This is a genomic window from Actinomadura sp. 9N407, from assembly GCF_044326315.1.
Lineage (GTDB): Bacteria > Actinomycetota > Actinomycetes > Streptosporangiales > Streptosporangiaceae > Spirillospora.
Genome location: NZ_JBIRAW010000046.1, coordinates 1 through 57,671, shown reverse-complemented (window position 1 = coordinate 57,671; position 57,671 = coordinate 1). Strand labels below are relative to the sequence as shown.

Annotated in this window: 44 protein-coding genes and 1 pseudogene (1 of these 45 running past the window's edge); 16 read left to right on the top strand and 29 right to left on the bottom strand. The window is 72.1% G+C overall.

Translation table 11 applies throughout. The features are described 5' to 3' along the window. On the top strand, positions 1–267 hold the end of the coding sequence (locus tag ACH34Q_RS42910) for a DUF58 domain-containing protein (RefSeq protein WP_395988975.1). It extends 1,026 nt beyond the left edge of the window; 267 of the gene's 1,293 nt are visible here — the last part of the coding sequence; the start codon falls outside the window, past its left edge; the stop codon is at positions 265–267. A gap of 183 nt (positions 268–450) precedes the next feature. On the opposite strand, the gene ACH34Q_RS42905 is transcribed toward ACH34Q_RS42910, so the two are convergent. Beyond that, positions 451–1,446 carry a stage II sporulation protein M gene (locus ACH34Q_RS42905; protein ID WP_395988974.1) on the bottom strand — a complete coding sequence of 332 codons (996 nt, stop codon included), beginning with the start codon at positions 1,444–1,446 and terminating at the stop codon, positions 451–453. Positions 1,447–1,514: 68 nt separating this feature from the next. On the opposite strand from ACH34Q_RS42905, the gene ACH34Q_RS42900 reads away from it, so the two are divergent. After that, on the top strand, positions 1,515–2,600 hold the full coding sequence (locus ACH34Q_RS42900; protein ID WP_395988973.1) for an RDD family protein: 1,086 nt from the start codon (positions 1,515–1,517) through the stop codon (positions 2,598–2,600). On the opposite strand, the gene ACH34Q_RS42895 is transcribed toward ACH34Q_RS42900, so the two are convergent. The 3 genes from ACH34Q_RS42895 to ahcY (ACH34Q_RS42885) all read right to left on the bottom strand — a co-directional run bounded on the left by ACH34Q_RS42895 (position 2,597) and on the right by ahcY (ACH34Q_RS42885) (position 5,940). Beyond that, positions 2,597–3,169 (bottom strand): hypothetical protein, encoded by a 573-nt coding sequence (locus ACH34Q_RS42895; RefSeq protein ID WP_395988972.1) that lies wholly within the window; start codon positions 3,167–3,169, stop codon positions 2,597–2,599. The genes ACH34Q_RS42900 and ACH34Q_RS42895 overlap by 4 nt on opposite strands. A gap of 3 nt (positions 3,170–3,172) precedes the next feature. Next, on the bottom strand, positions 3,173–4,429 hold the full coding sequence (gene ahcY / locus ACH34Q_RS42890; protein ID WP_395988971.1) for an adenosylhomocysteinase: 1,257 nt from the start codon (positions 4,427–4,429) through the stop codon (positions 3,173–3,175). Positions 4,430–4,509: 80 nt separating this feature from the next. Beyond that, entirely contained in the window at positions 4,510–5,940 is a 1,431-nt protein-coding gene (ahcY, locus tag ACH34Q_RS42885) for an adenosylhomocysteinase (RefSeq protein ID WP_395988970.1), read from the bottom strand. A 171-nt stretch (positions 5,941–6,111) separates the two neighbouring features. Here ahcY (ACH34Q_RS42885) and ACH34Q_RS42880 point away from each other — a divergent pair, with 171 nt between their 5' ends. Next, complete coding sequence (locus tag ACH34Q_RS42880) at positions 6,112–6,480, top strand: MerR family DNA-binding transcriptional regulator (RefSeq protein ID WP_395988969.1); 369 nt, start codon at positions 6,112–6,114, stop codon at positions 6,478–6,480. On the opposite strand, the gene ACH34Q_RS42875 is transcribed toward ACH34Q_RS42880, so the two are convergent. From ACH34Q_RS42875 to ACH34Q_RS42845, 7 genes are all read right to left on the bottom strand, one after another. After that, positions 6,477–7,148 carry a response regulator gene (locus ACH34Q_RS42875; RefSeq protein WP_395988991.1) on the bottom strand — a complete coding sequence of 224 codons (672 nt, stop codon included), beginning with the start codon at positions 7,146–7,148 and terminating at the stop codon, positions 6,477–6,479. The two genes, ACH34Q_RS42880 and ACH34Q_RS42875, sit on opposite strands and share 4 nt — an antisense overlap. Before the next feature lie 54 nt (positions 7,149–7,202). Next, complete coding sequence (locus ACH34Q_RS42870) at positions 7,203–8,837, bottom strand: sensor histidine kinase (protein WP_395988968.1); 1,635 nt, start codon at positions 8,835–8,837, stop codon at positions 7,203–7,205. 472 nt (positions 8,838–9,309) lie between these two features. After that, a complete protein-coding gene (locus ACH34Q_RS42865) occupies positions 9,310–10,272 on the bottom strand; it encodes a cation diffusion facilitator family transporter (protein WP_395988967.1) in 963 nt (320 codons plus the stop codon). Next, complete coding sequence (locus ACH34Q_RS42860; protein ID WP_395988966.1) at positions 10,269–11,414, bottom strand: bifunctional phosphoglucose/phosphomannose isomerase; 1,146 nt, start codon at positions 11,412–11,414, stop codon at positions 10,269–10,271. The genes ACH34Q_RS42865 and ACH34Q_RS42860 overlap by 4 nt, the downstream gene beginning before the upstream one ends. A gap of 94 nt (positions 11,415–11,508) precedes the next feature. Then, on the bottom strand, positions 11,509–11,691 hold the full coding sequence (locus ACH34Q_RS42855) for a Trm112 family protein (protein WP_395988965.1): 183 nt from the start codon (positions 11,689–11,691) through the stop codon (positions 11,509–11,511). Next, the gene (locus ACH34Q_RS42850; RefSeq protein ID WP_395988964.1) at positions 11,688–13,037 is read right to left on the bottom strand and encodes a phosphomannomutase/phosphoglucomutase; all 1,350 of its coding nucleotides are present in this window, start codon (positions 13,035–13,037) and stop codon (positions 11,688–11,690) included. The genes ACH34Q_RS42855 and ACH34Q_RS42850 overlap by 4 nt, the downstream gene beginning before the upstream one ends. A gap of 151 nt (positions 13,038–13,188) precedes the next feature. Further along, positions 13,189–13,569, bottom strand: coding sequence for a DUF3499 domain-containing protein (locus ACH34Q_RS42845; protein WP_395988963.1), 381 nt, complete (start codon positions 13,567–13,569; stop codon positions 13,189–13,191). Between the two features lie 103 nt (positions 13,570–13,672). Between ACH34Q_RS42845 and ACH34Q_RS42840 the strand changes: the two genes are divergently transcribed. Then, a complete protein-coding gene (locus ACH34Q_RS42840; protein WP_395988996.1) occupies positions 13,673–13,816 on the top strand; it encodes a hypothetical protein in 144 nt (47 codons plus the stop codon). Continuing rightward, positions 13,762–14,178, top strand: a complete 417-nt coding sequence (locus ACH34Q_RS42835; protein ID WP_395988990.1) for a metallopeptidase family protein — start codon at positions 13,762–13,764, stop codon at positions 14,176–14,178. The genes ACH34Q_RS42840 and ACH34Q_RS42835 overlap by 55 nt, the downstream gene beginning before the upstream one ends. Before the next feature lie 34 nt (positions 14,179–14,212). Here ACH34Q_RS42835 and ACH34Q_RS42830 read toward each other — a convergent pair whose 3' ends face one another. The 4 genes from ACH34Q_RS42830 to ACH34Q_RS42815 all read right to left on the bottom strand — a co-directional run bounded on the left by ACH34Q_RS42830 (position 14,213) and on the right by ACH34Q_RS42815 (position 20,874). Further along, positions 14,213–15,679 carry a DUF5719 family protein gene (locus ACH34Q_RS42830; protein WP_395988962.1) on the bottom strand — a complete coding sequence of 489 codons (1,467 nt, stop codon included), beginning with the start codon at positions 15,677–15,679 and terminating at the stop codon, positions 14,213–14,215. Next, positions 15,676–19,035 (bottom strand): glycosyltransferase, encoded by a 3,360-nt coding sequence (locus tag ACH34Q_RS42825; protein WP_395988961.1) that lies wholly within the window; start codon positions 19,033–19,035, stop codon positions 15,676–15,678. Before ACH34Q_RS42825 ends, ACH34Q_RS42830 begins: the two co-directional genes overlap by 4 nt. A gap of 321 nt (positions 19,036–19,356) precedes the next feature. Continuing rightward, the gene (locus tag ACH34Q_RS42820; protein WP_395988960.1) at positions 19,357–19,623 is read right to left on the bottom strand and encodes a WhiB family transcriptional regulator; all 267 of its coding nucleotides are present in this window, start codon (positions 19,621–19,623) and stop codon (positions 19,357–19,359) included. A gap of 270 nt (positions 19,624–19,893) precedes the next feature. Beyond that, entirely contained in the window at positions 19,894–20,874 is a 981-nt protein-coding gene (locus ACH34Q_RS42815; protein WP_395988959.1) for a hypothetical protein, read from the bottom strand. Between the two features lie 258 nt (positions 20,875–21,132). Between ACH34Q_RS42815 and ACH34Q_RS42810 the strand changes: the two genes are divergently transcribed. From ACH34Q_RS42810 to ACH34Q_RS42800, 3 genes are read left to right on the top strand one after another with little or no spacing between them, the layout of a single operon-like run. Further along, the gene (locus ACH34Q_RS42810) at positions 21,133–23,421 is read left to right on the top strand and encodes a hypothetical protein (protein WP_395988958.1); all 2,289 of its coding nucleotides are present in this window, start codon (positions 21,133–21,135) and stop codon (positions 23,419–23,421) included. Positions 23,422–23,453: 32 nt separating this feature from the next. Then, on the top strand, positions 23,454–24,392 hold the full coding sequence (cofD, locus tag ACH34Q_RS42805; protein ID WP_395988989.1) for a 2-phospho-L-lactate transferase: 939 nt from the start codon (positions 23,454–23,456) through the stop codon (positions 24,390–24,392). After that, positions 24,389–25,690 carry a coenzyme F420-0:L-glutamate ligase gene (locus ACH34Q_RS42800; protein WP_395988957.1) on the top strand — a complete coding sequence of 434 codons (1,302 nt, stop codon included), beginning with the start codon at positions 24,389–24,391 and terminating at the stop codon, positions 25,688–25,690. The genes cofD and ACH34Q_RS42800 overlap by 4 nt, the downstream gene beginning before the upstream one ends. 78 nt (positions 25,691–25,768) lie before the next feature. Here ACH34Q_RS42800 and ACH34Q_RS42795 read toward each other — a convergent pair whose 3' ends face one another. The 6 genes from ACH34Q_RS42795 to ACH34Q_RS42770 all read right to left on the bottom strand — a co-directional run bounded on the left by ACH34Q_RS42795 (position 25,769) and on the right by ACH34Q_RS42770 (position 33,751). Next, the gene (locus ACH34Q_RS42795; RefSeq protein WP_395988988.1) at positions 25,769–28,336 is read right to left on the bottom strand and encodes a bifunctional FO biosynthesis protein CofGH; all 2,568 of its coding nucleotides are present in this window, start codon (positions 28,334–28,336) and stop codon (positions 25,769–25,771) included. Positions 28,337–28,431: 95 nt separating this feature from the next. Beyond that, complete coding sequence (locus tag ACH34Q_RS42790) at positions 28,432–29,379, bottom strand: LysR family transcriptional regulator (protein ID WP_395988956.1); 948 nt, start codon at positions 29,377–29,379, stop codon at positions 28,432–28,434. A 278-nt stretch (positions 29,380–29,657) separates the two neighbouring features. Then, a complete protein-coding gene (locus tag ACH34Q_RS42785) occupies positions 29,658–30,584 on the bottom strand; it encodes a DNA-3-methyladenine glycosylase family protein (protein ID WP_395988955.1) in 927 nt (308 codons plus the stop codon). Positions 30,585–30,658: 74 nt separating this feature from the next. Next, complete coding sequence (locus ACH34Q_RS42780; protein WP_395988954.1) at positions 30,659–31,726, bottom strand: sugar phosphate nucleotidyltransferase; 1,068 nt, start codon at positions 31,724–31,726, stop codon at positions 30,659–30,661. Positions 31,727–31,765: 39 nt separating this feature from the next. After that, complete coding sequence (locus tag ACH34Q_RS42775) at positions 31,766–32,908, bottom strand: glycosyltransferase family 4 protein (protein WP_395988953.1); 1,143 nt, start codon at positions 32,906–32,908, stop codon at positions 31,766–31,768. A gap of 135 nt (positions 32,909–33,043) precedes the next feature. Then, positions 33,044–33,751: a class I SAM-dependent methyltransferase gene (locus ACH34Q_RS42770; protein ID WP_395988952.1), complete on the bottom strand. Its 708-nt coding sequence runs from the start codon at positions 33,749–33,751 to the stop codon at positions 33,044–33,046. A 72-nt stretch (positions 33,752–33,823) separates the two neighbouring features. Here ACH34Q_RS42770 and ACH34Q_RS42765 point away from each other — a divergent pair, with 72 nt between their 5' ends. After that, on the top strand, positions 33,824–34,789 hold the full coding sequence (locus tag ACH34Q_RS42765; protein ID WP_395988951.1) for a YbhN family protein: 966 nt from the start codon (positions 33,824–33,826) through the stop codon (positions 34,787–34,789). Here ACH34Q_RS42765 and ACH34Q_RS42760 read toward each other — a convergent pair. The 3 genes from ACH34Q_RS42760 to ACH34Q_RS42750 form a co-directional block, all read right to left on the bottom strand. Beyond that, complete coding sequence (locus ACH34Q_RS42760) at positions 34,750–35,889, bottom strand: glycosyltransferase family 4 protein (RefSeq protein WP_395988950.1); 1,140 nt, start codon at positions 35,887–35,889, stop codon at positions 34,750–34,752. The genes ACH34Q_RS42765 and ACH34Q_RS42760 overlap by 40 nt on opposite strands. Continuing rightward, on the bottom strand, positions 35,886–36,827 hold the full coding sequence (locus ACH34Q_RS42755) for a glycosyltransferase family 2 protein (protein WP_395988949.1): 942 nt from the start codon (positions 36,825–36,827) through the stop codon (positions 35,886–35,888). Before ACH34Q_RS42755 ends, ACH34Q_RS42760 begins: the two co-directional genes overlap by 4 nt. Positions 36,828–37,026: 199 nt before the next feature. Further along, entirely contained in the window at positions 37,027–39,132 is a 2,106-nt protein-coding gene (locus ACH34Q_RS42750) for a hypothetical protein (RefSeq protein WP_395988947.1), read from the bottom strand. Positions 39,133–39,257: 125 nt separating this feature from the next. Here ACH34Q_RS42750 and ACH34Q_RS42745 point away from each other — a divergent pair, with 125 nt between their 5' ends. From ACH34Q_RS42745 to ACH34Q_RS42725, 5 genes are all read left to right on the top strand, one after another. Then, positions 39,258–40,115 (top strand): TIGR03089 family protein, encoded by an 858-nt coding sequence (locus ACH34Q_RS42745; RefSeq protein ID WP_395988946.1) that lies wholly within the window; start codon positions 39,258–39,260, stop codon positions 40,113–40,115. An 80-nt stretch (positions 40,116–40,195) separates the two neighbouring features. After that, positions 40,196–41,626 (top strand): LCP family protein, encoded by a 1,431-nt coding sequence (locus ACH34Q_RS42740; RefSeq protein ID WP_395988945.1) that lies wholly within the window; start codon positions 40,196–40,198, stop codon positions 41,624–41,626. Between the two features lie 33 nt (positions 41,627–41,659). Next, a complete protein-coding gene (locus tag ACH34Q_RS42735; RefSeq protein WP_395988944.1) occupies positions 41,660–42,892 on the top strand; it encodes an acyltransferase family protein in 1,233 nt (410 codons plus the stop codon). 208 nt (positions 42,893–43,100) lie between these two features. Then, the gene (locus tag ACH34Q_RS42730) at positions 43,101–46,691 is read left to right on the top strand and encodes a CDP-glycerol glycerophosphotransferase family protein (protein ID WP_395988943.1); all 3,591 of its coding nucleotides are present in this window, start codon (positions 43,101–43,103) and stop codon (positions 46,689–46,691) included. Positions 46,692–46,889: 198 nt separating this feature from the next. Then, on the top strand, positions 46,890–47,897 hold the full coding sequence (locus ACH34Q_RS42725) for a CDP-alcohol phosphatidyltransferase family protein (RefSeq protein WP_395988942.1): 1,008 nt from the start codon (positions 46,890–46,892) through the stop codon (positions 47,895–47,897). Between the two features lie 61 nt (positions 47,898–47,958). Here the strand turns inward: ACH34Q_RS42725 and ACH34Q_RS42720 are convergent, their stop codons facing one another. The 5 genes from ACH34Q_RS42720 to wecB form a co-directional block, all read right to left on the bottom strand. Continuing rightward, the gene (locus ACH34Q_RS42720; RefSeq protein WP_395988941.1) at positions 47,959–49,998 is read right to left on the bottom strand and encodes a glycosyltransferase family 2 protein; all 2,040 of its coding nucleotides are present in this window, start codon (positions 49,996–49,998) and stop codon (positions 47,959–47,961) included. 124 nt (positions 49,999–50,122) lie between these two features. Continuing rightward, positions 50,123–51,685, bottom strand: coding sequence for a hypothetical protein (locus ACH34Q_RS42715; RefSeq protein ID WP_395988940.1), 1,563 nt, complete (start codon positions 51,683–51,685; stop codon positions 50,123–50,125). A 59-nt stretch (positions 51,686–51,744) separates the two neighbouring features. Then, positions 51,745–53,895: a glycosyltransferase gene (locus ACH34Q_RS42710; protein ID WP_395988987.1), complete on the bottom strand. Its 2,151-nt coding sequence runs from the start codon at positions 53,893–53,895 to the stop codon at positions 51,745–51,747. Positions 53,896–53,981: 86 nt separating this feature from the next. Then, positions 53,982–54,665, bottom strand: a complete 684-nt coding sequence (locus tag ACH34Q_RS42705; protein WP_395988939.1) for a hypothetical protein — start codon at positions 54,663–54,665, stop codon at positions 53,982–53,984. After that, on the bottom strand, positions 54,658–55,758 hold the full coding sequence (gene wecB / locus ACH34Q_RS42700) for a non-hydrolyzing UDP-N-acetylglucosamine 2-epimerase (protein WP_395988938.1): 1,101 nt from the start codon (positions 55,756–55,758) through the stop codon (positions 54,658–54,660). The genes ACH34Q_RS42705 and wecB overlap by 8 nt, the downstream gene beginning before the upstream one ends. A 24-nt stretch (positions 55,759–55,782) precedes the next feature. Here wecB and ACH34Q_RS42695 point away from each other — a divergent pair, with 24 nt between their 5' ends. Next, a complete protein-coding gene (locus tag ACH34Q_RS42695) occupies positions 55,783–57,381 on the top strand; it encodes a glycosyltransferase family 4 protein (protein WP_395988937.1) in 1,599 nt (532 codons plus the stop codon). Between the two features lie 37 nt (positions 57,382–57,418). After that, positions 57,419–57,671 (top strand): annotated as a pseudogene (locus ACH34Q_RS42690) (nucleotide sugar dehydrogenase); the annotation flags it as partial.

The window sequence follows — 57,671 nt, the reverse complement described above, 5'->3', positions numbered from 1 at the left end:
ATCCCCCTCCTGCCCCAGCTCACCGCCCGCCACCTGGTCATGATCGCCGCCGTCGGCGACCCCCGGGTCGGCGAGATGGCCGGGATGCGCGGCGACCTCGCCGCCGTCTACGACGCCGCCGCCGCCGAACGCGCCCGCGCCGACCGCCGCCGTCTCACCGCCGAACTGCGCAGCCACGGCGTCGAGGTCGTCGACGCCCCACCCGAAGAGTTCGCCCCGGCCCTGGCCGACGCCTACCTGGCCCTCAAGGCCGCAGGACGACTCTGATTTATGGCGTCGCCCTTGGCGTCGGGCCTGGAGGCCCTCCTTCGGCGGGCGCCGGCGGCGATCGCCGCATCGCTCCGGCTCGCCCAGGGGCTCGCTGCGCGATCAGGTTCTCGCTTCGCTCGCACCTGGCTTCGCACGCGATCGCAACGCTGAGGCCGGGTGACGGCTGAGGAGGAACTGGGATCAGCCTGTCGTAGGAGCGACGTCGGGTTGGAGGTCGCTGTCGCCGGTTTCGCCTTGGCGGACGGCTCGGCGGCCCAGGACGATGACGTACGCGAGGAAGGCGACCTCGGCGACCACGCCGATGCCGATGCGGAGCCAGGTGACGTGGACCCAGCCGGTCACGAAGCCCTCGATGAGGCCGGAGACCAGCAGGACGGCGATCAGGCCGAGCGCGATGCTCATGGCGGCGCGGCCCTCTTCGGCCAGGGCCTGGCCGCGGCGGCGGCGGCCGGGGTCGATGATCGTCCAGCCGAGCTTGAGCCCGGCGGCGCAGGCCAGGTAGACGGCGGTCAGCTCGAGCAGTCCGTGCGGCAGGATCAGGCCGAAGAAGATGTCGCCCTTGCCGTGCGCGAACATCAGGCCCGCGGTGATGCCGAGGTTGACCTGGTTGAGCAGCAGCACGTAGATGGTCGGGATGCCGAGCAGGATGCCGAAGATCAGGGCGACCGCCGAGACCCAGGCGTTGTTGACCCAGACCTGGAACGCGAACGACGCGGCCGAATGCTCGACGTAGTAGTTGGCGAAGTCGTGCTCGACCAGCTGCTCGATCTCGTGCGAGGTGCCGACGGCGGCCTGGACCTGCGGGTCGCCGGCCACCCAGATCGCCAGCGCCAGCGCGACCAGGTTGCCGAGCACCGCGCAGCCGATCCACCACCAGCGCATCCGGTACGCGGCGGCCGGGAACGATACGGTGGCGAACCGGCCCATGTCCCGCCACAGCGGGGCCTGCGCGCCGGCGACGGCCGCGCGTCCCCGCGCCACCAGCGCGGACAGCCGGCCGACCAGCATCGGGTCGGGCGAACTCGACCGTACGACCGACAGATGGGTGGCGGTCCGCTGGTAGAGCTCGACCAGTTCGTCGATCTCGGGGCCGGTCAGCTTGCGGGTTGAGTTGATCAGCCGCTCCAGCCGCTGCCACTCGGCGTTGTGCGCGGCCACGTAGGCGTCGACGTCCACCCGGCGAGACTAACGCCTTGGCCGCTCGTACGGGCAAAATGGACCCGCACCCCAATGGAGGAGGGACCTTGACGCAACTCGTCACCGGCGAGGCCGTCGCGCTCGACATCAGGGTGGCGCGGCTGGCGAGCCGGGGCTGCGCCCTCCTGCTGGACCTGTTCTTCCAGCTGATGATCCTCAACGTGCTGCTGTACGTGGTGGGGATGACCACGCTGATCGCGGACGAGGCGTGGGGCGTCGGGCTGAGCATCCTGGTGATGGTCGCGGTGATCGTCGGCTACCCGTGCGCGTTCGAGACGCTGTCGCGCGGCCGCACGCTCGGCAAGCTCGCGGTGGGGCTGCGGGTGGTGGCCGACGACGGCGGGCCGATCCGGTTCCGGCAGGCGCTGGTACGGGCGCTGGCGGGGTTCCTGGAGTTCTTCGTCCTGTACGGGGCGCCCGCGCTGCTCACCTCGCTGTTCAACCGGCGCGGCAAGCGGCTCGGCGACGTGTTCGCGGGCACCGTGGTGATCCAGGAGCGGCTGCCGCACTCGGCGCTGCACGGACCGGTCGCGGTGATGCCGCCGCAGCTGGCCGGGTGGGGCCGCACCCTCGAGGTCTCGATGCTGTCGGACGAGCTGGCGCTGACCGCGCGGCAGTACCTGTCGCGTTTCTGGGAGCTTCGTCCCGAGATCCGCGACGGGCTGGGCGAGCGGATCGCCGAGCGGATGCTCGCCGTGGTGAGCCCGCCGCCGCCCCCGGGCGTGCGCCCGGAGATCTTCATCTCGGCCGTGCTGGCCGAACGGCGCCGCCGCGAGGAGTGGCGCCTCTGGAAGCGCTACGAGGCGCGGATGCGCAAGCTGGGCCGTCCGCTGCCCTTCGCGGCCGTGCAGGTGCCCGTTCCCATGATGGCGATGGCCGGCGGGCCTCCGATGGCCGGTCCGATGCGGCAGGGTCCGCCCATGCCGCCGCCGTTGAGCGCCCCCCAGCCGGGGCAGCCGCGCTTCCTGCCGCCGCAGAACTATGGCGCCGGGCCGTACCAGCAGGTCCTCACGCCGCCCGCTCCCGCTCCGGGCGGTTGGCCCCAGCAACCGCCACAGACCGGCGGATGGCCTCAGCAACCACCACATACCGGTGGCTGGCCCCAGCAGCCGCCTCAGCGGCCTCAGGGCTAGAGGTTCGGGGGCGACTGCAGCTCGGTGAGTTCGATGCCGGGAGCGTCCAGTACGACGTCTCCGGCGAGATGGACCGCGTACTCCTCGGCGGTCGCCAGGTCGGTCACCTCGTAGCGCGCGACGGGCAGCGGGTCGGTCTCGGTCGCGTACGGGGTGATCCCGGCCAGCCGCCAGCGCCGGTCGACGGTGAGCGCCGCGAGGGCCGTCCCCGCGACCTGGACGAGCCGTACCGTGACGCCCTCACCGGCCCGCAGGTCCAGCGAGCGCGACAGCGCGACGAGGAAGCCCGGGGACTCCCCCAGGAAGCCGATGGAACGCGCCTGGTGCTCGGTCGCGTCGCCGTCCCCGCCTCGTACCCACACCAGGTCTCGGCCGGTGACGCCGCCGCGGATCCACCACTGCGGCCCGGTCAGCTCGACCCGGATCTGCCGCCAGCGGGCGTCCACGACCAGGTCGGTGCGCACGCCGTCGGAGCGTTCCCCCACGTACCGCCAGCCGCCGGGGCCGGGCGCGCACTGGAAGGTCTCCTCGACGCCGTCGTCGAGATGGAGGTACGTTCCGCGCGGCACGGGTCAGGACCCCAGGCGCCAGGAGTGCAGGTAGTCCTCCTGGTCGGCGGTCAGGGCGTCGATGCCGATCGCCATGGAGGCCAGCTTGAGCCGGGCGACCTCGGTGTCGATCTCCTTGGGGACGTCGTGTACCGCCGGTTCGAGGGTCGCGTACGCGGCGGCCAGCCAGGCGCAGGTGAGGGCCTGGTCGGCGAACGACATGTCCATGACGGCGGCCGGATGCCCCTCGGCGGCGGCGAGGTTGACCAGCCGGCCCTCGGCCAGCAGCACCAGCCGCCGGCCGTCGGCGAGCACGTACTCGTCGGCCATCGGCCGGACGCCCTCGTTGACGCCGACCGCCAGTTCGGCCAGCCCGCGGACGTCGATCTCGATGTCGAAGTGCCCGGAGTTGGCCAGGATCGCGCCGTCCTTCATGACCGCGAAGTGCTCGGGCGTGATCACGTCCCGGTTGCCGGTCACGGTGATGAACACGTCGCCGCGCGGTGCGGCCTCGGCCATCGGCTGGACGGTGAAGCCCTGCAGCGCCGCGTCCAGGGCCTTGACCGGGTCGATCTCGGTGACCACGACCAGGGCCCCCAGGCCGCGCGCCCGTTCGGCCAGGCCACGGCCGCAGTAGCCGAAGCCCGCGATCACGATCGTCTTGCCCGCGAGCAGCGCGTTGGTGGCCCGGATGATCCCGTCCAGCGTGGACTGCCCGGTGCCGTACCGGTTGTCGAACATGTGCTTGGTGTCGGTGTCGTTCACCGCCACCATCGGGAACCGCAGCGCCCCCTCGCGGGCCATCTGGTGCAGCCGGATCACGCCGGTGGTGGTCTCCTCGCACCCGCCCTTGACGGTGTCGAGCAGATCCGTCCGGTCGATGTGCAGCGTGTTGACCAGGTCGCACCCGTCGTCCAGGACGAAGTCGGGCCGCGTCTCCAGCGCCTGATGGATGTGCCGGTAATAGCCCTCACGGTCCGTACCCGAACGCGCGAACACCTCCGCCCCGTACTCCTGTACGAGCGCCGCGGCGGTGTCGTCCTGCGTGGACAGCGGGTTCGAGGCCGCCAGCGCCACGCTCGCGCCGCCCGCCTGGAGCGTACGGATGAGATTGGCCGTCTCGGTCGTCACATGCATGCACGCCGCGATGCGAAAACCGGCCAGCGGCCGCTCAGCCGCGAACCGCTCCCGGATCTGCCGCAGCACGGGCATCGTCCGATCGGCCCACTCGATCCGCTTGACGCCCTCGTACGCCAGCGAAACGTCCGCGATATCGCTCACCAGACCTCTTCCACTCGTACGAGCGCCGCCGTACGGCCGGGACGGGCCGTACGGCGGCGGAGTCGCTACACCAGTACTTATCAGTAGCGGTAGTGCTCGGGCTTGTACGGGCCTTCGACGTGGACGCCGATGTAGGAGGCCTGCTCCTTGGTGAGCTCGGTCAGCTTGACGCCGAGCGCGTCCAGGTGGAGGCGGGCGACCTTCTCGTCCAGGTGCTTGGGCAGCACGTACACGCCGACCGGGTACTCCTCGGTCTTGGTGAACAGCTCGATCTGGGCGATCACCTGGTTGGTGAACGAGTTGGACATCACGAACGAGGGGTGGCCGGTGGCGCAGCCCAGGTTCATCAGCCGGCCCTCGGCCAGGACGAGGATCGAGTGGCCGTCGGCGAAGCGCCACTCGGCGACCTGCGGCTTGATGTCGATCTTCTCGATGCCGGGGGTCTTCGCCAGCCCGGCCATGTCGATCTCGTTGTCGAAGTGCCCGATGTTGGACACGATCGCCTGGTGCTTCATCCGGGCCATGTCGGCGGCGGAGATGATGTTGAAGTTGCCGGTGGTGGTGACGAAGATGTCGACGATCTCGACCACGTCGTCCAGGGTGGTGACCTGGAAGCCGTCCATCGCGGCCTGCAGCGCGCAGATCGGGTCGATCTCGGTGACGATCACGCGGGCGCCCTGGCCGCGCAGCGCGTCGGCGCAGCCCTTGCCCACGTCGCCGTAGCCGGCGACGAGCGCGACCTTGCCGCCGATCAGGACGTCGGTGGCGCGGTTGAGGCCGTCGATCACGCTGTGCCGGCAGCCGTACTTGTTGTCGAACTTCGACTTGGTGACCGAGTCGTTGACGTTGATCGCCGGGAAGGCGAGCGTGCCCTCCTTGGCCATCTCGTACAGCCGGTGGACGCCGGTGGTGGTCTCCTCGGTGACGCCCTTGATCGCGGCGGCGGTCTCGGTCCAGCGGCCCGGGCGCTCGGCGATGGTGCGGCGCAGCGTGGCCAGGACGACGCCGAGCTCCTCGGGGTCATCGGCGCCGGCGGTCGGGACCACGCCGGTCTTCTCGTACTCCTTGCCCTTGAGCACGAGCATCGTGGCGTCGCCGCCGTCGTCGAGGATCATGTTCGGGGGCGTTCCGTCCGGCCATGCGAGGGCCTGGTCGGTGCACCACCAGTACTCCTCCAGCGTCTCGCCCTTCCAGGCGAACACCGGGACGCCCTGCGGCTTGTCGGCGGTGCCTTCCTTGCCGACCACCACGGCCGCGGCGGCGTGGTCCTGGGTGGAGAAGATGTTGCAGGAGACCCAGCGGACGTCGGCGCCGAGCTCGACCAGCGTCTCGATCAGCACGGCGGTCTGGATCGTCATGTGCAGCGAGCCCATGATCTTGGCGCCGCGCAGCGGCTTCTCCTGGGCGTACTGCTTGCGTACGGCCATCAGACCGGGCATCTCGTGCTCGGCGAGCCGGATCTCCTTGCGCCCGAACTCGGCCAGCGACAGGTCGGCGACCTTGTAATCCATGCTTGTTCGACTCCTCGTCGTCCACTGGGTTCGGCGCCCGCCGCGCCATCACCGGCGTCATCGCCGGGGGCGGGGGTCCGGTGCCGGTACGTCCGCGAGTCTAGGGCCGTCCCCGGGTGGAGAGCACGGCCGGACCTGACTTTCTGACACGGATTTGTCAGAATCACCCTCATGCGCATCACGGAGGCCGCCCGCCGGCTCGGAACCTCGCCCCGCATGCTCCGCTATCGCGAGAGCCTCGGGCTGCTTCCCGCCACCCGGGAGGCGGCTCCCGGTCCCCAGGGCCGGGTCGCCGGCGGGCACCGGCGGTTCGGCGAGGCCGAGCTGCGCGCCGTCGCCCTCGCGCTGGCCCTGGAGAAGCGGTACGACATCGGCCCCGCGGAGCTGGCCTTCGGGCTGCGCGTACTGGCCGAGCCTGAGGTCAGGGCGCGGGTACGGGAGCTGGGCGAGCGCATCGGCCGGGTCTCCGCGCCGCCCACCCGGGCCCTGGACTTCGAGAAGGAGAAGGCCCTGCGCCTCCTCCGGCAGCGCCCCCGCTAGGGGCCGCTCTCGCCGGGGACTACCACGCCTGATTCGTAGGCGAGCATGACCGCTTGGGCTCGGTCGCGCAGGCCTAGCTTGGTGAAGACGCGGGCGACGTGGGTTTTTACTGTGTGCTCGCTCACCACGAGGCGCCGCGCGATCTCGCCGTTGGACAGGCCGCCCGCGATGAGGACCAGGACCTCGCTCTCCCGGGCGGTCAGCGTGGCCAGCTCGGACGGTGCCTGCGGGCGGTTGCGGCGCTGCTTGGTGAACTCGCGGATGAGGCGCCCGGTGACCTGCGGGGCCAGCAGGGAGTCGCCGCGGGCGACGACCCGTACGGCCGACACCAGTTCGTCGGCGGTGGCGTCCTTGAGCAGGAACCCGCTGGCACCCACCGCGAGCGCCTCGTAGACGTACTCGTCCACGTCGAACGTGGTCAGCACCAGCACGCGGACGCCGTCCGCCCAGGGCTTGGCCAGGATCTGGCGGGTGGCCTCGATCCCGTCCATGCCGGGCATCCGGATGTCCATCACGACCACGTCGGGGCGCTCGGCCTCGGCCAGCCGGACGGCCTCGCGGCCGTCGCCCGCCTCACCGGCGACCGAGATGTCGGGCTGGGCGTCCAGCAGCGCGGCGAACCCCGCCCGCACGATCGTCTGGTCGTCGACGACCAGCACCTTGATCATTCCGTCGATCACGCCGCGGCTCCGGAACGGTCGCCGGACCGCGGAGCGCGGCGGTCAGGGTCGGCCGGGGCCGGGCGGCGGCTGGGAACCGGGATCACGGGTGGTGCTCTCCTGTCTCGTGAGCGGAAGCTCGGCCTCCACCAGGAACCCGCCCTCGACGGCCGGACCGGCGGAGAACCGTCCGCCCAGCATGGTCGCACGTTCCTGCATGCCCACGAGGCCGTGTCCGCCGCCCTCTTGGCCCGATTGCGGCGTTTCCATGCGAGTACGCCCGGCATGGCCGGGGTCGGCGGGGTTCGCCGGGTCCAGTACGGCAGTACGGGAAGGCGTCCCGTCCCGGTTCAGGATCATGGTCTGCGCGGCCGCCCCGTCGTCGCGGACCCGTACCGCCAGCCGGTCCGGCAGGTAGCTGAGCTCGACCCGTACCCCGGCACCGGGCGCGTGCCGCCGCGCGTTGGTGAGCGCCTCCTGGACGATCCGGTACGCCGACAGCTCGACCGTCGTGGACAGCGAGCGCGGCTCGCCCTGGACGGCGAGATCGACATGGCCGCCCGCGCCCCGGTGCTGCTCGACCAGGTCGGGCAGCCGGTCCAGGCGCGGCTGCGGCGCCGATTCGGGGTCGGGCTTGGCGTCGGCGCGCAGCACGCTGAGCAGCCGGCGCATCTCCACCAGGGCGTCCCGGGCCGTCCTGGCGATCTCGGTGTAGCCGGCGCGGGCCTCGGGCGAGAGGTTCTGCATCGTGTACGGGGCGGTCTCCGCCTGTACGGCGATCATCGAGACCGAGTGCGCGACCACGTCGTGCAGCTCGCGGGCGATCCGGGCCCGTTCCCGCATCACGGCCTGCTCGCGCTGGACGGCGGTGAGCCGGGTCAGGGTCTCGCTGGTGCGCTCGTGCGCCTCCGCCTGGGTCCGTCCCGCCGTCTCCACCACGCGGCGCGCGTCGCCGAGCCCGATCGCCGCCAGCACGGCGACGACCGCGGCGGGCCACGGGATGTCGTCCAGCGTGCCGGTCGCCAGGTAGACCACGGCGACCGTCACCGCCGCGCCGACCGCCAGCCCGCCGGCCGACTGCCTCGGCAGCTGCCTGGCCAGCGCGTACAGCGTGTAGAGGGCGGCGAACGCGGTCGTCACCAGCACGGCCTGGCCGGTCAGCAGGCTGGCCGCGAACGCGCCGAGCACCACGGCCGCGACCGGCCGCAGGTACTCCTGGCGCCACACCAGCGGCAGCGTCGCCGCGACGGCGAACGCGCCGGCGACGTTCACCGGGTTCTCCAGCCGGGGTGCCAGCTCGGCGAGCGCCGCGATGGTCAGCGCGAGGCCGGTGAGCGGGGCGAAGTACCACGACCCGGTGAAGTCGCTCCAGGTGTTGATCCAGCGCGGCAGCGGCGCCGTGGCGCCGGCCGGGGCGATCCTGGTGCGGCCGTCGCCGCCCGGGCCCCCTGGCGGTACGGCGCGGCGGCCGTAGAGCCGGGCGCCGATCCGTACCGCGAGCGGGCGCAGCAGCCGGCCGATCCCGGTGAGGATCCACAGCAGCAGCTGGCCCAGGCCCGCGACGATCCGCCCGGACAGCCGCCACGCATGATGGACGAGCGCCGGGCCGAACCTGGTGGGAGGCGCCGCCTGGTCACCCGGCCGGCCCCCGGCGGGGCCGTCCGGCGGCGCGGTCTGGGAGTGCTGGTCGCTGGTCACTCCCCAATACTGACCGCTGCGCGCCGCTTCTCACCTCACCGTGCGGTGTTATGCGGACGAGCGGTATCCCCCTGCAGGACGACACTCGGTCCCTCCTCTGGGTGGACGTGCGGCGGGGGTGGACGCACGTAATGTCTTAATCGTGACCGCGCCGGTGGCGCCGCCGACCTAGGGGGTTCGGCGGAGCCGCCGCGGTCACACCAGAACCGCCCGGCTTCAGGGGTCCGGGCGGGGAGCATGGGAAGGCGTCCTCGCCGTCCGGCCGCGGGAACGTACCTCTCGGGGTACGGCCGATCAAGCCTGGGCTGGGGTCGACCGGCAGCCGGCGGCCGGACGGCGAGGAGCCGCCTTCCCTTCCGGACGACACCGCCCTTCAGGAAAGGCCTCCGGCCCGCCACGCGCGAGGCGCGGACGGGCCGGGAACGTCTCTCAGGGGGACGTACTTCCAGGGGCGTGCTTCCAGGAAACGTCGTCAGGACGACGCGGGGGTCTCCTTGGTCGTCGCCACGGGGGTGTCCTCGCGGGCGGGCTCGTCGATGGCCGGCTCCAGGTAGATCAGCCGGGCCTCCGGGAACTGCGCCCTGATCTTGGCCTCGGCGGCATCGATGCCCCGCGCCACCTCGGCGGCGGTGTCATCGTGCTTCACCGCGATCTTGGCGGCGATCAGCATCTCCTCCGGGCCGACGTACTGGGTCCGGATGTGCATGACGTGATCGACCTCGTCCACCGACTCCAGCGCCCGCAGGATCTCCTGCTCGACCTCCGGGTCGGCGCCCTCGCCGATCAGCAGGCTCTTGGTCTCGATCGCCAGCACGATCGCGATGATCGCCAGCAGCACGCCGATGCACACCGTGCCGACGCCGTCCCAGACGCCGTTGCCGGTCACCACGGCCATCGTGACGCCCAGCAGCGCCAGGATCAGGCCGACCAGCGCGCCGAGGTCCTCCAGCAGCACCACCGGCAACTCGGGCGACTTGGACCGCCGGATGAACTGCGTCCACGACTTGTCGCCGCGCACCTTGTTGGACTCCACGATCGCGGTACGGAACGAGAAGATCTCCATGATGATCGCGGCGCTCAGCACGCCGAACGCCCAGGCGGGCGACTTGACCGCGTGCGGGTCGGTGATCTTGTGGATGCCCTCGTACAGCGAGAACACCGCGCCCACGGTGAAAAGGATCACCGCGACCACGAACGCGTAGAAGTAGCGCTCCCGGCCGTACCCGAACGGATGCTGCGGCGTCCGGGTGCGCTCGGAGCGCTTGCGGCCGACCAGCAGCAGGGCCTGGTTGCCGGAGTCGGCCAGCGAGTGGATCGACTCGGCCAGCATCGACGACGACTGCGTGAACACGTACGCGACGAACTTGGAGACCGCGATTCCCAGGTTGGCGGCCAGCGCGGCGACGATCGCCTTGGTTCCGCCTTCAGCACTCATGTATCAACGATCCTTGCCTTGAGCTCTTGAATGGCCGACACCGGAGTCGGGTCGGCCCCCAGCGCGATAGCCAAGTAAACCGTGATGTAGTCCGACAGCGCGATCATTGTCGCGATTCTCTCCAGCGGATGGTCGCCCTCGGCCGGGATCTCGGTCACCGCGATCCCGCGCGCCCGCGCCAGCTCCACGGTCACCTCGCGGCGTCGTCCCACCTGAGGATGCTCGTCGCTGTCCCGCAGCATGACCACGTGCAGCCCGTGCTCGGACTCGTCCGTACGGTCGCGGAAGAAATCGTCCGGATCCCCCGAGCCGCCCCGCGAGGCGAAGAACCCGTCGAACGCGACCACCTGATTGTGACCGGTCTCGGGCAGCTCGCCGAAGACGCCCGGATACTTGGCGTTCTCGTTGAGCTGGCAGCAGAACCGGTACGCCGCCGTACCCGCCAGCGGTGAGGTCCCCCACACCAGCGGCACATCGCCCATCAGATCGAGAGCGGTCCGCTTGGCCGGGTTGACGAACGACTCGCTGTCCGGCCGGCACCGGTGCGCCACGTCCTCCAGCCGCACGGCGGCCGACTCCAGCACGTCGTCCGGCAGGTGGATCAGCTTGAGCGTGCGGGCCGCCAGCAGCAGCGGAACGGTCAGCGCCCACAGCGTCGCCCTGGGCTGCCCCACCGAACGCGCCGGGACGAACAGCCCCCGGGTCCGTTCGGCCAGCTCCGCCAGCGGCGACCCGGCCCCGCCCACGAACATCAGCCGGCACCCGCGCCGCGCCGCCTCCGCCGCGACCACCAGCGTCTCCTCGGTCCCGCCCGAGCACGACACCGCGATCACCAGATCGGCGGCGCCCACCCAGCCGGGCAGCCGGTAGCCCCGTACGGTCACGATCGGAACCGCGCAGCCCAGCCCGCAGACGGCCGCCAGCACGTCGCCCGAGATGCCCGAGCCGCCCATCCCGGTGACCACGATCGCCCGCGGCCGCCCGTCCTCGGCCAGCGTCTCGATCCCGGCCTCGGCGGTCAGCCGCCGCGCCTCCCGGATCTGCGCCGCCGACGAGGCCACCTGCCGCAGCATCCCGCCCGGATCGGCGTCCTCGATCGCCCGCAGATCGTCGAGCCTGCCGGAATCGACCCCATCGCTCACCGTGCTGCCCGGTCGCCTACGGGGCGCCTTTTCACGGCGTCTTCCCTCGTCGCAGGCTCCTCAGTCCAGACGCCGTGGCGTCCCTCCGGCTCCCTCATGGGGTGGGGGCTCGCGCCTCGTCCACCAGCAGGACGGGGATGTCGTCGCGGACCGGATAGGCGTAGCCGCACGAGCCGGTGCAGACCAGCTCGTCGGCGCCCTCCTCGGCGCGCAGGTCGCCGCCGCAGTTCGGGCAGGCCAGGATCTCCAGCAGCCAGCTGTCGAGCTTCACGTTCACTTCCCCCTCACGATGGCCAGGACCTCGTCCCGGATCCCTGCCATGGTCTTCTCGTCGGCGGCCTCGGCGTTCAGCCGCAGCAGCGGCTCGGTGTTGGACGGCCGCAGGTTGAACCACCAGTCATCGGTGCCCACGGTCAGCCCGTCGAGCTCGTCGACGGTGACGCCCGGCCGGCCCTCGAACGCGGCGCGGACCTGGTCGGCGGCGGCGGCCTGGTCGGCCACCTCGCTGTTGATCTCGCCGGACGGGACGTACCGGCTGTACTCGGCCAGCAGCTCCGACAGCGGCTCGCCCTGCCCGCCGAGCGCGGCCAGCACGTGCAGCGCCGCCAGCATCCCGGAGTCGGCGAACCAGAAGTCGCGGAAGTAGAAGTGCGCCGAGTGCTCGCCGCCGAACACCGCGCCGCTCTCGGCCATCGTCTGCTTGATGAACGAGTGCCCGACCCGCGTGCGGACCGGGGCGCCGCCGTGCTCGGCGACGATCTCCGGTACGGCCTTGGACGTGATCAGGTTGTGCACGATCGGGGCGCCCGGATGCTTGGCCAGCTCCCGTACCGCCACCAGCGCGGTGATCGTGGACGGGGCGACGATCTCGCCCCGCTCGTCCACCACGAAGCAGCGGTCGGCGTCGCCGTCGAAGGCGAGCCCGATGTCGGCGCCGGTCTCGCGGACCTTGGCCTGCAGGTCGCGCAGGTTCGCCGGCTCGATCGGGTTGGCCTCGTGGTTGGGGAACGTCCCGTCCAGCTCGAAGTAGAGCGGCACCAGGTCGATCGGCAGGCCCTCGAACACCGTCGGGACGGTGTGCCCGCCCATGCCGTTGCCCGCGTCCACGACCACCTTGAGCGGCCGGATGCCGGACAGGTCCACCAGCGTCTTGAGGTGGTCGGCGTACCCCTTGAGCAGGTCGCGCTCGGATACCCCGCCCGCCGGGCCGTCGTAGGCGGGAACGCCCCGTTCGACCAGCTCGCGGATATCGGCCAGGCCGCTGTCGCGGCCGATCGGCCGCGCACCGGACCGGCACAGCTTGAGCCCGTTGTACTTGGCCGGGTTGTGGCTGGCGGTGAACATCGCGCCCGGGATGTCCAGCGTGCCGCTGGCGTAGTAGAGCATGTCCGTCGAGCCGAGCCCGGCCTCCACGACGTCCGCGCCCTGGCTGGTCGCCCCGCGCGCGAACGCCTCGGCCAGCGGCCCGGACGAGGCCCGCATGTCATGGGCGGTCACGACGGCGGTGGCCCCGGTCACCCGTACGAAGGCCGCGCCGACCGCCTCCGCGGTCTCGGCGTCGAGCTCGTCGGGGACCACGCCCCGGATGTCGTACGCCTTGAAGATCTTGGCGAGGTCGCCCACTCCTGCTCCCCTATCCCAGTCGCTCTGGTCCCCCGTCCGGGGAGGATGCCTCGGGTGCCGGGCACGGGGCCGAGCCTACCGAAGGGAGCAGGGCCGGGCCGCCTCCAGCACCGGGCGGCCCGTGCTCACTACTCGGGCTCACCACCCGTGCTCACTCCTGGCCGGGCTGCGTCCCCGCGGGCTCGGACCGCAGCACCCGCAGGTGGCCGCGCCGGCCGACCTCGGTGCCCTGGCCTACCGGCTCCTGGCCGCTGCCCGGCGCGGGCCTCGCGGCCTCGCGGACGGCGTCGGCGAGGGCCTCCAGGTCATCGGCGCTCGGCTCGGGGTCCTCTTCCACCGGAAGCCGGACCAGTTCCCATCCCATCGGAGCGGTGAGCCGCTCGGAATGCTCCGCGCACAGGTCGTAGCAGTGCGGCTCGGCGTACGTGGCGAGCGGCCCCAGGACCGCGGTCGAGTCACGGTAGACGTACGTGAGCGTGAAGACCGCCGGCGCCTTGCAGGCGGTGCGGGAGCAGATGCGGACGGGGCTCACGAGGGCCGACGGTACCTCCCCGCCGCCGAGTCCGCCACCACCCGTATGCACGTGTCGCCGTTACCGCCCGAATTCCCGCGCAACGATTACATACCGTGCCCGCTTGGGCGCACTTTCCTCCGGGCCACCCTCAGGGCGCGACCAGACGATCCGGCGGGCCGCGAGCGGTAATGTGGAGGGGTGCGATCCCGTGTGGCAGGCGTACGCCGCCGCGACCGGCACGGTCGTGGCCTCCGTGGCCCTCTGACGCCTCCGCAGGTCCCGATGTCCCGCAGCCGTGCGGAGCGCTTCGACGACCTCGTCGGCGACGAGGTCCGGCGGATCGGGCAGCGCTGGGAGCGCGAGCTGGCCGGCGTCGAGTTCGCGGTCGAGGACGTCCCCGACCTCGATCCCCTCTTCGACGGCCCGATCCCGCTCGGCCGGACCCGTCCCGGAACGGACGGCACCCCGGTCCGCATCGTCGTCTTCCGCCGTCCCATCGAGGCCCGCGCGACGGGCGAACGCGAGACCGGCCGCCTCGTCCGCGACCTCCTCGTGGAAGAGATCGCCGATCTCCTGGGCCTCTCGCCTGAGTCGGTAGACCCGAGTTACGACACCCCCGAAGACTGAGCCCCCGGTCAGGGCAGACTGAGCCGGCCCCTTGTCAGGGGATTAGTGCGCCCTTGGAGTCGCCCACCGCCGGTAGGCGGATGGTGGTGATGGCGGGGGTCACCGGCAGGGTCGTGAACAGGGCCTTGTCGTCCTTGCCCGTGGACTGGGTGCGGGTCGCGTGGACGGGACCCGAGCCGGGCCGGGGAGCTATCAGGAGGCCGAAGTTGTCGCCGGCGCCGGCCGGTGGGCTGATCCTGGCCTCGACGGTGCGGTCCGAGGGGATCTGGACGTCCTGGGGAGTGCCGGGGCCCTGGGGGCCGACCGGGGTGATCCGTACGGACGCGGCGCCGCGTGGGGCGGTCAGGGTCACGGTGGTGTCGAACCGGTTGTCGGAGACGACGCCGAAGTCGTTGGCGGTGAGCGGCGGGGTGGCGGTGCCGTAGGCGACGTCGGCGCCCTTCTCGGCGGCGAATCCGGCCAGGATCGGGCGGTTGGAGACGAGCCGTACGGCGGCGGGCTTGCCGGTCAGGGCACGGTCCAGGTCGATGGGGGTCACGGTGCTGGCCGGGGCGTCCAGGGTGTCCTGGCCTTGGGGGGCGAACGCGCCGTTCTGGGTGAGCACCTGGACCTTGATGCCGGCGTTCTCCTGGCCGGGCACCGCGACGAGCAGCCGGCGCCGGCCCTCGCCGCCGGGGATGCCGGGGACGATCAGGGACGTGGCGGGCTGGGGCGACAGCGGCAGCCACTCGATGCCGTCGCCGTCGTCGATCCGCACGCGGAGGGAGGCGGCGACGCGGCCCGTGGTGGCGCGGACCCGCAGCGCGAGGTCGGCGGCGGTCTTGACGACCTCGCCGAGGCCCTCGGCGGACTCGCCGATGGGGATGACCTTGGTGCTGTACGGGGCGACGGGCGTACCGCGCCCGTCGGGGGTGTCGAGCGGGCCGTCGCCGGAGAGGGCGGTGACGTCGACGGCGGCCGCCTGGGCGTCCACGTTGGCCAGGTGCAGCTCGATGCTCTCCGCGGCGTCCGGGCCGGGGCCGAGGAACCACAGGTCGGTGCCTGGACGAGCGCAGCGGACGCCCGCGAGCCCCCGGTCCTTGCCGCGCGGCCAGTGGGTGGTCTGCTCCGCCTCCAGGCCGGCGGCGAGGGTGCCGGCGGCTCGCACGGTGAACGAGTCGTCGCCCGGGTCCGGCAGCTCCTTGAACCAGCCGCCGCCCGTCGTGGTGAGGGCGCCGGTGGGGGTACCGCCCCGGGTCGGGGTCACGGTGGCCTGGCCGGGCTTGTCGCCCTTTGCCCCCAGGAGCTCCTGAGAGGCTCCCTGGAGGGTCAGGCGGGCCCCCTCGCCTCCGGGACACACCGCGACGGCTGACGTGACGGTGTCGTCCACTCCGGGGCTCGTGGTCTTGGCCGCGGGACGGGAGAGGGATGCCGCGCCGTACAGGGCGGCCACGGCCAGCAGGACGAGCGCCGCCGTGGCGTAACGCAGGCCGAGCAGGCGGACCAGTCTGTCCAGGTTCACAGGTGCTCCACAGGCGTGCTCTTCTCCGGCGTGCTCTCCTCAGGCGCCGGCTCTTCCTTGGCCGCCGCCTCTTCCATGGCCGCCGATCCTTCCTTCGCCACGGGCTCTTCCTTGGCGGGCTCCGGCTCCTCGTCGTGCCGGATGCGGGCGCGGAGAGCGCCGGTACGGCGTTCGGCTCCGGCGGCGGCGCGGCGTGCCAGTGCGCGGGTACGGGGCACGCGCCGGTGGCCGCCGCCCTTGGTGAGGTCCACGGCCTCGGGCCTGGCTCCCGGGAGCGCGAGCACGACGACCAGCAGGAACGCGGCGCCCTGGACGGCCACCCAGATGTGCCGCGTCCACATGCTGCGCGACAGCTCGAACCGGCCGCCCGCAGCCGGAATCTCGTAGGCCTGGGCCCATCCGTCCAGGGTGCGGGCCGTCACGTCACGGCCGTCGAGGGAGGCGCGCCAGCCGCCGTCGGCGGGTTCGGCGAGGAGGAGCGTACGGGTGGTGCGGCCTGCGGGGATCTGTACGGCGGCGTCGGTCTTCCCGGCTTCGAGGGGCGCCGCCGTGGGGCCGTCCAGCAGCATCAGGCGGCCTGCCGGAGAAGGCAGCCGCCACATGCCGAACGCGTCCGTACGGCTGAGCCGTGCCAGGTCCGGCGTGGCGTCGAGGGCTTGCGTGAGCGAGTCGCCAGCGGGACGCGGCACCAGGACGTACTGCACACCCATCCGGGTCAGGGCCTGGCCGCCTCCCGCGCGCCCCCCGGCGAGACCGGCGACCAGGTCGTCCATGCGGCGGCCGGTGTCGTCGTTCACCGGAGTCTCGGACTCGCCCAGCATCGGCTCGCGGCCGCGCAGGACGGTGTAGGCGACGCGTCCGGTCGGCTCCTTGCTCATGACCAGGGTCCGCTGGCCGGCGGGACCGGCGACGAACGACGGCACCGTGTCGGGGTCGGTGCGCCCGAGCGGTCCGCCCGCGCCGCCGGCGATCCAGCCGAACGCGGCCAGCGCCGGAGCCGTCAGGGCGGCCAGCACGATCACCGCGCCGCCGATCCGGTACGTCAAATGCTTGCCCGCCAGGACGTCCACGGCCCGCTGTACGGCGGCGGTCGCGGCCAGCAGGATCCCCGAGCCGGCGAACAGCAGCGCCACGCCCGGCCAGGCGGGGGCCTGGTCGGCGCCCTTGGTCACGGTGGCCATGCTCATCACGATCGCGGCCAGCAGCCCGAAGATGGCCAGCAGCCAGCCGGTCAGCACGAGGGTGCGGCGGCTGCGCAGCGGCAGCGCGCAGACCGCGACGAGCAGCAGCCCGTACAGCGTCCAGTGCACCGGGGTGCCCGGGCCGCCGGGGTCGAGCGTCACGAGGCCGCGGGCGGTGGCCAGCGGCGTGACCGGGCCGTGCAGGCCCGCCTCCAGGAAGAACCGGCTGGGATGCAGGAGCAGGCCCAGCGTCCATGGCAGGAGGAGGAGGGGCGGTACGCCGAGCGCGATGACCAGGTTGCGGCGGCCCCGGGCGGCGGCCAGTGCGGCGAGCCGGCCAGGACGGGCGCCCGCGCCGCCGAACAGCGCCCACAGCAGGACCCCGGCGAGCAGCGCCAGCAGCCAGGTCAGCGGGACGAACGCCATCGCGACCGTGAGCAGCAGCGCGACCGTCCAGGCCGCGCGCCCGTTCCGCCGCGGATCGGCCGACCGGGGCAGCCCGAACATCCGGGCCGCCTGGACGGCGATCAGCGGCAGCAGGACGATCACCACGGCGGTCCCGAGCCGGCCGCCGGCGATCGCGCCGGTCGCCACCGGGAGCAGCGCGTACACGGCGGCGAACCAGACCCGTACGGCCGCGATCGGGATCCGGGGGCCGTGCACCCGGGCGCGGCGGCCGGTACGCGGCGACTCCCGTACGAGGATCCGGGACGCGTGGTACGCCGACAGGCCCGCCAGCGGGACGCTGCCCAGCAGCAGGATCGACACCACCAGCCACGGCTTGCCGAGCAGCAGCGTCGACAGCAGGGCCAGGACGCCGATGTACGGGGGGCTGCCCGCGTCGGAGCCGAGCCCGACCGCGTGCCAGCCGGAGACGTACTGGGACCACAGGTCGCTCGCGCCGCCCCAGGCGGGGACCAGCGCGCCGCCGCCGAGCCGCCCGGCCGCGGTGATCAGCGAGCGCTCGGCGGCGAGGGCGACCGCGGTCAGCCCGAGCCCGACCATGACGCCGGGCCGGGCGAGCAGCCGCCGGACGGCGCCGGGGCCCTCCTCGCGCTCCGGTTCGTCCTCGGCGTCGTGCCGGCGGCCGCCGCGCGCCGCGAAGTGGCCCGCCACCGCCTCGAAGATCCGGCGCAGCGCCACCCTGCGCGGCTGGAGGCGCCGCATGCTGCGGTGGACGCGCTTGCGCCCCTCCGCACGGGCCGCGCGGGCCCGGCGCATCCGGCCGGGATGGCGCAGGACGTCGCCGAGTGCGGCCAGCTCGTCGCGGGCGGCGTCCTGCCGCTTGACGATGAGCAGGAACAGCGCGCGGGTGAGGGTCGTCCACACGTTGCGCAGCAGGGCGCGCTGCATCGCGGGCAGCGGCAGGTTGGCCAGCAGCGTGTACAGGGCGTTGCGGCGGTCGCGGCGGCGCCGGGACTCGGCCGTCATGCCGATCTCGCGGAGCCCGCGCCAGGCCGCGTCGGCGTGGTAGAGCACCGCGTCGCTGACCACGACGACCCGGTGCCCGGCGGCGTGCGCCCGCCAGCAGAAGTCGATGTCCTCGCGGAACAGCCCGAACTCGACGTCGAAGCCGCCCAGCGCGTCCCACACGTCGCGGCGCACCAGCATCCCGGCGCTGCCGACCGCCATCACGTCGCGCAGGCCGTCGTGCTGGCCCTGGTCGAACTCGCGGCGGTCCAGCCCGGTCTCGCGGCGGGCCGCGCCGTCGAGCGCCACCCCTAGCTCGCGCAGCACGCGGCGGTCGTCCCAGTCGCGGAGCTTGGCGCCGAGCACGGCGGCGTTGGGATCAGACTCGGCCACGCGCAGCAGCATGGCCAGCGCGTCATGGGCGGGGGCCGAGTCGTCGTGCAGCAGCCAGATCCACTCGGTACGGGGCTCGGCGGACGCGTCCTCAGGGATCGGGACGGGCAGTAAGGCGGCGGGGTGCCGCAGCGCCTCCGCGATGGCCTCGCCGTATCCGGTGGTACGCGGCAGGGTCAGCATGTTGCCGGCACCGACCACCTCGGCGAGCACCGCCGCACCGCGGTCGCGGCTTCCGGTGTCCGCCGTGACGAGGCGTTGTACGGGCCGGGTCTGGGTCAGCAGCGCCTTCAGCGTCTCGGGCAGCCATCGCGCTCCGTCATGGGCGACGAGGACCGCCGTGACGACATGGCGATCGAGAGTGGGCGACAAGGGTCCGCTCGATCTGTCTGGGTCTCGGTGGGCTGGGCGGATCCGTGGGCCGGGTGGGCCTCGGCGGGTCCTGATCAGGCCGTGCCGGCCCCGAAAGGGTCAGGACGGTCAGCAGCCGTGCCGGCCTCCGTCGGCCGGCACGGCTGACACTGTACGCGTGGCCGGCCCGCGCCGCCCCGGATCCCCCAGATCCACCGGCGGGCACGCTCGGCCCCGCTCGTCACGTCCCGTCTCGTCCCGCGCTTCCCGCGGGTTCGCTCGTCCGGCCGTCCTTGTCGCGGTCCCTCTCAGGCTCGTACCCGATACACCCTCTGGCGCCGCTCAGACGGCCTGGCGCTTCAGCTTGCGGCGTTCCCGTTCGGAAAGACCACCCCAGATGCCGAACCGTTCGTCGTGCTGGAGCGCGTACTCCAAGCACTCCGCCCGTACCTCGCACGCCCGGCACACCTTCTTGGCCTCGCGAGTGGAGCCGCCCTTCTCCGGAAAGAAAGCCTCCGGGTCCGTCTGCGCGCACAGCGCGCGCTCCTGCCAGCCCAACTCTTCTTCGCCGTCTGTGCCGTGCGCCAGCGGGATCACTACCTCGCTCATAGCGCACCTCCTAGCCCGTGGAGCCCCCTGGTCAATGCCTTCCCTCAGCTCCATCCCCCGAGAAGGCATAGAACTACACCCACGAAATTACACGCGTGTAGCGCCCGGTCCGTCAAGTGGAACGAGTTTCCAGGGTGACAAAGAGGCTTATTGGAGCTATGGGCGTGGTCGGCTTTGACCGGAGATCGGTTAATCACCCGGAAGATCCGCGCGGCCGCCGGCGACCGGAAACGATCACCGCGCGATCACCGTCAGATCAACGCGTCGTGATCACTGCGGCGGCGGCGGGCGGTTGTCGCGGTACCAGTCGCCTTCCTCGGGACGCTGCTCCTCCTGCGGAGCGCCATGTCCCTGGTCACCACTGCCCCCATAGGCGCGGGTCCATTCACCGACGCCCTCCTCCTGGCTCTCGCCGGAAGGCTGCTGGCCGTACCCGGACTGCGGGGCGCCCTGGCCGTACTGCTGGCCCTGCTGGTAGTCCTGCGGCTGCTGGGGCTGGCCGAACTGCTGCTGCCCAAACTGTGGCTGGCCCGGCTGCTGCTGGCCCGGCTGCGGCTGACCCGGCTGCTGGCCGTAGCCCTGCGGAGCCTGCTGGCCTTCCGCGCCCGGCTGGTACGGCTGCTGGCCGTAACCGGGCTGCGAAGCCTGCTGGCCGAACTGCTGCTGGCCCGGCTGGGGCTCACCGTACTGCTGGCCCGGCTGCGGCTGGCCGAACTGCTGCTGCGGCTGCTGGCCCTGCTGGTAGCCGAAGTCGGGGTAGCCGCCCTGCGGCATCTGCGCCTGGCCCTTGGGACGGGCCGGCTGCATGGCCTGGAAGACCGCGAACACGAACCAGCCCGCGATGCCGATCACAGCGAGCTTGGACGCGCCGAACAGGAAGACGGCCAGCTTCTCGCCACCGCCCGCGTACCGGGAGTCCACCAGCAGGGAGGCGAGCCAGGACACCACGCCGAACAGCGCCATGCCGCCCAGCACTCCGAGCGCGCCCATGATGATGTTGCGTGCCTGCCGGGTCGGCGCCGGGCCGAGGACGGCGGCCAGGGCCACCGCCAGTGCCACCAGCGCCACCGTGCTCACCTGGGTGAAGAAGCCGGTGCTGATCTCCGCGTAAGCGCGGTACTTGAACCCGCCGCTGTTGTCTCCGCCACCGGCGACGAGCTCGATGAGGCCGGCGAACAATTGCACCCCGGCCGCGGCGAGCAATACCCAGGCGGCCGGTTCCCGCAGGCGCTGGACGGCTTCCTTGTTCACGACGACATCTCTCCAAGTGCGATCCTCGCCCGCCGGCGGCGGCGGGCGCGACTTTAGAAGCAGGCAATGTGATTCCCGTCCAAAGCTTTGCACATCTCGGGCCCTGTCGTCTCTTCCCCCCTCAGGCGCCCGGTGTGTCTGATGGATCTTGGTCGGTGGTGTGCGGGATATATGCCCCGTGCAGGACTGCCGGACATTCGGTCATGTGTTCGATGATCGGGCTGCGCATCCATCATCCGATGGCGTACCGTGCTCGACATGTCACCGTCCGACACCATTCTGGATGCGGTCGCCGCTGATACGGCGGCGCCTCCCGGCCGCGACCCCAACACCGCGCCTGCGGATGGGACGGCAGCCCCGGCCGGTGGACGGCGGTTTCGGGGCGGGAACAAGGGCCCGGTGTGGCGGCGTCCGGCTGAGGTGACGGTGGTGCGCCTGCGGCTGACTCCCGACCCGGCGGCTCGGTACCGGTTGGAGCGGTTGTTCGATGCCGGGTGGCAACTCCAGCGCGCACTCAAGGGTGATGCCCGTGCCCGCGCAATCGCCTATCGGTCAGATTGCCGGAGCCGGATCCCTGGGCAGGCGGCGGCCCGGCGGCGGGAGTTGGGGTTGTCGCGGGAAGGGCTGGAGCGGGCCGCTTACCGGCATCTGGATGCTTCGGGGCATTTGAAGCATCACTTGTCCAAGGCAGTGGCGATGCACCTGGCGGACCAGGTGTGGACCGGTCTGGAACGGCATTTGTTCCCCGATAAGTCCGGCCGCCGCCACGGCCTGCCCAAGGCCGGGACGTGGCAGGGTTTCACCCGGTTACCGGGGCGGGCGCGTTCGCACACCATCGCGCGCAAGTGGGAGACGTTCCGGCTGCACGGCACCCTGGCCGGACACCTGACCGCCCACACAGCACCCGGCTTGCTCCCCGCCATCACCCCGCAGCAGGCGGCGGCGCTACCACCAGGAACCACCGTGCTGGCGCAACGACGGACCATGCCGACCCCGTCCGCGCCGCGGGCGGGCGGCAAGGACAGCGGCAGGGGGCTGTGGTGGGATCACGCTGGGCCGCTGGTGGTGGTGTATGCGGGCGGCCCTGCCGGAGCCCGGGGCGACCTGGTGCTGCCGGTGCGGCTGCCGCAGGGTTCCGCGCAGTGGCCGCATCTGCTGCATGTGCTGGGGGATCCGGCCGCGTGGCACAAGGTGGACCTGGTACGGCGTGCCGCCCCGGCCGAGCCTGGCGGATGGGCTTATGAAGCTCACCTGATGGTCCTCACCCACCCTTACATACCGGCCTCCACCATGACTCGCCGCGCAATCGCACCCACCGACCGGCGCGGCGGCGTCGACGCTAACGTCAGCAATCTGGCAGCAGTGTCCTTCCCCACACCTCCCAGCGCCTCGCCGGCTACCGCCAGGGTCTGCGGGGTCCGCCCTGCAGACCCTGACAACGCCTCTCCTGGTACCGGCCCTCCGCCAATCGCGGCGGGCACGGCGGTGGTTTCGTCGAAGGTGACATTGCCTGAAGCCGAGCAAGTCCGCCTGGTCCGCCAGGAACATAAACGGCGCAGGCGGCAACGGGCGCTGGAGCGATCCCGCCGCGCCGCCAACACCACCCAGTACGAGCCAGGTAAACGGCAGCGCGAACGGGACCGCCGCCGCCAGGCCGCCGGGTTACCGCCCAAGCAGGTGCCGGTGCCCGCCGGTCCGCGGGTGGCGCGCGCCGACGGCAAGCCCCGCCGATCCCCACGCAGCGACACCCTGTCACGCACCTACCGGCGGCTACGCGCCCGCCTGGCAGCCGCAGACCAGCGCGCCGCACAATCACGTGCGACCCGGGCCCGGCAGACCGCCGCGCAGATCGTCGCCGTCCACGGTCCGCACCTGGTGATCGAGGACTGCCGGATCACGGGCTGGTTCCGGCTGTGGGGACGCGCCTGCGCCCGCTTCACCCCCGGCATGCTGACCGCCGCGCTACAGGACGAATGCGCCAAGACCGGCGGACAGTTGCTACGCGCCTCCACCGTCACCACCGCCCTGTCCCAGCACTGCCTATGCGGACGCCGCGTCCCCAAACCCCTAGGCGTCCGCGTCCATGAGTGCCGTGTGGAGGACGGCGGGTGCGGGCTAACCGGTGACCGCGACCTGACCGCCGCCGCGCTGGCCGCCTTCGTCCACTTCACCGATCCCGGCGACCCTTCCACCGCACGGGTGGACTACACCAGCTCCCGCCGCGCACTGGGCGCGGGCGGGCCAGGGCTGCCTGGAGCCCTGACCGAGTCAACCGCGCCCCTGCCCACCCCCCGACCCGGCAAGGCCGGGACGGGGACGGGCACCGCGGCAGCCGCCCATCACCCCGAACGCCGCCTGGATGCACGGTGGCGGGCTTGGTGGCGGGCGGCCTCTGCTCGGCCGACCCGGACCAGTACGGTGCCGACCCCGGATGAACCACCACCCCCACCCCCCACGGGCAGGGCCATGGTCACGCCGGACAGACACCGACCACGAACCCGGCTGCCCGACAGATCACCGACGCATGATCCGTCAGGCAGACCTTAGGGTGATCGTATGAACGGGAGCACAGCATGAGCATGAAGATCGTGGCGCCCGCGGGCGGGATCGGCGGGGCCCGCTTCCTGCGCGGACTCCAGCAGGCCGCCCCCGACGCCGAGATCACCGTGATCGGCAACACCGGGGACGACATCTCCCTGTTCGGCCTGCGCGTGTGCCCTGATCTCGACACGGTGATGTACACCCTCGGCGGCGGCATCAACGAGGAGCAGGGCTGGGGCCGTACCGGCGAGAGCTTCACGGTGAAGGAGGAACTGCTCGCCTACGGGGTCGGCCCCGGCTGGTTCGGGCTGGGCGACCGCGACTTCGCCACCCACATCGTGCGCACCCAGATGCTGGCGGCGGGCTACCCGCTGTCGGCGGTCACCGAGGCACTGTGCGACCGCTGGAAGCCGGGCGTCCGGCTGATCCCGATGAGCGACGACCAGGTCGAGACGCATGTGGTGATCGATGACCCCGACGGGGGCCGGCGGGCGGTGCACTTCCAGGAGTGGTGGGTACGGCTGCGCGCCTCCGTCCCGGCCGAGTCGATCACGGCGATCGGGGCCGAGGAGGCCAAGCCCGCGCCCGGCGTGCTGGAGGCGATCGAGGCGGCGGACGTGGTGCTGTTCCCGCCGTCCAACCCCGTCGTGAGCGTCGGAACGATCCTGGCGGTGCCGGGCATCCGGGAGGCCTTCGAGGCCAAGACGGTGGTGGGGGTCTCCCCCATCATCGGGGACGCGCCGGTCCGCGGCATGGCCGACGCCTGCCTGACCGCGATCGGGGTGGAGACCAGCGCCCGCGCGGTCGCCGATCACTACGGCTCCGGCCTGCTGAACGGCTGGCTCGTCGACGAGGCGGACGCCAGCGTCGAGGTTCCGGGCATCGAGGTACGGTCGCGCCCGCTGCTGATGAGCGATCCGGACGCCACCGCCGCCATCGCCGGGGCCGCCCTCGACCTGGCCAGGGAGCTCGCGTGACCGGGGCGCGGGGCGGCATCGAGATCTTCGGGATCCCCGGCCTGCCCGAGGTCGCCGACGGGGACGACATCGCCGCGCTGCTGCCCGCCGAACTGCTGCGGGACGGCGACGTGCTGGTGGTCACGTCCAAGATCGTCAGCAAGGCGGAGGGCCGGGTCCTGGTCGCCGACGACCGGGAGAAGGCGATCGACTCCGAGACCGTGCGGGTGGTCGCGCGGCGCACGCACGCCAAGGGCGAGACGCGGATCGTGGAGACCCGGCAGGGCCTGGTGCTGGCCGCCGCCGGGGTGGACGCGTCCAACACCGAACCCGGCACCGTCCTGCTGCTGCCCGAGGACTCCGACGCCTCGGCCCGCCGGATCCGCGCCGGGCTGCGCGAGCGCGCCGGGTTGGACGTCGGCGTGATCGTGTCCGACACGCTCGGCCGGCCGTGGCGCAACGGGCTCATCGACGCGGCGATCGGGGTGGCCGGGCTGGCGCCGCTGCACGACTTCCGGGGCCGCGACGACACGTACGGCAACCGGCTCGACGCCACGATCACGGCCGTCGCGGACGAGATCGCCTCGGCCGGCGAGCTGGTCAAGGGCAAGCTCGACGGGGTACCGGTCGCGGTGGTCCGCGGGCTCGGCTCGCTGGTCACCGGTGCTGACGGGCCCGGCGCGCGGGTGCTGGTCCGGCCGCCGGACGAGGACATGTTCCGGTACGGCTCGGCCGAGGTGCTGCACGCGCGCCGGACGATCCGCGAGTTCACCGGGGAGCCGGTCGACCCGGCGGCGGTCCGGCGGGCCGTGGCCGCCGCGATCACCGCTCCCGCGCCGCACCACACGACGCCGTGGCGGTTCGTGCTGCTGGAGTCGGCCGGGGCGCGGACGCGGCTGCTGGACGCGATGCGCGACGCCTGGGAGGCCGACCTGCGGCGGGACGGCTTCACCGAGGAGTCGATCACCAAGCGGCTGCGCCGCGGCGACCTGCTGCGCCGTGCGCCCTACCTGGTGGTGCCGTGCCTGGTCATGGACGGCTCGCACGACTATCCGGACGAGCGGCGGTCGGCGGCCGAGCGCGAGATGTTCGTGGTCGCGACCGGCGCCGGAGTGGAGAACCTGCTGGTCTCGCTGGCGGTGGAGGGGCTCGGCTCCTGCTGGGTGTCGAGCACGATGTTCTGCCGCGATGTCGTCCGGGACGTTCTGGATCTTCCGGACGCCTGGGACCCGATGGGCGCCGTCGGAATCGGCCATGCGGCCGCACCGCCGAGGCAGCGCCCGCCGCGTTCTCCGGACGCCTTCATCGAGGTCCGCTGAAATAGAAGCAGGACCGGGTGATGCCTTTTCGGCGCCACCCGGTCCTCGCTATTTCCCAGTCCTCGCTATTTCCAATGGTCAGGTGCTGACCAGCGGAAGGCTGAGACCTGCCTTTCCGAAGTTGCCGACGCCGTCGGTACGGCGGGCCGCCTCGATCCGTTCGGCGGGCACTTCTCCGTACGTCGTCGTGCGCTGGCGGGACGGCCGGCCGGCCGCGGCGGCGATCGCCTCCAGCGAGCTGATGGTCTTGAACGAGCCGTTCTCCGACCCGGCCATCCGGCTGATCGTCTCCTCCATCAGCGTCCCGCCGAGGTCGTTCACGCCGCCCTGCAGGACGCGCGTGCACAGTTCGTCGCCGAGCTTCACCCACGAGGTCTGGATGTTGGAGATCGCGCCGTGCAGCAGGATCCGGGACAGCGCGTGCACGGCCACGTTCTCGCGCGCGGTGGGTCCCGGACGCGCCAGCCCGGCCAGGTAGATCGGCGAGCTGTGGTGCACGAACGGCAGCAGCACGAACTCGCTGAACCCGCCGGTCCGTTCCTGGATGGAACGCAGCAGCTTGAGATGCGCCACCCAATGCGCGGGAGTGTCCACGTGCCCGTACATCATCGTCGACGTGGTGGGGATGCCCACCTCGTGCGCGGTGGTGACGACCTCGACCCACTGGTCGGTGGGCAGCTTGCCCTTGGTCAGCACCCAGCGGACGTCGTCGTCCAGGATCTCGGCGGCGGTGCCCGGCAGCGAGTCGACGCCCGCCTCCTTGGCGGCCAGCAGCCATTCCCGTACCGACAGGCCCGTCCGGCTGACGCCGTTGATGACCTCCATCGGGCTGTAGGAGTGCAGGTGGATCTCCGGGGCGCGCTTCTTGACCTCGCGCGCGAGGTCGAAGTAGGCCGTACCGGGCAGGTCGGGGTGGATGCCGCCCTGCATGCAGATCTCGGTCGCCCCGGCCGCCCACGCCTCCTCCACCCGGTCGCCGACCTGGCCGAGCGACAGCGTGTACGCGTCGGCGTCGGTACGGCGCTGGGCGAACGCACAGAACCGGCAGCCGGTGTAGCAGACATTGGTGAAGTTGATGTTGCGGGTGACGACGTAGGTGACCTCGTCGCCGACCGCGTCCCGGCGCAGATCGTCGGCGATCTTCGCCAGCGCGTCCAGCTCGGGGCCGTCGGCGTGCAGCAGCGCCAGCGCCTGGTCGTCCGACAGCCCGGCCGGGTCCTTCTCCGCGTGCGAGAGGGCCGCCTTGATGTCGGAGTCGAAGCGCTCGGGGGCACTGATCCGCTCGCGGATCGCGTCCCAGTCGCCGTAGACGGAGTCGAAGTCCTCGCGCCGGTCCCCGGTCCGCCCGCTGGTGTCGATCTCGACGTGCAGGTCCGTACGGCCGAACGCCTCGAACCCGCCGTCCGGCTCCTGCCAGGGCCGCCCCTCGACCACGGCGTCCTCGCGGGCCAGCCCGGTCTCCGGGTCGGCCAGCGCCGCGACATGCGCCATCACGCGCGGGTCCAGCCAGGGCTCGCCGCGCTTGATGTACTCGGGGTAGATCGTCAGCCGCTCGCGCAGCGCGAAGCCCTGCTCGGCGGTCCTGGCGGCCAGGTCGTCGATCTGCGGCCAGGGCCGTTCGGGGTTGACGTGGTCCGGCGTCAGCGGCGACACCCCGCCCCAGTCGTCGATCCCGGCCCGCAGCATCAGTGCGTACTGGTCGGCGACAAGGTTGGGCGGCGCCTGGATGCGCGCCTTGGGCCCGAGCACCAGCCGCGTGACGGCGATCGTCGCCGCCAGCTCCTCCAGCTCCGCGTCCGGGGTGTCGCGCATCTTGGTGTCGGGCTTGGCGCGGAAGTTCTGGACGATGACCTCCTGCACCGCCCCGTACTCCCGCATCGTCCTGCGCAGCGCGAAGATGGCGTCGGCGCGCTCCTCGAAGTTCTCGCCGATGCCGATCAGGATCCCGGTGGTGAACGGGACGTTCGTGCGGCCCGCGTCCTCCAGGACCCGCAGCCGTACCGCCGGGTCCTTGTCCGGCGAGCCGAAGTGCGGCCCGCCCTTCTCGCTGAACAACCGGGTCGCCGTCGTCTCCAGCATCATCCCCATCGACGGCGCCACCGGCTTGAGCCGCTGGAAGTCACGCCAGCTCAGCACGCCGGGGTTGAGGTGCGGCAGCAGCCCGGTCTCCTCCAGCACCCGGATGGCCATCGCGCGCACGTACGAGAGCGTGTCGTCGTACCCGTGCGCGTCCAGCCACTCGCGCGCCTGCTTCCAGCGGTCCTCGGGACGGTCGCCGAGCGTGAACAGCGCTTCCTTGCAGCCCATCGCGGCGCCCTGCCGCGCGATCTCCAGCACCTCGTCCGGGCTGAGGAACGGGGACTCCAGCTTGTGCGGCACGGTGGCGAACGTGCAGTAGCCGCACCGGTCCCGGCACAACCGGGTGAGCGGGATGAAGACCTTGCGGCTGTAGGTGATGACCCCGGGCCGTCCAGCGGCCTCCAGCCCGGCGTCCCGGGTACGCGCCGCATAGGTCAGCAGATCGTCGAGCTGCGCGCCGCGCGCATGCAACAGGGTGGTGGCCTCGGTCAAGTCGAGCGTCTTGCCGTCACGTGCCCGCGCAAGCGACCGCCGGATCGCGTTCTCCGTTGGCCCGCTGCTGTTCATGGCGTCCATGACATCGCACTCTATGCCAAGCGTCATAGAAAGAAGAGGGGCAGGGGCGCACAAGAACATCGGGGACAGCGCGCCCCGCCGAGGATCTATTCCCCTTCGGGGATACCCCGGACCAGGCGGGGGCGGCGGGCGGCCAGGGCGTCGGCGGATTCGCGGAGGGCGGCGAGCACCGCCCGTACCGAGGGACGCACGTCGGCGCCCACGCGGGTCCACATCACCATGCGGCGGCTGACCCGCGCCTCGGCGATGTCGCGGACCGCGAGGCCCTCCTCCCGTTCGGCCAGGGCGAGGTCCGGTACGAGGCAGACGGCCTCGCCGTGCGCCACCATCGCGAACAGGACCATGAAGTCGTTGGACCGGAACCGGATCCGGGGCCGGAAGCCGCCCAGCTCGACGCAGGTGCGCTCCAGCAGGTCGGCGTGGTTGGTGCCGACGTGGCCCGCCACCCAGGAGCGGTCGGCCAGGCCGGCGATCCGGACGGGGTCGTCGCCGTGCACCTCGGCTTCCGGAAGCGCGAGCCGCATCCGCTCGGTGACCAGCGGCTCGGCCGTCAGCTCGGGTCGGCGCGGGCGCGGGAGGTGCGAGTACTCGTCGGTCATCACGACGTCGATCTCGTGCAGCACCAGCGCCTCCAGGACGCGGTGGAACTCCTCGTCCAGGACGTCCACCGTGAGGTCGGGGTACGCGGCGCGCAGGCCGGGCAGGGCGGGCGCGAGGACGTGCAGGAGGGCGGTCTGGAAGCCCACGACCCTGACGACGCCCGCGACCTTGCCGCTGGCGGCCAGGGCCTCCTCCTCGGCGCGCTGCGCCTGGGTGAGCAGGGCCTCGGCATGGCCGGCCAGCACTTCGCCCGCCTCGGTCAGCCGGAGCCGGCGGCCGACCCGTTCGACCAGCTCTGCGCCGACCTCCCGCTGGAGCTGGGCGAGTTGCTGGGACACCGCGGACGGGCTGTAGCCGAGGGCGTCGGCGACCGCGCCGACGGTGCCGCGCAGCTTGAGCTCGCGGAGCATCCGGAGCCGCCCCAGATCCAACATAGTGAAGAGATTCTTACACGAACCCTGCAGAAACAGTCGCTGGACCTGAATGATTCGGCGGGTGACACTAGTGAGGACACCGCGGAACGAGCCCCTGGCCAGGGCTCACGACCCTCCGACGAAGGACCGCATCATGCTGTACGTTCTCGCTCTCATCATCGCCCTGGCCGTCCTGGGACCGCTGTTCGGCTCCGACTCCCGCGACGGCCTCGACTGGAAGCCCGGCCACTTCTGGCTGGCCCGCCGGCAGCGGCCCGCCCGGATGCGCAGTGCCCGGGTCAGAAGCGGCGGTAGTCGCGCACCGCGAGACGAGGGCCACGCCGCGGCGGCCCCTTGCCGCTCAGTTCCAGCAGCCGGGTGACCCGGTGACGATGTCCCGCGTACGGAGCCAGCAGCTCGAGCATCCGGTCGTCGTCGACCTTCTCGCCGGTGAGGGCCCAGCCCACGATCCCCGACAGGTGGTAGTCGCCGACGGAGACCGCGTCGGCGTCGCCGGCGGCGCGCTGCCGGATCTCCGCCGCGGTCCAGACGCCGATCCCCGGCAGCGAGCGCAGCCGGGGATCGGCGGCGTCCGCCTCCAGCCGGGCCGCCACCCGGGCGGCCCCGATGATCGTCCGGGCGCGGACCGCCTCGGCGCCCGAACGGTGCCACTCCCACGACGGGATCCGGATCCAGACCTCGGGCGGCGGCGGCACCCGCAGCGCGGGATCGCCGGGCGCGGGCCGGCCGAACCGCCGCAGCAGGTAGCCCCAGGCGCGCCAGGCTTCGGCGGTGAGGACCTTCTGCTCCAGCACCGCCGGTACGAGGGCCTCGAAGACGCGGCCCGTACGGCCGATCCGCAGGCCCGGATGGCGCCGCAGCGATTCGCTGACGACCGGATGCCGGGGCTCGAACTCCTCGGGGACGTCCCCCGCCCCCAGCAGGTCGGGAACGCCGTCGAGCAGCCACCGCGCGCCCGGCCCCCAGGCGGCGGCGGCGATGACGTCCCCGCGCTGCCGTAGCCGCAGCGTGCCGGGGCCGTCCGGCGTGAACGAGGCGCGCCACACCGTCCCGTCGGGATCGATCCGGAACGCCGGATCGCGCGACCCGCGCATGTGCGGCCGCAGCGTCAGCACCAGATCGACGGCGAACGGCGCCTTCCACTCGCGCGTCAGCGCCTCGTCAACCCCGGCCGGTCCCATGTCGACCGCGACACTACCCGCCACTCCCGGTTGACTCGTGGCGTGTTCGCCCTCGAACGGCCGTTGGGAGGCGAACACGCCACGAGTCGACGTGGGGGTCAGGCGTCGGACGAGAAGCGCAGCGCGGTCGCGGGCAGCTCGATGCCGGGCCAGACCCGCAGGCCGCCGCGCAGCTCGTTGCCGGGGCCCACGATCGCGCCGTCGCCGAGGACGACGCCGTCCAGGACCGCTCCGGCCCCGACCTTCGCGTGCCGGCCCAGGACCGAGTCGCGGACGGTCGCGCCCTCCGCCACGTGCGCCTCGTCCAGCAGGACGCTGCCCAGCACCGTCGCGCCGGCCTCGATGACCGCGCCGCGCCCGACCGTCGTGCCGTCGCGGACGACCGCGCCCGGCGACACCGAGGCCCGCTCCAGCTCCAGCCGGTCGCCGGGCTCGCCCGGCATCGCCGACGACGCCAGCCGGCCCTGCACCAGGTCGCGGGAGCCCTGGACGAACGCCTCGGGCGTGCCGACGTCCAGCCAGTACTCCGACTCCACGTACCCCATCACGATCGCGCCCGACTCGATCAGGTCGGGGAACGTCTCTCGCTCCACCGAGACGACCTCGCCCTCGGGAATGGCGTCGATCGCCGACCGGCGGAAGACGTAGCAGCCCGCGTTGATCTGGTCGGTCACCGGATGCGGGGTCTTCTCCATGAACGCGGTGACCCGGCCGCCGTCGTCGGTCGGCACGCAGCCGAACCGGGACGGGTCGTCGACCGCGGTCAGGTGCAGCGTCACCGCGGCGCCGGCCTTCTCGTGCAGCGCCACCTGGGACGCGACGTCGTGGCCGGACAGGATGTCGCCGTTCAGGATCAGTACCGGCTCGTCGGGGCCGCAGGTGAGGCCGGCCGCCGCGTTGCGGATCGCGCCGCCGGTGCCGAGCGGCTCGTCCTCGCTCATGTAGACCAGATCGACGCCGTGCGCGCGGGTCCCGAAGGCGGCCTCGAACATCTCCGCGCGGTACGACGTCGCGAACACGATCCGGTCGACGCCTGCCGCCCGCGCCCGGGCGAGCTGGTGCGCGAGGAAGGGGACCCCCGCCGTGGGAAGCAGCGGTTTGGGGGTGGAGATGGTCAGCGGGCGCAGGCGGGTTCCCTGCCCTCCGACCAGCAGAATCGCTTCCAAGAAGATCCTTCCACGGCCTCGAAAAACGTCCGGCCGAGCCTATCCGTGCGGTGCGTACCGGGCCACAGCGTGCTCGTACGAGGCCAGGTGTGCCTCGGCGGAGGCCGTCCAGCTGAAGCCCTGGGAACGGGCGTACGCGGCGTCGGCGAGCGTCCGGCGCCCTTCGGGGTCCTCGATCAGCCGCTCCAGGGCGGCGGCGATGGAGGACGCGTCGGGCTCGGTGTAGGCGACCGCCTCGCCGCCCACCTCGGGCAGCGGGCCGCGGCGGGTGGTCAGGACCGGGGCACCGCAGGACATCGCCTCCAGGACCGGCAGGCCGAAGCCCTCGCCGGTGCTCGGCAGCGCGACGGCGATCGCGCCGCCGAAGAACCCCGGGAGCGACGTCCAGGGGAGGTAGCCGGGACGGACCACGCGCATTTCCAGCGGTACGGTCGCCAGCGCGGCGTCCACATCGTCGTCCCAGCCGCCGCTGCCCGCCAGGACGAGCGCGGGCGGGTCGGGGCGGCCGGAGCAGGCGCGCACCCAGCCGCGGATGAGGTTGGGGACGTTCTTGCGCGGCTCCAGGGCGCCCAGGTAGGCGATGTAGGGCAGGCCGTGCAGGCCCAGCCGGTCGGAGACCTGCTTGATCTCCTCCTCCGACGGGCGGTGGAAGGCCTCGTGGTCGACGCCGTGGTAGGCCACGTCGATGTGGCCGGGATCGGCGTCCAGGACCCGGACCAGCTCGTCGCGGGTCGCGCGGGACGGCGCGATCAGCCGGGTGGCGCGGCGCGCGGCCGTCCGGGTGGCCGACTTGATGTAGCTCGTCCGGACCGGATCGTGCAGCTCGGGCTCGGCGAACAGCGTCACGTCGTGGATGGTCACGACCGTGGGCCGGTCGGCCAGGATCGGGATCATGTAGGTCGGCAGATGGATCACGTCCGCGCCGACCTGGCGCGCCACGTACGGCAGGCCCGACTGCTCCCAGGAGAGCCGCGACGCGCGGTGCGCGAGCGCGGCCGGGCCCTTGACGATCCGGGCCCGGGGCGCGAGCTCGCCGTAGCGTTCCTCGTCGGCGCGCTGGCAGGCCACCGCGAGGTCCGCGCCGAGGTCGTGCAGAGCCTTCAGCAGCCCGTCGACGTACCGTCCCAGTGCACCGCGGTCGGCGGGCACGGCGGTGGCGTCGAGGAGAATCCGAGGCGCCAAAAGGATTCACCCCTATCCGGCTCGGCCAGTTCGAGGGGGATCATCTCCCCCGCGAAACCGAGCCTACGCCGATCGGGGCCGCCGGGAAGGAACGTGCGGAATCCGCCCGTGTCGCCGACGCGTGTCGCCGGCCCGTCAGGCGCGCTTGCGGGCACGGATGAGCACGATGCTGCCGCGCTCGTTCGGGGCCCGCTTGTCGCCCATCGCGACCAGTGGCGTGAGAGGCGCTGCGGCGTTGAAGCCGACCTTGCCCCCGTAGGCGGAAAGCGACAGGTAGAGGCGCTCGGCGGCGGCGGTACGGAACTGGTACGAGTGCCGCACCAGATCGAGGCCGCGCGCGTCCATCAGGTCGCTCAGGCTGCCGTGCGTGTAGGTGTGCTGTACGTGGTACTTGGCCTTGTGCGCGTCGCGCAGTTTGGGCCAGGCGTCGGCGCGGCTGAGCACATCGGCGGACATGAAGATCTCACCGCCGGGCTTGAGGACCCGCGCCATCTCGTCCAGCGATCTGCCGCCGTCGTCGAAGTGCTCGATCGCGCAGACCGACAGGATCGCGTCGAACGAGCCGTCCGCGAACGGCAGCTTGAGGGCGTCGCACTCGATCAGCGCGGGGGCATGGGCCAGATTCCGCCCGTACACCATCTTCTTGCGCATCAGATCGATCGAGACGGCGTCGGCGCCGCGCTTGCGGGCCTGCCCGGCCCAGTAGCCGTCACCGCCCGCGACGTCGAGGACCCGCTTGCCGCGCAGGTCGGCGCCCATCCAGTCGAGCAGCGTCCCCGCCTCGCGGTACCGGCACACGTGCACCTGGTGCCCCATGAAGGCGACCACATCCGAGAGTTTCATCGGGGACAACTGTAGGCCGCCGTCCGGGCGGAGCGTGCGGAGTCGGCGCGGGGGGTGGCCTAATCTGGGCGGGTGAAGTCCAAGGCCGTCCTGATGCGGGTACTGCGCGTACTGCTGCTGCTGCTCGCGCTGGGCTTCTGCGCCTACAGCCTGATCTCCCAGTGGGATGACACCGTACGGGCGTTCGGCCAGATGTCCTGGCTCACCCTCGTGGGGGCCTTCGCCACGGGCGTCGCGGGGCTCTTCGTCTGGATGCTCGGCTGGCGGACCTACCTGACCGGGCTGGGCTCACCGCTGCCGGTACGGACGATGTTCCGGATCTCCAACATCTCCCAGCTCGGCAAGTACGTGCCGGGCAAGGTGTGGGCGCTGGTCACGCAGATCGAGATGACCCGCGAGCACCAGGTGCCCCGGATGCGCAGCTTCAGCTCCACGATGCTGGCCGTGGCGACCTCCACCGCGTGCGGGCTGGCCGTGGCGGCCGTGACGCTGCCGCTGACCTCCGAAAGCGCCCGGGACCAGTACTGGTGGCTGTTCCTGCTGGCGCCGGTGGTGCTGGCCGCGCTGCACCCCAAGATCGTGACCTGGTGCCTGGACACCGCGCTGAAGCTCGCGCGGCGGCCTCCGATGGAGCACCCGGTGAGCCTGGGCGTGACGCTGGTGGCCGTGGCCTGGACGATGCTGGGCTGGGCGCTGTTCGGCGTCCACCTCTGGCTGCTGTGCGAGGCCGTGGGCGGCGACGGCGCCGGGCTGCCGTTCCAGGCGGCCGGCGCGTACGCGCTGGCGTTCGTGTTCGGACTGCTGGTGTTCATCGCGCCGGGCGGCATCGGCGCGCGCGAGGCCGCCCTGGTGATGGTGCTCGGCCCTGTGCTTCCGGCCGGTGCCCCGATCGTGGTGGCGATCGCGTCCCGCGTCATCCTGACCCTGGCCGACCTCGCCGGGGCCGGGGTCGCCTTCCTGATGGGACGGGGCAAGCCCGCCGTGCCGGACGGGCCCGTTCAGGAAGAGCCGGAGCAGTTCACCAGCACGTCCACGTAGGCGTCCCACAGCGGCGCGTGGTCGACCGGGCTGACGCCCTCACGCAGCCGCTCCGGCTCGCCTGGGGCGTAGAAGCGCTTGAGGGCGTCGGTGAGCGAGCCCACGTCGTCCGGATCGCAGACCAGCCCGTTCACGCCGTCCTGGACCTGCTCGGCGAACCCGCCCACCCGGGTGGCGATGACGGGCACTCCGTACTCGTAGGCCATCCAGACGTTCTGCGAGGCGGTCGCCGTCCGGTACGGCAGGACGAGCGCGTCGGCGGCACCGAACAGCTCCGGTACGTCCGACGCGGGGACGTAGCCAGGCCGCAGGTCCACGCGCTCGTCGAGGCCGAGTTCGCGGATCAGGGCGCGGGTCTCGTCCACCCCTCCCCAGAACTCGCCCGCGACGGTGAGCGAGACCCCCTCCGGGCCTCCCGCGAGCGCGCGCAGCAGCACGTCCAAGCCCTTGTACGGGCGGACCATCCCGAAGAAGAGCAGCCGGTCGTGCCGCTTCCCGTCGCTCGCGGGAGCGGACGCCGAGGTCGGCAGGTGCGCGGGCATCTCGGCGACGCGCACCGGACGCGAGGTGAGGCCGCGCGCCAGCGTCGCCTGCTGCTCGGAGTGGACGAGGACACCGTCGGCCTTGCGCAGCAGCCGCTTCATCAGCGGCACGTCGTACGGCTTGCGCTCGTGCGGCAGGACGTTGTGGCACAGCGCCACGACTCTTGTTCGACTTGCACGAGAGGCACGGCGGCGGAGGCCGGAGAGGATGCCGAGGTAGGCCGGGACCTGGACGGGGCTGAGCACGGCCAGCACGACCAGGTCGTACGAGCGCAGGTCGCGTCCCGTCCGCCACCAGCCGTCCGGGCGCCGCCAGTCGAGCCGCCGCCGCGTACCGGGGAACGGCTCGCCCTCCGGCTCGGAGATCGTCTGCTGCCCCGGATACAGGAACGCGGGGTACTGGGCGCGCCAGGACTCGATCACGGCGGTGTGCCCGGCGGCGGCGAGCCGGTGCGCCAGCTCGGTGGTGTGGTGCGCGCCGCCGCCCTTGTACGGGAACGCCGGCCCGACGACCGCGATCTTCAGCGGGCCCGCGATCCCGTCTGGCCGCGGGGTCATGTGTCGCCGCGAGATCGGACGATCAGGTCGGCCAGCAGCGCCAGCGAGGCGATCAGCAGCCCGGTAATGAAGATCATCACGGTGTTGTTGGCGAAGTAGCCGAAGTGCACGACCATGTCGAACACGCCCTTGCCGAACCCGATCAGCAGCAGCCACAGCGCCGGCGGCATCAGCACCTTGAGCGGGTTGAAGTACATCACCATCCGCAGCACCTGCAGGATGTAGCGGTAGGCGTCCTTGGTGAAGTGGAACTTGGACTTGCCCGCCCGCTTGGCGTAGTCGATCGGCACGTACCGCACCGGGTGCTGGTTGGACAGGAACGCGATCGTGATCGTGGTGACGCAGGAGAACCCGGGCGGCAGCAGCCGCAGGTACGGCAGCGAGATCTCGCGGCGGAACGCGCGCAGCCCCGAGTTCAGGTCCGGGATCTTGGAGTTGGTCAGCCGTTCGGCGAACTTGCGGATCAGCCACTTGGCCGGGACCCGCAGTGCCTTGTGGCTGCCCTCCTCGGACGTGCGCGCCCCGACGACCTGCTCCACCGAGGGATCGGTGTCCAGCATGTCGACCAGCTCGGGGATCCGCTCGTTCGGGTACGACATGTCGGCGTCGGTCCACACCACGATGTCGCCGCGCGCCTGCTGGCTGCCGATCCGGCGGACGGTCCCCGACCCGCTGTTGTGCTGGAACGCGATCACCCGCATCTGCGGGAACCGGGGCGCCGCCTCCCGCAGCCGGGCCAGCGTGTCGTCGGTCGACTTGTCGTCCACGGCCAGCAGCTCGTACGTCTTGCCGCTGTTGTCCATGGCCTTGGTGATGCGCTCGACCTCGTCGATGACGTGGTCCTGCTCGTTGTAGCAGGGCAGCACGATCGTCACATGCACCTGGTCGGCGGGCGTCTTGGCCGAGGCCGTTTCCGCGTGCGCTCGATCTACGGGCACCGATTCTCCGGGCGCCTGGTCTACGGGCGCCGGTTCTACGGGCGCTGGGTCTGCGGGCGCTGGGTCTGCGGGTGCTGGGTCTGCCGCCGGGGCCGGATCCGCCGGGGCGGAAGCAACGGGCGCCGAAGGCGCTGCGGGCGGCTCAGAGGGCTGGGTACTCACGCCCGGCGAGGATACTCGCCCCGGCTGAACTCTGCGGTCAGGACGGCACGGAGGGTGGCGCCGCGGGGGCCGGCGGCTCGGCCATCCAGACGTCGACCGAGAGGCCCCACGTCCCGTTCGGCGGCTCCACCAGGGTGCGCTCGTCCTGCCTCGTGCGCAGCTCGACGACATGATCCGCCGCTCCGAACGGCGCCACCTGCTTCGCCTCGGCGCCCAGGATCACCGGCCGCCGGCCCGCCTCGTAGATCTTGCGGATCACCCGCCGGACGTCGTCCGGTCCCGTCCCGGGCGCGGTACGGGCCACCGGCACGCCGCACATCCCCCTGATCACCTGCAGGAGCCGGTCGGCGGTGGCGCGCTCGACGACCACCACCGAGCGCCCGGGGCCCAGCCGGTCGCACAGGCCCCATACGGCCGCCACCTCGCCCTGATCGGTCCGGGAGACGATGATCCCGCCGGACGACAGCACGATCGGTATCAGGAGCAGCAGCACGGCGCCGACGGCCCACCGGCGGGTCGCGCGCGGCCCGTACCCGTTCCGCCTGATCCGGCGGATCGTCCAGGCCGTCCCCCAGACCGCGAACAGCAGCAGGCCGGGGATCACGACCGCGATCAGCCGCCGCGAGGCCCACGGGTGGTCGGGGGTGATGCCGGGCCGGTACAGCACCAGCACGGTCGTCCAGACGGTCATCGCGTACGGGAGCAGCCACTCCGGGGCGCGCCCGCGCATCATCCGCCTGACCAGCAGCGCCGCGCCGAACGTGGCGGCCAGCAGCGCCGGTACGCCGATGTACCAGACGGCCCAGTACAGGGAGATCTCCGAGTACTGCCGGGTGCCGTCGGCGGCCAGCCCGGTGATCTTCTGGACCTGCTCGATGAAGTGGACGTTCACCTCGTCGTCGGAGTTGGCGGGCACCCGCCGTACCGTCTGGACCAGCGGCCGGATCGCGAACGCGGCGACGACCAGCACGGTCAGCAGCGCGGCCGCCGCGGGCGCCCGGCCGCGCCTGATCGCACCGCCGAGCCGGCGCAGCCGGGATCCGGTGACCTCCCAGCGCAGCGCGATGACCATGAACGCGGTCGCGGCGACCAGCAGCCCGGTGATGAGCAGCAGCGGATCGAACGACGCGTGCAGGTAATGCAGGTAGGGCCGCGACAGCACGAAGCCCTCGACCAGGCCCGCGCCGGTCCCGAGAGCCAGCCCGAGGGCCAGCGGCAGCCCGGTGCTCCGGCGGAACGCCACCAGCAGGCCCGCGAACACGACGACCGGCAGCACGTCGCGCAGCCCGTCGATGCGGACGAGCACGATCAGCCCGAGGGCCAGCCCGCCCAGGAACGCCTTGGCCCGCCCGTCGTCGCGCGCGTCGTACAGGAGCGCGAGGCCGCCCAGTAGCAGGACCAGCGCGGGGACCTCGCTATAGGTCGAGCGGGAGACCCACACCATCGGCATCGTCAGCGCCAGGAGCAGCGCTCCGGCGGGTGCCCAGCGCGGCCCGACCAGGCGCGCGACCAGACCGCCGAAGGACACCACCGCGCAGGCGCCCAGCAGCGGGGCCATCGCCAGCATCGCGTACGTGCCGCCCACCCAGTCGCCGAGCGCCAGGAGCATCGGCAGGCCCGCCATGAACTGCGGGACGATCTCGCCCCCGACCTCGTAGAAGGCCGGGCTGCCGTACTTCAGCGCGGGGTCGCCGCCGCCGAACGCCTCGCGGAACCGCGGGATCGGCAGCGAGCCGTGCTCGGCCAGCCAGGTCCCGAACTGCGCGTACGAGGCGGGGTCGCGGCGCACGATGATCTGCTCGGCGCTCATCAGCACCTGGAGCACGAGGAAGCCCAGGCCGATCGCGAGCACGCCCCAGGCCGACCACCGAGGGAACGCGACCGGCGCGGCCTTGTCCGGTGCCGGCTCGTCCGGCGTGCCCGTGTTCGACAGGCCCGTGTTCGACGAACCCGTGTCCGGCACGCTCGGCCGGTCCCGCAGGCCGAACCACAGCGTCACCGCCGCCACGGGAACGAAGAGCGCGATGGCCGGGAGCGGCCGGAGGACACCGGCCAGCAGCAGCGGCAGCGACACCACGAGCCATGTGGTGACCAGGAGCGCGGGGGCGACGGACAGCCGGGCCAGGAACCGCTCGGCCTTCACCGGACCGCCCCGATGCCGCGCGTCGATGGGTGCTCGTTCATCGATGCGGAGCGTAGCGGTCTGGGCGGTGTCGTCAGGCGCCGTGTCGCGAGCACGGGCGGGTCACGGCCCGTACGCTCGCCCTCATGAGTGCGATCGGACCCGCGGACCTGCTCCGCGAGCGGGTGGCTGACGACCCGTCCCGCCCCCTGGTGACCTTCTACGACGACTGTGTTTTCCCCGACCAACCGACCCCGACCGACCTCCCGGCCGGGGAACGGGTCGAACTGTCGGCCAAGACCTTCGACAACTGGGTGGCCAAGACCGCCAACCTGCTGGTGGACGGGCTGGCCGCCGAGCCCGGGACCCGGGTGGTGCTGGCGCTGCCGCCGCACTGGCAGTCGGCCGTCTGGCTGATGGCCTGCTGGTCGGCCGGGCTGGAGGCGGTGCCGGTGGGCCTGGAGGGAATCGCGCCCGGGACCGAACCGCCCGGCACGCCCGGGCCGTACATCCTGGTGGCCGCCGAGGAGGTGCGGGAGATCATGACCAGCGACCGGGACGCCGAGGAGACCATCGGACTGTCGCTGCACGCGCTCGGCGGCCCGCTCGCCGACTGCCCGCCCGGGGTCCTCGACTACGCGGTGGAGGTGCGCTCGTACGGGGACCGGTTCGTTCCGGACCCGGATGTGACGCCCGAGGCTCCCGCGCTGAGTGTGACAAAGGCCACATTGAGCGGGGTCCAGCTGGCCCAGGAGGCGGCGGGGGCCGCAGGGAAATGGGGGTTGGACGCGCACGATCGGGTGCTGGTTGACATGCCTTACACCACACTCGACGGCGTGCTCGCGGGCCTGCTCGCACCACTAGCCTCGATGGCTTCCGTCATAATCCAACGAAACTTCGACAAATCAGCCCTAGATCGACGAGTGACCGTGGAACATGTGACAGCGGTGGCCGGTGTATCGGGATGGAATGACGCATCCGGGTCCGTGCGCCGCCTCCTCTGACCTAGTCTCAGTTTGTTTCCGACCCCTGAAGGCCGGGTCCACCGCGTGCCGCGGCGGTCGCCGGCCCCACCACGGAGCCGATGAACAGCAACCCGATGTACATGGAGTACGTCGACGACGCCGACCCGCAGCCGGCCCGTCGGCGCGGTTGGCGCATGCTCGGCTGGGTCTCCATCGGCCTGTCCGCGGTGATGGTCGCCGGCTCACTGACCACCTACGCCGTCTACCGCAACGCCCTCGGCAACATCACGCAGGAGGACGCCAACGCGCTGCTGGGGCCCAATCGCCCCAAGAAGCTCAACAGCGCGATGAACATCCTGATGCTGGGGTCGGACACCCGTGCGGGCGCGGGCAACGCCAAGTACGGCGCCAACATGACCAAGGAAGCGCCCCGCTCGGACACCATGATCCTGCTGCACCTGTCGCCGGGTGGCGGCCAGGCGATGGGCATCAGCTTCCCGCGCGACCTGATGGTGCCGATCCCCTCGTGCAAGCTGAAGAACGGGCAGCGCACCCAGGCGCAGTCGATCGGGCAGATCAACTCCTCGTTCACGCTCGGCGGCGCGCCGTGCGTGATCAAGACGATCGAGGGCTTCACCGACATCAAGATCGACCACTTCGTGCAGGTCGACTTCAACGGGTTCAAGGCGATCACCGAGAAGGTCGGCGGCGTCGAGGTCTGCCTGCCCAAGGCGGTCAACGACCCGCAGTCCAAGCTCAAGCTGCCCAAGGGCAAGAGCACCATCAAGGGTGAGATGGCGCTGGCCTACGTCCGCAACCGCAAGGGCCTCGGCAACGGGTCCGACACCGACCGGATCAAGCGGCAGCAGAAGTTCCTCGGCGCGCTGGCCAACAAGTCGATGAGCGCCGGCGTGCTCAGCAATCCCAACAAGATGCTCGGGCTGCTGAACGCCACCACCAAGTCGCTCACCACCGACAGCGAGCTCACCCCGCAGGTGATGATGCGGATCGCCTCCGGCATGCAGGGCATGTCCTCTGGCAAGCTGCGGTTCGTGACCGTTCCCTGGGGGGCCTACGCGCCCGACCCCAATCGGGTGGCGCTGGCCCAGCCGGCGGCCGACCAGTTCTTCGGTACGGTCCGCAACGACAAGACCGTACCGGCCGAGCCCAAGGACAAGGCCGCCGCCGCTCCCACGATCCCGGCGAGCCAGGTACGGGTCCGGGTCTACAACGCCAGCGGCATCGACGGCCAGGCCACGCGGGTCGCCGACGATCTCGAGGCGCAGGGCTTCCAGGTCACGGTCGGCGGCAACATGAAGCTCACCAAGACCAGCCGGGTCATGTTCGGCACGGGCGCCGACCAGCATGCCCAGACCCTCAACGCGCTGATCCCGAACGCGCCGCAGCCGGCCGCCCGTACCGGCGGCTCGCCCGGCGTCGTCGACCTGGTCGTCGGCTCCGACTGGACCTCGCTCAAGAACTCCAAGGCCGGCGGCATTCCCGCGCAGCAGGGCGAGGTCAAGGCCACCGACGACGTCTGCAAGCAGTGACCCATCCGGCGAGGAGGGCCGACCCGAGTAGTCATGACGTATCCCACCCCGCCCCCACCGCCCTCGTCCCGGCCGCCGGCCGGGCCAGGAGCCCACACCGACCGCGCTGACACCGACGGCGCTCTCCCGCCGTCCGCGGTCGCGACCGTCCCGGCACCCGCGCCCGAGGCCGCATCGGCTCCCGATCCCGCCGCGCCGCCCGCTCCCAAGCGCAAGGAGCGCGACCCGTTCTTCGACAACGCCAAGTTCCTGGCGATCCTGCTGGTCGTGATCGGGCACTCGCTGGCCTACCGGCTCGAAGTGCCGGCGGCCAAGGGCCTGTACATGTTCATCTACATGTTCCACATGCCGATGTTCATCGTGGTCACCGGCTACTTCTCGCGGAACTGGACGTTCGCCGGCGGCAAGGCGCGCAAGCTGATCACCAACGTCGGCGTGCCGTACGTGGTCTTCGAGATCGCCTACTCGCTGTACGACTGGGTGGTCGGGCGCAACAAGATGGAGATCAGCCTGCTGGACCCGTACTTCCTGACGTGGTTCCTGTGCGCGCTGTTCTTCTGGCGGCTGTCCACCCCGGTGTGGCAGCAGATCCGCTGGCCGCTGGCGGTGGCGCTGGTCTTCTCGCTGCTGTCGTACATGAGCGAGCTGGGCGACACCTTCAACATCCACCGGGTGATCGGGCTGCTGCCGTTCTACGTACTGGGCCTGCTGCTGAAGCCCGAGCACTTCGAGCTGCTCAAGCGGCCCGCCGCCCGGATCCTCGGCTGGCTCACGCTGACCGGCGGCCTCGTGCTGATGTATCCCGCCATGGAGTACATGAACCGCAGCTGGATCTACTGGAAGGATCCGCACGGCGAGCTGGGCGTCGGCAACCTCACCGGCACGGCGATGCGGCTGGCGATGTTCGTCGCGGCGACGCTGCTGGTGGCGGCGTTCCTGGCGGTGGTCCCGAAGCGCAGGACGTGGTTCACCCACCTCGGCGCGACCACCCTGTACGCCTACCTGCTGCACGGCTTCGTCACCCGGCTGCTGGACTTCACCGACTGGTGGGAGGCCGCGTGGCTGAACACGATCCCCGGTGTGATCGCCGTGATCGCCGGGGCCGCGGTCGTCGGCACGTTCCTGTGCTCCAAACCGGTCGTCATCTGCATGCGGTGGGCGCTGGAACCCAAGATGACCTGGGCTTTCACCCCGCTCCGCCGGCCCGGCTGGATGCGTTCGGGCGGGAAGTCCGGAAAGGGACGACCGGCCGGCAAGTCCGCGTAGCGACCGGTCAATCTACCTATCGTCAGCTAATCTGTACACATCGTTGATCTGTAGACAACGTCGCCGTTCCTCCCCGCAGGTCTCGAGGACCCGCAGGTCCCGAGAACCCCGCAGGTTCCGAGAACCTGCGGCTCCCAGAGGACGTGCTCGGATCCGGACACCGGGAGGACGGCAGGCCGCCCCGCCACCATCGCTACCCGGGAGAACCGTGTCACCGCTTCTCAGTGTCGTCGTGCCCTTCTACAACGTCGAGGCCTACCTGGAAGCCTGCCTGGACTCGCTGCAGCAGCAGACCCTGCGCGACATCGAAGTGATCATGGTGGACGACGGCTCGCCGGACGGCAGCGCCGCGATCGCCAAGGAGTTCGCCGGACGGGACGGCCGGTTCCGGCTGGTCGAGCAGCAGAACCAGGGCCTCGGCCCGGCCCGCAACACCGGGGCGCGGCAGGCCACCGGTACCTACCTGGCCTTCCTCGACTCCGACGACATCGTGCCCCGCTACGCCTACGAGCTGATGGTCGGATCGCTGTCCGACACCGGCTCCGACCTGGCGTGCGGCGGCGTGCGGCGGCTCACCTCGGCCGGCCCGCGCCCCTCGCCGATGCACACCGAGATCTTCCGGGTCACCGCGAAGGAGACCCACATCACCCGGCGGCCCGATCTGCTGGGCGACCGCACCGCCTGGAACAAGGTCTTCCGCCGGGAGTTCTTCGAGCGGCTCGGCCTGGAGTTCCCGCCCGGCCTGTACGAGGACGCCCCGGTCACGATCCCGGCGCACTACCTCGCCGCGTCCGTGGACGTCCTGAGCGACGTCGTCTACTACTGGCGCGAGCGCGAGGGCGAGTCCCAGTCGATCACCCAGCGGCGGACCGAGCCCGGCAACCTGGAGGACCGGGTCCGTACCACCCAGGCCGTCACCGCGTTCCTCAAGGAGCGCGACCCCGGCCTGTGGCGCGCCCAGCTGTTCTCGGTGATCTCCGGCGAGCTGCCGCTCTACATCGACGTGGCCGGCGAGGGCGGCGCCGCGTACCAGGCCCGGCTGCACGCCCTGGTGGGCGACGTGCTGGCCGAGGCCGACGCCGCGATGATGGCCGAGCTGTCGGTGCTCAAGCGGCTCAAGTACCACTTCATCAGCAACGGAATGATCGAGGAACTGCTGGAGCTGATCAACTACCAGCAGGCGCGGATCTTCACCGCGGGCGTGACGCTCAAAAACGGGCGCTGGTACGCCGAGTACCCCTACTTCGGCGACACGGCGCGCGGCGTCCCCGACGAGCTGTACGACATCACCGGCGAGCTGCGGCAGAAGCTGCAGGGCCGGGCCGACGGGGCGCGCTGGGAGGACGGCCGGCTGCGCGTGTCCGGCCACGCCTACATCGCCCGGATCCCGATGACCGACCCGGCCGCCGATCCGGGCGCGTGCACCGTGCGGGTCTGGCTCCAGCACGCCCGCAACGGGACGGTCGTGGAGCTGCCCGTACGGCGCGCCTACCGGCCGGACGTGTCCGCCGACGCCAAGCGGGCGGCCGCCGACTACGACTGGGCCGGATTCGAGGTGGAGATCGATCCGGCCGACCTGAAGGTGAGCCGCTACCGGTTCATGCGGGCCAGCAAGTACCGGATGCTGCGGGTCCTGCGGTCGGCCAGCTGGGAACTGCACGCCGAGGTCACCGCCCCGGGCGGGCTGACGGTGGCCGGGCCGCTCGGCGGGCCCCGGCGCAGCGACGTGCGCTGGGCCAACGCCTTCGAGGCGGCCCGCGACGTGCTGATCCGGCCGGTGACGACCACCGGCGACCGCTTCGCCCTCCAGGTGAAGCAGCTCACCGCTCATGTCAACGCCGCCGCGGTCGAGGGCACCGAGCTGGTGCTGGGCGGCTGGACCGCCGAGCCCGCCGCCGGCTCCGGCGAGATCGTACTGGCCCGGCGGCAGGGCATGAACGAGGCCTGCTACCCGGTCTCCCTCGACGGCAGGGGCGGTTTCACCACCCGGATCCCGCTGGCCGCGCTCGTCTCGCACACCACCGACAACGCCGCGACCCTGCACACCTGGGTGACCGAGGGCCTGGACTGGGACGCCTCGCTGCGGCTGTCCGGGCAGGCCAGGCCGGTCCGGCTGACCATCCACGACGACGTCGAGGTGCGGCACCGGCTGGGCGCGGACGAGATCGTCGTCACCAGGACCAGGTTCGGCAATCTGCGGATCATCGAGCGCCCCCGCCGGCCGTCGGTGACCCGGGCCGAGTGGACCGAGGACGGCCGGCTGCTGCTGACCGGCGAGATGGCCGACGAGAAGGCCGCGACCGGCGGTGCCGGGAACGGCGACGCCGCGTCCGGCCGGCCGGACCGGCTGCTGGTCCGGCTGCGCGGCGGCGGCGACACCCACGAGTTCCCCCTGACCTGGAACGACGGCACGTTCACCGGCGAGCTGGCCCCGTCCCGGGTACCGCGGTTCGGCGAGGAGCTGCCGCTGGCCACCGGGCAGTGGGGCCTGTTCGCGCCGATGGCCGAGGGCGACGTCTCGGTGGCGATCTCCCGTTCCTCGGTCACGGACCTGCCGCCGCCGCGCGTGGCGGGCCTGCACGAGTTCGTCCTGTCCACGTACCAGGCCGACTCGCTGCGGCTGGAGTCGCGGCCCGCCACCGCCGACGAGGAGCGCGGTGTCTACGGGCTCAAGCGGATCGAGCAGCGCGACTACCCGGGCTACCTGGCCGAGCCGCTGCGCGATCTGGCGGTGTTCGAGAGCTTCCGCGGCCGGCAGTACTCCGACAGCCCCCGGGCGATCTACGAGGAGCTGGCCCGGCGGCGGCCCGATCTGGAGTACGTCTGGATCACCAGGGACGGCCAGTTCCAGCCGCCCGAGGGGGTCCGCCCGGTCCTGTACGGCAGCCGCGAGCATTTCCGGGCCCTGGCCCAGGCGCGGTTCCTGGTCGGCAACGACCCGATGCCCGAGTGGTTTCGCAAGCGCGAGGGCCAGCTCTACGTGCAGACCTGGCACGGGACGCCGCTCAAGCGGATCGGCTACGACATCGAGCGGCCGAAGTTCAAGAACGCCCAGGACTACATGCGCCGGTTCAGCGCGGACGTGGCCCAGTGGGACGTGCTGGTCTCGCCCAACCCGTTCAGCTCCCCGATCATGCGGCGGGCGTTCCGGTACGAGGGCGAGTTGCTGGAGTCCGGCTACCCGCGCAACGACCTGCCCGCACGGGGCGACACCGCCCGGGCCACCCGGGTGCGGTCGCTGCTCGGCGTACCTGAGGGCAAGCGCGTGGTGCTGTACGCGCCGACCTGGCGGGACGACCAAGCCAAGTCGGGCGGCTACCAGATGGAGCTGCAGCTCGACATCGACGCCGCCCGTGCCGCCCTGGCCGAGGACCATGTGCTGCTCGTCCGCGGCCATTTCAACCTCGGCGGCGGGGTCGAGGGCACCGACGGGACGTTCGCCATCGACGTCAGCCGCTATCCCGACATCGCCGATCTCTACCTGATCGCCGATGTCCTGATCACCGACTACTCGTCGGTGATGTTCGACTTCGCGGTCACGGGCAGGCCCCAGCTGTTCTTCACCTACGACCTGGAGCGCTACCGCGACCAGCTGCGCGGCTTCTACTTCGATTTCGAGGCCGAGGCGCCGGGCCCGCTGTGCCGGACGTCGGACGAGCTGATCGAGGCGATCCGGGACGCCGGGCCGTCCGCCGCCGCCTACACCGACCGCTACCGGGCGTTCCGGGAAAGGTTCTGTGCCTGGGACGACGGGGGCGCGGCGGCACGGGTGGTGGACCGGATGCTCCGGGACGTCTAACCCTCTCTTGATCTATTACGCCACTAACCGGCTACTTTCGGCAGGCTCCGCCCACTCGGCCCGGTAACATCGGTCCGGTCTCCCGGGGCCTGCCGGGGCGACGCGCCGGGGGCGAGCGCGTGCCGGGACGGTCATTGATCTTGAGGTCGGCGATCCGCGGCCGGGGCGATCTCAGTGCATAGGAAAGGACACCCCTGGATGGCGAACTTCACGCTCGAGGACGTTCGGCAACGGACGTACAAGGCGCGTGACGCATGGTGGACGGTCATGCTGGTGGATCCGCTCGCCTCGCGACTGGTCCGCGTCACGGCCAACCGGACGAAGGTGACGCCCAACCAGCTCACCGTGGGCGCGCTGATCCTCGGCCTGGCCGCCGGCGTGTGCTTCGCCATGGCGTCCTGGCCCTACCTGCTGCTGGGCGCGCTGCTCTACCACCTGTCGTTCACGCTCGACTGCATGGACGGCAAGATCGCCCGGCTGAAGGGCACCGGCTCGGTCTTCGGTGCCTGGCTGGACTACATCTTCGACCGCGTCCGGGTGCTGGCCTGCGCGATCGCGCTGATGGGCGGGCAGTACGCGGCGACCGGCAACGTGGCCTACGTCTGGACGACGGTGGCCGTGGTCTTCCTGGACATGCTCCGCTACATGGACGCCCTGGAGATCTACAAGGTCCGGGCGCAGATGCGCGGCAAGCTGAACACGCTGCGCGCCGAGGCCCAGGAGCTGGAGCTGGCGGTCCAGCAGGCCGGCCGCGACGAGATGGGCGAGGACCTCCGCTCGGCCGAGGGCGCGCTGCGTCCCGACCCCGAGGCGGACATGGAGGACCAGGTCGTCGGCGACAACCCCAACGTCGAGCTGCAGGCCGGGTTCAACAAGCGGTTCCCCTGGTACGCCCGGATCCGCAACGGGCTGCGGCGCGGCCGGATCCGCCCGCACCTGATCAGCGGCATCGAGTTCCAGATGGGCGTGTTCATCGTCGCCCCGATCGCCGCCGCGATCATCCCGGGCGCGATCATCCCGGTGATCGCGCTGTCGGGGGCCGGGATGCTGGCCTTCGAACTCGTGATCATCTACAAGTTCTGGCTGTCCACGCACGACTACAGCCGCAGCCTGGCCAAGCTGGAGACCAGGATCGACGGCTACCGCCGGCAGCTGCCCGCCGAGCGGCCGCTGGAGGCCGAGGCCGCGGTCGGCAGCGCGGGCTGATCCGCCGCTGACGCACGTCCGAAGGCTCCCCGGCCGCCTGGCCGGGGAGCCTTCGCCGTCTTCACGCACGCTTGCGGACCAGCCGGCGGATCCTGGACACGGCCGCGTTGCCGATCCGTACCGAGCCGATCCGGGTCGTGCCGGTCCGGGCCGAGCCGGTCCGGGCCGCGCCGATGCGCGCCGTGCCGATGCGCGCCGTGCCGACTCGAACCGAGAGGTTGCCGCGCACCGTGCGGAACGGCCCGGACCGGCGGCCGGCGGACGGCAGGTCCGCGCCGGCCGGGGCGCGGAACTCGCCGGTGGCCGAGCCCGCGGTCACCTCGTACGAGGCGTCCCAGATCCCCCTGCGGGCGCCCTGCAGGTCGAGCTCGGCGGAGACGTCCAGGCTCTCGGGCCGCCGCTCGACCGTGGCCTCCGCCGCCCGCGTCTCGCCGGTCTCCCGGTGCCGCAGCAGGGCTCGCACGCTCACCGCGGTGCCATCGTCCGGCAGGGCCGTCGCGAGCACGGTCTCCAGCCGCAGCGTCCCCGACGGCCGCCGCGCCGGCTCGGCGGGCTCGGCCGGGGCCGGCTGCCCGCCACGGCCTCCCACGTGCAGCGCGAGCGCGCCGATACCGCTGGTGAGGTACGGCGTCACGAGCGGCCGGCCGGTCCTGACCATCGCGATCCGCCCGCCCGGCGACCGCACGCCCTGGGCCGCGACCAGCCGCCCCTCGTGCGTCAGCCGCTGGATCGTGACCACGACCCAGGCGTCCCACCGGCCGGGCGCCGGCCCGGCCGCGCCGAAGTCGATCTCGGCGACCAGCTCGGGATTCTTCCTGCCCTCAGCGGGCCCTTCAGTGGATGGAGTCGCCCGGCGGAACGGGATGCGGTACTCCGCACCGTCCGGCCGCCGCCGCAGGACCAGCTCCTCGCTCTGCTCGCCGTCCCCGACGCCGTCGACGAACGCGTAGCCGCGTACCAGCAGGCGGCCGTCCCGCCACTCCAGCCCGGTGAGCCTGCGCCGCCAGCCGAGCGGCCCGTGGACCTCGAAGACGTCGTCGGGGATGGCGAGCTCCGGGTCGCGGAACCCGGGATAGGCCAGGTACGCGCGATCCCCGTCCACCACGATCGGCGGCGGGTCCACCGCGTGCCGCCGCGCCGCCTCGTCGACCAGATCGTCCAGGCCGTGCCGCAGCGCGTGGTCGAGGACCCGGCTGTAGGGGGACAGCGCCGCCATGATCTCCGGGTTGCTCCAGGCCCCGGCGAGCTCGCGCGCCGCGTCCCGGGTGGCGCGCCGCTCGTCCTCGGAGAACGCCTGGTAGCGCGGGTCGAAGCGGGAGAACACCTCGATCGCGAAATGGCGGCGCAGCAGCCGGTCACGGACCGGGCCAGGCCCCGTCCGCTCGGCCACGAACGCCATCAGCCGCTTGATCTCCGGGAAGTACGTCTCGGCCGGTGCCCCGCCGCGCTGGAGCGCGCTGGTGCCGTCATTGCGCTCGACCCAGTAGTAGCAGTCGTAGTCGGCCAGGACGGACACGCCCTTGGCCTCGAAGTACGCCCGTACGGCGAAGATCTGGTCCTCGCCCGACAGCATGCCCTCGGGGAAGCGGATGTGGTGCCGGTCCAGCAGGCCGCGCCGGTAGAGCTTCAGCGCGGTGATGCTGCCGTAGAGGTTGGGGACCGCGTCGTAGATCGTGGTGGACTCCACGGTCTCGCGGAAGAGGTACGGGTTGACCTTGCGGCCGACCCCGACGTACTTGGGCACCACCACGTCGGTCTCGTTGGCGTCGGCCATCGCGCAGCAGCGTTCCAGCGCCTCGGGCGCGAGATGGTCGTCGGCGTCGAGGAAGAAGACGTACTCGCCGGTGGCCCGCTCGATCCCGACGTTGCGCGGCCGGCCGGGACCGCCGGACGCCTCCTGGTGGACGACCGTGAACCCGCGGCGCCCCGCCGCCAGCCGGTCCAGCTCCTCCCCGCTGCCGTCGGTCGAGCCGTCGTCGACCGCGATGATCTCGACCTGGTCGGGCGGCAGGCTCTGGTCGAGCACGGAACGGATGGTGCGCTCCAGCGTCGACCGGCCGTTGTGCACGGGCACGATGACACTGACCTTGGGCGTCCCCATGAGCTCCATTCCCCGATTTCTGCGACAAGGGGGCGTATTTCCCCACTCATGTGGGTCACGTACCCGAGACGTGAGGAGGACGCTCCAGACCGGCCGGAAGTTCACCTGTCGGGAGGAAGAAGGATCACGTACTTGAGGAAGGCTCCTTCGCCTCCGCAATCACCGCGGGCTCAAGGAGCTCAGCGGCCTCTCCAGCGGACTCCTCGGTCTCGGCAGGCTCGGCCGGGACCGGAGCGGGCCGGCCCTCGCGCCTCCCGGGAACGATCGCCAGCGCGGCGGCCAGGGCCGCGAACGGGATCGCCGGCGGGACGTAGCGGTAGTCGAAGTCGGCCGTCGCGGCCGGGATCACCAGCAGCGCCGCGCCCAGCGCCCACGGCAGCAGCGGGGCCCCGCCGAAGCGGCAGCGCGGCCGCAGCCGGATCAGGATGCCCACCAGCCCCACCGCGAGCAGGCCGCCCAGCACCGGTCCCGGGAGGAACCAGCGGTCCTGGTAGTCGCGGATCCAGGTGGCGTACGGGTCGACGACACTGACGCGGCCGTCCGGGCCGTACTTCTCGGCGAGGAGCAGCTGCTCGTCCGCCCAGACCTCCCCGACCGGAAAGCTGAGGTTGGCGGCGGTCCAGGGCGTCGGGTACGGATCGCGGCCCGTTCCGAACGCCCGCAGCGTGTCGCGGACGACCACGCCCACGTAGTCGCCGAACTGCTTCTGGATCGCCAGGTCGGCGAACCTTCCGGCCCTCTCGTTGCCCTCGTCGCCGTAGATGCCGCCGGGGATGGAGTTGAACGGCGAGTCGTCGGTCCACAGGACGCGGAACGCGGGCGCGATCCGGGGGTCGGACGGGGGCTTCGGGCACATGACGACCAGTTCGGGCGGCGGGTCGAGCTTGGCGCAGTCGGCGAAGGCGGCGGTCCGCCCGTACAGCCAGACGCTGTCGGCCTTGGTGATCGCGAAGGCGTCCCAGTGCCCCTGGTACCAGTTCATGTACGCCGCGAACGGGACCGTGAACGTCACCACCGCCGCCGCCACGGCCGCGAGCGTGCGCCGCCAGCCCGACCAGCGCAGCAGCAGCGCCAGCACGATCAGCGCGATGAACGGCAGCCCGGCCAGCCGGGTGAGGGCGGCGGACGCGACGAGCAGGCCGGCCGCCGCGCCCGCCCACCAGGACGCCTCGTCCCGCCACAGCACCACGGTGACGGCGGCGACCAGCAGGAACACGAACAGGCTGTCGGCCAGCATCATGTGCTCGGCCTGGATCAGGTTGCCGTCGTACAGCACCGGAACGGCGGCCGGGGCGGCGAGCAGGCCGGGGACCCAGAGCCGGCGCGGCCAGGCGCGGCGGGCGGCCCGCCAGACCAGCGCGTACACCATGATCCCGGCCGCCACCCCGAGCGCGGCCTGGACGAGCAGCACGACGGAGAAGCTCTGGAACGGCTCCAGCGCCCGCAGGAAGATCGAGTAGGCGCTGGGACGCCCGATGTGCGGCCGGAACTGGAGGGCGGCGTCCAGGTAGCCGTGGGAGTCACCGGACCACAGCGGCGCCGGGTAGCCGCGCGCCGCGATCACCCGGATCGCGACGGCTCCGGCGAGCACCGCGGCGAACAGGGCGTGCGCGGCCGCGAACCGTCCCGCCGCACGCCGCCCCACCGCACGCCTGATGGAGCGGTGCAACCGGGGACGGGGAATCACCCGCAGAGCCTACCGAGAGCGCCGTGCGCGCGGCGCGCGCCGCGCGGCCGGTGCTTCGCTCACACGGCCGGGACGGGCGGTGCCAGGTCCCCGGCCAGCAGGTCGGTCCACTGGCGGCACACCTCGTCGAGCGCGTACGCGCCGCGTACCTGCGTCCGGGCGAGGGCGCGCTCGTCCTGCCAGCGCCCGTCCCGTACGGTCGCGCCGATCGAGGCGGCCATCGCGGGCGCGTCCTGGTGGATCCACCGGGTGTCGTAGATGCTGTCGGCGCCCGGCCAGCCAAGGAGCACCGGTACGGCCCCGGAGGCCATTCCCTCGGCCGGGGCGAGGTGGAAGCTCTCGTCGTCGCTGGTCGACAGCACGAAGCCGATGCGGCGCAGCCAGGCCGCGACGTCCCGCCCGTACGCGTCGAACACCACCCCGCCCGCCAGCAGCGGCGAGCGGCGGATCCGCCGGAAGACCTCCTCGTAGTGGGCGCGCTCGTCCGCCCGCTCCCAGATCCACCAGTACTCCCACGGCAGCTTGGACTTGACGAAGAGCGTGAAGCGCGGGTCCTCTCGGCGCAGCTCCTCCAGGGCGTCCAGGGCCAGGTCGAGCCGCTTGCGGGACGGCGCGATGCCGATCATCCCGAGATGGTGCTCGGCGCCCGGGAGCTTGGGCCGGTCGAGCTGGAGATCGTCCACCCAGTTGGGGACGACGACGACCTTGTCCGCCGGCCAGCCGGTCACCTCCCGGGTGAGATCGGCGTAGTGCGGGCTGACGCAGATGACCTGGTCGACGGCGTCGATGTCGAGATGGCGGGGCCACGCCGCGTACAGCTCGAAGCGGTGCAGCCGTACGAGCAGCCGCTGCCCGGGCCGCTTGTGCGCCGCGTACCAGAGGGCGTTGGGGCCGCACCACTCGCAGACGACGACATCCGCCCAGTCGGCCAGTTCCTGGCTGCGCTCGGGGTCGTGGACCTTGAGCGCCGCCCAGTGGTCGACCCGTACCTCCATGTCGGGCCGCGACCTCAGGTAGTCCAGCAGCCGGCTGAAGAACTTCAGGTCGTGCCCGGCCACACCGACCCGCAGCTTGCGCCCCTGCGGGGCCGGGGCGGCGGCGACCGCGCGGGCTGCTTCCAGTACGGCGTCGGACGGCTCGGGGAACGCCTGCCCGAGGTAGCCGCGCAGGCGCTCGGCGGCGGCCTCCAGGCTGAAATCGGCCGCCGCGGCCCGGCAGCGCTCGACCGCGAGCGTGTGGACGTCCGGGTTCTTGCCGATCAGGGTGAGGGCGTCCACCACGTCGTCCTCGGTGGCCGCGAAGAGCGGGTAGTCGGTGCCGAGCAGCCGCTCGTGCATCGGGGTGCGGTTGAGCACCACCGGCACGCCCAGCGTCCCGCACTCCAGCACCTTGGTGGACAGCTCCAGGCTGGCGTCCATCTCCGGATCCCGCCAGGACAGGCCCACGTCGCAGGCGGCGGTGAGCCGCATCGCCTCCGCGCGCGGATGCCCGCCGTGCCAGACCACCCCCTGGCCGGACTCCAGCGCGGTCCGCATCCGCTCGGCGTAGCCGGGGTCCTTCGGGTCGTCATGGATCTTGTCGCCGACCATGTGCAGCTCGGCGTCAACACCGCGCCGTGCCAGCAGCCGGGGCAGCGAGGCCATCTCGCGGGTGTTCCAGCGGGGCGCGAACTTGCCCGTGTAGACGAGCTTCAGCGCCCGTCCCTCCGGCGGCCCGTCCGGCCGTCCGGTCATGCCGTCCGGCAGGACGACCACGGGCGGGAACAGCACGCTCTTGCCCGCCGTGGCCGGTACGGCGCTCTCCAGGAAGCCGCGCAGCTCCTCGGTCTGGCACAGCAGCACCCGGGAGGCGTCGGCGATCCGCCGCAGCTCGCCCTTCGCCGAGCCGGCGAACTCCCCCGCCGACTGCGGGACGTCGGTGAGATACGTCCACATCCGCCCGGCCAGCGGCCCGGCGGCGAGCTTGCCCGCCAGGCGCCGTCCCCGGACGACGACGAGGTCGAACGGGTCGGCCTCGTCGATCGAGGCGAGCACGGCGGCGGCCTGCTTGGGCTGCATCCCGGCCTCCCCCTCGACCAGGCCCTCGGCATGCGGGCTGAGGACGGTCACGCCGGGCAGGGCGCGCAGCGGATCGACCAGCCGGCCGGTCCGTACGGGCGCCTTGAGCACCAGGGTCACCGCGCAGCCCGCCTTGGCCGCGGCCTGCACCATCCCCTGGGCCCAGATCGCCGAACCGTCGATCAGGTTGAGGTCGACGTCGCCGTAGACGAGGGCGCGTGGTCGCACGGAAGTTCCTTTCACGGTGCTGCGGGCTCCAGAAGGGCTGGAAGCTGGTTGAACGTGGTGGCGCGGGCGTCCCAATCCAGGGCGGCGAGGGTCGGCGGTGATGCCTCTCCCCACAGGACGAGCGGCAAACCGCGTTCCCGGGCGAGCCGGCGTACCTCGTCCAGTGCCCGGTCACGGTCGTACATGCCGGGAACGCCCAGGTAGGCCCAGGGCCCGCCGGGCTCTCCGGCCGCCGCGTCGACGACCAGCAGATCGGCGTCGGCCTTCTCCAGCGCGATCGCGGCGTCGTGCGGGAGGAGCGAGATCACCCGGGACCGCTCGCCCAGCCGGGCGGCGGCGTCCCGGCCGAGGACCCCGGCGATGATCAGCCCGTCGTACGGCTGGGACACCAGCAGCCGGTCCTCGGGCCGGTCCAACCGGTCCGGCTGGACGCGGTCGCTCTCCCGTACGGTCGGCGCGACCGCCGGGATGTGCCGCTTCTTCCACAGCCGGTACAGCTCACGCGGCAGCCGCACGCCCCGCTGCTTGGGAGCCCGCGCCGCGCCCGCGACGAGCCGCCCGAACTGCACGGTCGTCGAGGTCTCCAGCGCGATGATCCGCCGCTCCAGCTCCTGGACGCGGCCCTCGCGCTCGCGGAGCGCGGCGCGCAGCCGCGCCGCCTGGCGGTTGGCCTTCGCGGCCGATGGGTCATTCACCGAGGAACTCCATGATCACGTCTGCGATGCGCGGGCCCGCGGCACCGTCCCAGAGCGGCGGCTTCCGCGTCCCCTCCCCGCGCTCGGTCTCCAGGGCTTTGCGGGTTTGGGGTACGAGGTCGTCGAAGGTGACCAGGCGGTTGGTGCCGTGGGTGATGGTGATGGGCCGTTCGGTGTTGGGCCGGATGGTCAGGCACGGGACGCCCAGGATGGTGGTCTCTTCCTGTAGCCCGCCGGAGTCGGTGACGACGGTGGCGGCGCCGCGTACGGCGGCCAGGAAGTCGATGTAGCCCAAGGGCTCCAGGACGTGGACGCCGGGGTGGGTGTCCAGGCCGGCGGCGATCAGGTTGGCGCGGCCGCGCGGATGCACGGGGATGACCAGATCGGCCAGGTCCGCGACGCCGTGCAGGTGCTTGACCAGGGCGGCGGCGGTGGCGGGGTCGTCGACGTTGGCGGGCCGGTGCACGGTGGCCAGCACGTACCGCTCGGGCAGCCCGTGGGCGGCGCGGACGGCGGCGGTGTCGAAGTGGTCGAGGTTCTTCAGCAGCGTGTCGATCATGGGGTTGCCGACCAGGTGGGTGCGGCCGGTCGGGACGCCTTCGGCGGCCAGGTGGCCGATCGCCTCGGGGCTGGTGACCAGGCACAGGTCCGAGAGCTGGTCGGTGAGGCGGCGGTTGACCTCTTCGGGCATGGTCATGTCGAAGCTGCGCAGCCCGGCCTCGACATGGGCGACCGGGATGTGCAGTTTGGCCGCGACCAGCGCGGCGGCGATCGTCGAGTTCACGTCGCCGTACACCACGATCAGATCAGGGGTACGGGCCAGGAACTCCGCCTCCAGGCCGATCATCAGCGCGGCCGTCTGGGCGGCGTGGCTGCCCGAGCCGACGCCGAGGTTGACGTCGGGTTCGGGTAATCCGAGCTCGCGGAAGAAGATCTCCGACATCCGCTCGTCGTAGTGCTGCCCCGTATGAACGACCGCCTGCGCGGCCCCCCGGGCCCGCAGCGCATCGATCACCGGCGCCGCCTTCACGAAGTTCGGCCGGGCTCCCAGAACGTGCACGATGGACGCCAACACAATTTCCCTTCTGTTCATCGGGGTCGCCTACGCTCGCCCGCCGTGCTCAAAAAACCCGTCTACCTGCTCGGACTCACCTGGCGGCAGCTCCGCGACGATCCGGGGCGCGCGCCCCGGCTGGCCGTGCGCCTGCTGTCCCGGGTCGTACCCGGCCGCCCCGGCGCCGCACTGCGCGGCTCGCGCCTGGCGGTCCCCCGTCCCCGCGATCCGGCCCGCGAATCCACCGATCTGCGCGCCCTGCTGGCCGTCGCTGCGGCTCCTCGCGAACGTTCCCGTACGGCCTCCCGGACGGGAGCGCCTGACGAGGGCGGCGTCCTGCAGTTCGTGTCGAACGCGCTGCCGCTCACCAACGCGGGCTACACCGTACGGACGCACCGGATCGCCCTGGCGCAGCGCGAGATGGGCTTCGACACCCACGTGGTGACCCGGCTCGGCTACCCGCTCAGCCAGGGCCTGAGCGACACGCGGGCGGCCGTGGAGGTCGACGGCGTCCCGTACCACCGGCTGCTCCCCTGGCTCCCGGCGAAGGACCCGGTGCGGGACGTCGGCAAGAGCGCCGACCTGGCCGGGCGCCTGGTGGAGCGGGTACGGCCGCGCGTGCTGCACGCGGTGAGCAACCACCTGAACGCGGCGGTCGCGCTGGAACTGGGCCGCCGGCACGGGCTGCCGGTGGTGTACGAGGTACGCGGCTTCCTGGAGGACTCCTGGCTGTCGCGGGACCCGGCACACCAGGAGGGCGATGACTTCTACCGGCTGACCCGGGAGCTGGAGACCCGCCGGATGGCCGAGGCGGACGCCGTCGTCACGCTGGGCGAGGCGATGCGCGCCGAGATCGCCGGCCGGGGCATCGATCCGGAGAAGATCATCACGGTCCCGAACGGCGTGGACGGCGCGTTCCTGGAACCGCTGCCGGACGCCGCCGAACTCCGCGCCGAACTGGGCCTCGACCCGGACCTGCCGGTGATCGGGCTGACCTCGTCGTTCTACGGCTACGAGGGCATCGACACGCTCATCGACGCGGCGGCCCTGCTGCGCGAGGGCGGCACGCCCGTCACGCTGCTGCTGGTCGGCGACGGGCCCGAGACCGGCGCCCTGGTGCGGCGCGCGGCCGGGCACGGGCTGCCGGTCGACGACCGCCGTTCCGGCCAGGGCGGCGCCCGCAAGGACAGTGCCCGCCAGAACAGTGCCCGCCAGGGCGGTGCCGCCCGGCTCGGCGGCCGGAACGGCGGCGGCCAGGACGGCGCCCGGGTGGTGTTCACCGGCCGGGTGCCGATGGGCTCGGTTCGTCGCTATCACGCACTCCTCGATGTGTTCGCCGTCCCCCGCAGGGCGGACCGGGTCTGCCAATTGGTCACGCCCCTCAAGCCGATCGAGGCGATGGCGGGGGGAATCCCAGTAATAGCAAGTGATGTCAATGCTCTGCGCGAAATCGTGAAACCCGGCGTGACCGGCACGTTAACAGTTCCCGAAGACCCGGAGGCATGGGCGAATTCTCTGGCCGAGCTGATTTACAGTCACGAAGAGCGCCGAAAAATCGGACAGGCGGCCCGGGAATGGGTCAGCGCGGAACGCACCTGGCGAGCCGTGAGCACCCGCTACCGGAAGGCCTACGCAGCGACTGAGAACGCTGCGGTGACCTAGACGCAATGGCAGAGAACGCGAGAAGGGAGCCACCGGAATGATCGGAACGGATCTGGTGGTCGTCGGGCTCGGCTATGTCGGGCTCCCGCTGGCACGCGAGGCCTGCCGGGCCGGACTGCGCGTCGGCGGACTGGACCGCGACACCCGCGTCATCGACAACCTCAACGCAGGCCACTCCCACATCGACGACGTCGGCGACCCCGAGGTCGGCGAGATGCTCGCCGCCGGGTTCACCTCCAGCGCCGACGAGAACCTCCTCGACAGCGCCCGCACGATGATCATCTGCGTGC

Excerpts from the sequence above, each read along its gene's own strand:
- ahcY (WP_395988970.1), bottom strand. The coding sequence starts at position 5,940 with ATGGATTACAAGGTCGCCGACCTGTCGCTGGCCGAGTTCGGGCGCAAG.
- ACH34Q_RS42880 (WP_395988969.1), top strand. The coding sequence starts at position 6,112 with ATGCGCATCACGGAGGCCGCCCGCCGGCTCGGAACCTCGCCCCGCATG.
- ACH34Q_RS42875 (WP_395988991.1), bottom strand. The coding sequence starts at position 7,148 with ATGATCAAGGTGCTGGTCGTCGACGACCAGACGATCGTGCGGGCGGGG.
- ACH34Q_RS42865 (WP_395988967.1), bottom strand. The coding sequence starts at position 10,272 with ATGAGTGCTGAAGGCGGAACCAAGGCGATCGTCGCCGCGCTGGCCGCC.
- ACH34Q_RS42820 (WP_395988960.1), bottom strand. The coding sequence starts at position 19,623 with ATGAGCGAGGTAGTGATCCCGCTGGCGCACGGCACAGACGGCGAAGAA.
- ACH34Q_RS42810 (WP_395988958.1), top strand. The coding sequence starts at position 21,133 with ATGTCACCGTCCGACACCATTCTGGATGCGGTCGCCGCTGATACGGCG.
- cofD (WP_395988989.1), top strand. The coding sequence starts at position 23,454 with ATGAAGATCGTGGCGCCCGCGGGCGGGATCGGCGGGGCCCGCTTCCTG.
- ACH34Q_RS42795 (WP_395988988.1), bottom strand. The coding sequence starts at position 28,336 with ATGAACAGCAGCGGGCCAACGGAGAACGCGATCCGGCGGTCGCTTGCG.
- ACH34Q_RS42790 (WP_395988956.1), bottom strand. The coding sequence starts at position 29,379 with ATGTTGGATCTGGGGCGGCTCCGGATGCTCCGCGAGCTCAAGCTGCGC.
- ACH34Q_RS42770 (WP_395988952.1), bottom strand. The coding sequence starts at position 33,751 with ATGAAACTCTCGGATGTGGTCGCCTTCATGGGGCACCAGGTGCACGTG.
- ACH34Q_RS42760 (WP_395988950.1), bottom strand. The coding sequence starts at position 35,889 with ATGACCCCGCGGCCAGACGGGATCGCGGGCCCGCTGAAGATCGCGGTC.
- ACH34Q_RS42745 (WP_395988946.1), top strand. The coding sequence starts at position 39,258 with ATGAGTGCGATCGGACCCGCGGACCTGCTCCGCGAGCGGGTGGCTGAC.
- ACH34Q_RS42740 (WP_395988945.1), top strand. The coding sequence starts at position 40,196 with ATGAACAGCAACCCGATGTACATGGAGTACGTCGACGACGCCGACCCG.
- ACH34Q_RS42735 (WP_395988944.1), top strand. The coding sequence starts at position 41,660 with ATGACGTATCCCACCCCGCCCCCACCGCCCTCGTCCCGGCCGCCGGCC.
- ACH34Q_RS42725 (WP_395988942.1), top strand. The coding sequence starts at position 46,890 with ATGGCGAACTTCACGCTCGAGGACGTTCGGCAACGGACGTACAAGGCG.
- ACH34Q_RS42720 (WP_395988941.1), bottom strand. The coding sequence starts at position 49,998 with ATGGGGACGCCCAAGGTCAGTGTCATCGTGCCCGTGCACAACGGCCGG.
- ACH34Q_RS42710 (WP_395988987.1), bottom strand. The coding sequence starts at position 53,895 with ATGGTGCAGGCCGCGGCCAAGGCGGGCTGCGCGGTGACCCTGGTGCTC.
- wecB (WP_395988938.1), bottom strand. The coding sequence starts at position 55,758 with ATGAACAGAAGGGAAATTGTGTTGGCGTCCATCGTGCACGTTCTGGGA.